The 57,671-nt window shown below is 66.9% G+C and carries 47 protein-coding genes and 1 pseudogene (1 of these 48 running past the window's edge); 30 read left to right on the forward strand and 18 right to left on the reverse strand.

What is annotated here, in order from left to right; genetic code table 11:
• Positions 1–251 precede the first annotated feature (251 nt).
• The 4 genes from ON19_RS04555 to ON19_RS04570 form a co-directional block, all read right to left on the reverse strand.
• Complete coding sequence (locus tag ON19_RS04555) at positions 252–1,202, reverse strand: RluA family pseudouridine synthase (RefSeq protein WP_043687319.1); 951 nt, start codon at positions 1,200–1,202, stop codon at positions 252–254.
• Positions 1,203–1,252: 50 nt separating this feature from the next.
• Complete coding sequence (locus ON19_RS04560) at positions 1,253–1,834, reverse strand: putative glycolipid-binding domain-containing protein (RefSeq protein ID WP_043687322.1); 582 nt, start codon at positions 1,832–1,834, stop codon at positions 1,253–1,255.
• Positions 1,835–1,839: 5 nt separating this feature from the next.
• Positions 1,840–2,292 carry a TIGR03667 family PPOX class F420-dependent oxidoreductase gene (locus ON19_RS04565; RefSeq protein ID WP_043687324.1) on the reverse strand — a complete coding sequence of 151 codons (453 nt, stop codon included), beginning with the start codon at positions 2,290–2,292 and terminating at the stop codon, positions 1,840–1,842.
• Positions 2,293–2,414: 122 nt separating this feature from the next.
• A complete protein-coding gene (locus ON19_RS04570; protein WP_157229587.1) occupies positions 2,415–2,594 on the reverse strand; it encodes a hypothetical protein in 180 nt (59 codons plus the stop codon).
• A gap of 309 nt (positions 2,595–2,903) precedes the next feature.
• Here ON19_RS04570 and ON19_RS04575 point away from each other — a divergent pair, with 309 nt between their 5' ends.
• Positions 2,904–4,748 (forward strand): ABC transporter ATP-binding protein, encoded by a 1,845-nt coding sequence (locus ON19_RS04575; protein WP_043687328.1) that lies wholly within the window; start codon positions 2,904–2,906, stop codon positions 4,746–4,748.
• Positions 4,745–6,481: an ABC transporter ATP-binding protein gene (locus tag ON19_RS04580; RefSeq protein WP_043687330.1), complete on the forward strand. Its 1,737-nt coding sequence runs from the start codon at positions 4,745–4,747 to the stop codon at positions 6,479–6,481. Before ON19_RS04575 ends, ON19_RS04580 begins: the two co-directional genes overlap by 4 nt.
• 73 nt (positions 6,482–6,554) lie before the next feature.
• Here the strand turns inward: ON19_RS04580 and ON19_RS04585 are convergent, their stop codons facing one another.
• Both ON19_RS04585 and ON19_RS04590 read right to left on the reverse strand, forming a co-directional pair.
• Positions 6,555–7,262 carry a siderophore-interacting protein gene (locus ON19_RS04585; protein ID WP_043687331.1) on the reverse strand — a complete coding sequence of 236 codons (708 nt, stop codon included), beginning with the start codon at positions 7,260–7,262 and terminating at the stop codon, positions 6,555–6,557.
• Positions 7,263–7,373: 111 nt separating this feature from the next.
• The gene (locus ON19_RS04590; protein WP_043687334.1) at positions 7,374–7,844 is read right to left on the reverse strand and encodes an MTB12 C-terminal domain-containing protein; all 471 of its coding nucleotides are present in this window, start codon (positions 7,842–7,844) and stop codon (positions 7,374–7,376) included.
• A 153-nt stretch (positions 7,845–7,997) separates the two neighbouring features.
• Between ON19_RS04590 and ON19_RS04595 the strand changes: the two genes are divergently transcribed.
• From ON19_RS04595 to ON19_RS04635, 10 genes and pseudogenes are all read left to right on the forward strand, one after another.
• Entirely contained in the window at positions 7,998–9,284 is a 1,287-nt protein-coding gene (locus ON19_RS04595; RefSeq protein WP_157229588.1) for a SidA/IucD/PvdA family monooxygenase, read from the forward strand.
• Between the two features lie 73 nt (positions 9,285–9,357).
• Positions 9,358–10,293, forward strand: coding sequence for a methionyl-tRNA formyltransferase (locus ON19_RS04600; RefSeq protein ID WP_043687340.1), 936 nt, complete (start codon positions 9,358–9,360; stop codon positions 10,291–10,293).
• 71 nt (positions 10,294–10,364) lie between these two features.
• The gene (locus tag ON19_RS04605) at positions 10,365–15,434 is read left to right on the forward strand and encodes a non-ribosomal peptide synthetase (protein ID WP_043687342.1); all 5,070 of its coding nucleotides are present in this window, start codon (positions 10,365–10,367) and stop codon (positions 15,432–15,434) included.
• Positions 15,435–15,768: 334 nt separating this feature from the next.
• Positions 15,769–20,370 (forward strand): non-ribosomal peptide synthetase, encoded by a 4,602-nt coding sequence (locus tag ON19_RS04610; protein ID WP_043687344.1) that lies wholly within the window; start codon positions 15,769–15,771, stop codon positions 20,368–20,370.
• A gap of 98 nt (positions 20,371–20,468) precedes the next feature.
• Entirely contained in the window at positions 20,469–21,227 is a 759-nt protein-coding gene (locus tag ON19_RS04615) for a thioesterase II family protein (protein WP_043687346.1), read from the forward strand.
• 16 nt (positions 21,228–21,243) lie between these two features.
• Entirely contained in the window at positions 21,244–22,566 is a 1,323-nt protein-coding gene (locus tag ON19_RS04620; RefSeq protein WP_043687350.1) for a beta-ketoacyl [acyl carrier protein] synthase domain-containing protein, read from the forward strand.
• Between the two features lie 34 nt (positions 22,567–22,600).
• Positions 22,601–25,678: pseudogene (nbtC, locus tag ON19_RS04625) on the forward strand (nocobactin polyketide synthase NbtC); the annotation flags it as partial.
• Between the two features lie 546 nt (positions 25,679–26,224).
• Positions 26,225–26,896, forward strand: coding sequence for a class I SAM-dependent methyltransferase (locus tag ON19_RS44475; protein WP_306307024.1), 672 nt, complete (start codon positions 26,225–26,227; stop codon positions 26,894–26,896).
• A 41-nt stretch (positions 26,897–26,937) separates the two neighbouring features.
• A complete protein-coding gene (locus tag ON19_RS04630) occupies positions 26,938–30,438 on the forward strand; it encodes a non-ribosomal peptide synthetase (RefSeq protein WP_051168533.1) in 3,501 nt (1,166 codons plus the stop codon).
• Between the two features lie 124 nt (positions 30,439–30,562).
• On the forward strand, positions 30,563–31,651 hold the full coding sequence (locus ON19_RS04635) for a DUF6545 domain-containing protein (RefSeq protein ID WP_043687351.1): 1,089 nt from the start codon (positions 30,563–30,565) through the stop codon (positions 31,649–31,651).
• Here the strand turns inward: ON19_RS04635 and ON19_RS04640 are convergent.
• Both ON19_RS04640 and ON19_RS04645 read right to left on the reverse strand, forming a co-directional pair.
• The gene (locus tag ON19_RS04640; protein WP_086006592.1) at positions 31,626–33,005 is read right to left on the reverse strand and encodes a SagB family peptide dehydrogenase; all 1,380 of its coding nucleotides are present in this window, start codon (positions 33,003–33,005) and stop codon (positions 31,626–31,628) included. The genes ON19_RS04635 and ON19_RS04640 overlap by 26 nt on opposite strands.
• 12 nt (positions 33,006–33,017) lie before the next feature.
• Positions 33,018–33,998: an ABC transporter substrate-binding protein gene (locus tag ON19_RS04645; protein WP_043687353.1), complete on the reverse strand. Its 981-nt coding sequence runs from the start codon at positions 33,996–33,998 to the stop codon at positions 33,018–33,020.
• Positions 33,999–34,260: 262 nt separating this feature from the next.
• On the opposite strand from ON19_RS04645, the gene ON19_RS04650 reads away from it, so the two are divergent.
• The gene (locus ON19_RS04650; protein WP_043687354.1) at positions 34,261–35,394 is read left to right on the forward strand and encodes an MAB_1171c family putative transporter; all 1,134 of its coding nucleotides are present in this window, start codon (positions 34,261–34,263) and stop codon (positions 35,392–35,394) included.
• On the opposite strand, the gene ON19_RS04655 is transcribed toward ON19_RS04650, so the two are convergent.
• Together ON19_RS04655 and ON19_RS04660 are read right to left on the reverse strand one after the other, a co-directional pair.
• Positions 35,343–35,783, reverse strand: coding sequence for a nuclear transport factor 2 family protein (locus ON19_RS04655; protein ID WP_043687355.1), 441 nt, complete (start codon positions 35,781–35,783; stop codon positions 35,343–35,345). The genes ON19_RS04650 and ON19_RS04655 overlap by 52 nt on opposite strands.
• A 118-nt stretch (positions 35,784–35,901) precedes the next feature.
• The gene (locus ON19_RS04660; RefSeq protein ID WP_083899141.1) at positions 35,902–37,698 is read right to left on the reverse strand and encodes an MFS transporter; all 1,797 of its coding nucleotides are present in this window, start codon (positions 37,696–37,698) and stop codon (positions 35,902–35,904) included.
• Positions 37,699–37,767: 69 nt separating this feature from the next.
• Here ON19_RS04660 and ON19_RS04665 point away from each other — a divergent pair, with 69 nt between their 5' ends.
• On the forward strand, positions 37,768–38,430 hold the full coding sequence (locus ON19_RS04665; RefSeq protein WP_043687356.1) for a TetR/AcrR family transcriptional regulator: 663 nt from the start codon (positions 37,768–37,770) through the stop codon (positions 38,428–38,430).
• A 136-nt stretch (positions 38,431–38,566) separates the two neighbouring features.
• Here ON19_RS04665 and ON19_RS04670 read toward each other — a convergent pair whose 3' ends face one another.
• Entirely contained in the window at positions 38,567–40,615 is a 2,049-nt protein-coding gene (locus ON19_RS04670) for a M13 family metallopeptidase (RefSeq protein WP_051168535.1), read from the reverse strand.
• A 337-nt stretch (positions 40,616–40,952) separates the two neighbouring features.
• On the opposite strand from ON19_RS04670, the gene rplN reads away from it, so the two are divergent.
• The 5 genes from rplN (at position 40,953) to ON19_RS04695 (ending at position 44,349) form a co-directional block, all read left to right on the forward strand.
• Complete coding sequence (gene rplN, locus ON19_RS04675) at positions 40,953–41,321, forward strand: 50S ribosomal protein L14 (RefSeq protein WP_039795505.1); 369 nt, start codon at positions 40,953–40,955, stop codon at positions 41,319–41,321.
• A gap of 1 nt (position 41,322) precedes the next feature.
• Positions 41,323–41,640 carry a 50S ribosomal protein L24 gene (gene rplX, locus ON19_RS04680; protein ID WP_040864865.1) on the forward strand — a complete coding sequence of 106 codons (318 nt, stop codon included), beginning with the start codon at positions 41,323–41,325 and terminating at the stop codon, positions 41,638–41,640.
• A gap of 1 nt (position 41,641) precedes the next feature.
• Positions 41,642–42,205 carry a 50S ribosomal protein L5 gene (rplE, locus tag ON19_RS04685; protein ID WP_043687358.1) on the forward strand — a complete coding sequence of 188 codons (564 nt, stop codon included), beginning with the start codon at positions 41,642–41,644 and terminating at the stop codon, positions 42,203–42,205.
• A gap of 4 nt (positions 42,206–42,209) precedes the next feature.
• A complete protein-coding gene (locus tag ON19_RS04690) occupies positions 42,210–42,395 on the forward strand; it encodes a type Z 30S ribosomal protein S14 (protein WP_014981705.1) in 186 nt (61 codons plus the stop codon).
• Between the two features lie 400 nt (positions 42,396–42,795).
• Positions 42,796–44,349 (forward strand): acyl-CoA carboxylase subunit beta, encoded by a 1,554-nt coding sequence (locus ON19_RS04695; protein ID WP_043687359.1) that lies wholly within the window; start codon positions 42,796–42,798, stop codon positions 44,347–44,349.
• A 346-nt stretch (positions 44,350–44,695) separates the two neighbouring features.
• Here ON19_RS04695 and ON19_RS04700 read toward each other — a convergent pair whose 3' ends face one another.
• The gene (locus ON19_RS04700) at positions 44,696–45,355 is read right to left on the reverse strand and encodes a DUF8020 domain-containing protein (RefSeq protein WP_043687361.1); all 660 of its coding nucleotides are present in this window, start codon (positions 45,353–45,355) and stop codon (positions 44,696–44,698) included.
• A 588-nt stretch (positions 45,356–45,943) separates the two neighbouring features.
• On the opposite strand from ON19_RS04700, the gene ON19_RS04705 reads away from it, so the two are divergent.
• The 6 genes from ON19_RS04705 to ON19_RS43575 all read left to right on the forward strand — a co-directional run bounded on the left by ON19_RS04705 (position 45,944) and on the right by ON19_RS43575 (position 51,067).
• On the forward strand, positions 45,944–47,233 hold the full coding sequence (locus ON19_RS04705) for a Fic family protein (RefSeq protein WP_043687362.1): 1,290 nt from the start codon (positions 45,944–45,946) through the stop codon (positions 47,231–47,233).
• 329 nt (positions 47,234–47,562) lie between these two features.
• Positions 47,563–47,736, forward strand: coding sequence for a hypothetical protein (locus ON19_RS41655; RefSeq protein WP_157229589.1), 174 nt, complete (start codon positions 47,563–47,565; stop codon positions 47,734–47,736).
• A gap of 242 nt (positions 47,737–47,978) precedes the next feature.
• Positions 47,979–48,299, forward strand: a complete 321-nt coding sequence (locus tag ON19_RS04710; RefSeq protein ID WP_043687364.1) for a hypothetical protein — start codon at positions 47,979–47,981, stop codon at positions 48,297–48,299.
• A gap of 15 nt (positions 48,300–48,314) precedes the next feature.
• The gene (locus tag ON19_RS38685) at positions 48,315–49,730 is read left to right on the forward strand and encodes a WXG100 family type VII secretion target (RefSeq protein WP_157229590.1); all 1,416 of its coding nucleotides are present in this window, start codon (positions 48,315–48,317) and stop codon (positions 49,728–49,730) included.
• Positions 49,731–50,027: 297 nt separating this feature from the next.
• Positions 50,028–50,387: a hypothetical protein gene (locus ON19_RS04720; protein ID WP_157229591.1), complete on the forward strand. Its 360-nt coding sequence runs from the start codon at positions 50,028–50,030 to the stop codon at positions 50,385–50,387.
• A gap of 551 nt (positions 50,388–50,938) precedes the next feature.
• Positions 50,939–51,067, forward strand: coding sequence for a hypothetical protein (locus ON19_RS43575; protein WP_255218367.1), 129 nt, complete (start codon positions 50,939–50,941; stop codon positions 51,065–51,067).
• A 605-nt stretch (positions 51,068–51,672) separates the two neighbouring features.
• Here the strand turns inward: ON19_RS43575 and ON19_RS04725 are convergent.
• The gene (locus tag ON19_RS04725; RefSeq protein ID WP_083899143.1) at positions 51,673–51,879 is read right to left on the reverse strand and encodes a DUF397 domain-containing protein; all 207 of its coding nucleotides are present in this window, start codon (positions 51,877–51,879) and stop codon (positions 51,673–51,675) included.
• The gene (locus ON19_RS04730; RefSeq protein WP_043687367.1) at positions 51,869–52,768 is read right to left on the reverse strand and encodes a helix-turn-helix domain-containing protein; all 900 of its coding nucleotides are present in this window, start codon (positions 52,766–52,768) and stop codon (positions 51,869–51,871) included. The genes ON19_RS04725 and ON19_RS04730 overlap by 11 nt, the downstream gene beginning before the upstream one ends.
• Before the next feature lie 518 nt (positions 52,769–53,286).
• On the opposite strand from ON19_RS04730, the gene ON19_RS39940 reads away from it, so the two are divergent.
• From ON19_RS39940 to ON19_RS04745, 4 genes are all read left to right on the forward strand, one after another.
• A complete protein-coding gene (locus ON19_RS39940; RefSeq protein ID WP_051168537.1) occupies positions 53,287–53,529 on the forward strand; it encodes a hypothetical protein in 243 nt (80 codons plus the stop codon).
• Positions 53,526–54,062: a hypothetical protein gene (locus ON19_RS04740; protein ID WP_157229592.1), complete on the forward strand. Its 537-nt coding sequence runs from the start codon at positions 53,526–53,528 to the stop codon at positions 54,060–54,062. The genes ON19_RS39940 and ON19_RS04740 overlap by 4 nt, the downstream gene beginning before the upstream one ends.
• On the forward strand, positions 54,059–54,268 hold the full coding sequence (locus tag ON19_RS41295) for a hypothetical protein (protein WP_086006594.1): 210 nt from the start codon (positions 54,059–54,061) through the stop codon (positions 54,266–54,268). The genes ON19_RS04740 and ON19_RS41295 overlap by 4 nt, the downstream gene beginning before the upstream one ends.
• A 197-nt stretch (positions 54,269–54,465) precedes the next feature.
• On the forward strand, positions 54,466–54,720 hold the full coding sequence (locus ON19_RS04745) for a hypothetical protein (RefSeq protein ID WP_157229593.1): 255 nt from the start codon (positions 54,466–54,468) through the stop codon (positions 54,718–54,720).
• A gap of 153 nt (positions 54,721–54,873) precedes the next feature.
• Here ON19_RS04745 and ON19_RS41660 read toward each other — a convergent pair whose 3' ends face one another.
• The 4 genes from ON19_RS41660 to ON19_RS04760 all read right to left on the reverse strand — a co-directional run bounded on the left by ON19_RS41660 (position 54,874) and on the right by ON19_RS04760 (position 57,384).
• Complete coding sequence (locus ON19_RS41660; RefSeq protein ID WP_157229594.1) at positions 54,874–55,128, reverse strand: hypothetical protein; 255 nt, start codon at positions 55,126–55,128, stop codon at positions 54,874–54,876.
• A 624-nt stretch (positions 55,129–55,752) separates the two neighbouring features.
• On the reverse strand, positions 55,753–56,214 hold the full coding sequence (locus ON19_RS04750) for a PIN domain-containing protein (RefSeq protein ID WP_043687374.1): 462 nt from the start codon (positions 56,212–56,214) through the stop codon (positions 55,753–55,755).
• Positions 56,214–56,462, reverse strand: coding sequence for a ribbon-helix-helix domain-containing protein (locus tag ON19_RS04755; RefSeq protein ID WP_043687377.1), 249 nt, complete (start codon positions 56,460–56,462; stop codon positions 56,214–56,216). Before ON19_RS04755 ends, ON19_RS04750 begins: the two co-directional genes overlap by 1 nt.
• Before the next feature lie 268 nt (positions 56,463–56,730).
• Positions 56,731–57,384 (reverse strand): Uma2 family endonuclease, encoded by a 654-nt coding sequence (locus ON19_RS04760; RefSeq protein WP_051168538.1) that lies wholly within the window; start codon positions 57,382–57,384, stop codon positions 56,731–56,733.
• Positions 57,385–57,667: 283 nt separating this feature from the next.
• Between ON19_RS04760 and rpsH the strand changes: the two genes are divergently transcribed.
• A protein-coding gene (gene rpsH, locus ON19_RS04765) for a 30S ribosomal protein S8 (protein ID WP_039795549.1) crosses the window boundary here: on the forward strand, positions 57,668–57,671 show its beginning. 395 nt of this gene lie beyond the right edge of the window; only the first 4 of its 399 coding nucleotides appear in the window; the start codon lies at positions 57,668–57,670; its stop codon lies beyond the right edge, outside the window.

A 57,671-nucleotide genomic window follows, 5' to 3' on the forward strand; every position in this document is an offset into this window, starting at 1 on the left:
CTACGGGCCATGCTTCCCACTGCCAGACAGGTCACATTTCCCGTCGTCTCCGAGGATGCCGACGTCCGCGCAGGGCACAAGTGCGCGGCAGCGACGCCGGAGGCCGAACGGTCACATTTTCGGGTCGTGTCCGAGACCCGAGATCCGCGCGATTGACAAGCGGCGAATTGCCCGGCGCGAGCCGGAGTCGGACGATCACGTTTCTCGGTCGTCTCCGAGACCGCCGAGGGTGGCGTACATAAAACCGCACATCATGCGGTGCGATCGGACAGGCACCCGGCCCACCCGTGCGGATCGGTCCAAGCCTGCAACGCGCGAGTGGTCTCGAAGCGGCGTGGCTCGCGGCTGACCGGATCGGTGAACTCGAGCGAAGCGGCCAGCAACTGCAGTGGCCTGGTGAAGTCGTCGACGGGCTTGTCGGTGAGCACCGGATAGAAGTCGTCGCCGAGGATGGGGATGCCGAGGCTGTTCATATGCAGGCGTAACTGGTGGGTCCGGCCGGTGTGCGGGCGCAGCCGGTAGCGGCCGAGCCCGTCCCGGTGCTCGAGCAGTTCGACCACGGTTTCCGCGTTGGGTTCGCCCGGCACCTCCTGGGCCGCGAGCACCTGCTTCTCCTTGATGATCCGGCTGCGCACCACTCGGGGCAGGGTGAGATCGGGGTCGAACCGGGCGATCGCCTCGTACTCTTTGCGCACGGTGCGCTTGTGGAACATGGTCTGGTAGGCGCCGCGGCGGGCCGGGTTGATCACGAACAGCACCAGGCCCGCCGTGCCGCGGTCGAGCCGATGCGCCGGGATCAGGTCGGGCAGGTCCAGCTCCCGGCGCAGCCGCACGAGGGCGGTCTGCAGGATGTGCTGACCGCGCGGGATGGTGGCCAGGAAGTGCGGTTTGTCCGCTACCAGCAGGTCGTCGTCGCGATGCACGACGGGGATGTCGAACGGGACCATCGTCTCCTCGGGGAGATCGCGGTGGAACCAGACCGCGCCACCCGGGACGTACGGTGCGTCGGGAGCGATCGGCCCGTCGAGGTCGACGATGCCGCCCGCGTGCAGCAGTTCATCGATCCGCGCGGCGGGCACCCGGGGCAGGCGCTCCACCAGATGGTCCCGAATGGTCGCCCAGTCGCCCTGCTCCGGTAGTCGTAGCCGGGCCGGGTCCAAGCCGTGCCGCTTCGGCAACGGCGGTTGTTGGCGCCTTCTCATCGGTATCGACCCTAGCCGGAGGCCTACCGCATGCCGCGACGGCCGGGACCTCAGTGGGCCCGCACCGCGATGCCCGGGTAGTCGAGCACCAAGCCCGACTTGTCGTACTCCAAGACGCAGGCGAAATCGAACTCCGGGGCCGCGTAGTCGAATCTCGGTCCGTGCTCACCGTCGACGATGCGGTCATAGCGCTGCTCCAGCCGCGCCACCGCGGCGCCGGAGGCGTACACATAGGCGGCGGGTGCGTCCATGCCCTCCCCGACCTCCGGCGCCGACCTGTGCACGGGTAGCGCGTTGGTCAGCGCCGAAGATTCCAGGTCCACGTCGAGGCAGCCGTCTAGCAGTGGCGCGGGCATGCCGTCCAGTAGCCAGGACCCCGTACCGTCCGCGTCCAATACCAGCGTGTTCCAGCCGCCCGGCTTGCGTATGGCCACCTGGGCCCGGCGCGTGCGCCATTCGGTGTCGAGCGCGATCCGGTAGTCCACCGTCCAGGCCGCGCCGTCCTCGACGGCCGTCGTGCAGCCGTCGATCAGCACACCCTGCTCGGTGACCCGGAAATAGGCCACCTCGAACCCCTCGCGTGCGGTCCGATGCCGCCAGGCGGCGGTGGACGGCGGCGGTGCGAAGGTCATCGGATTCAGAATCCGCGCAGCCGATCCGGCGTCACCCGCACGACCACCGAGTATTCGGCGTAGAACTGCTCGTCGGTCATCTCGATCGAGCGCAGGCCCTCGGCGTACTTCGTGGTGAAGGAGGCGATTTCGGCCGCGCTCGGCCGCTGCTCGACGACGCGCGCTGTGCCGGTGAGCACGACGACGTCGCCGCCGGTCTCCGTGCTGTTGAGGTTCAGCGCGACACGGGGATTGCGCTGGATATTGCGTACCTTCGGCTGGCCGGGCTTGCTGAAGATCAGGAATTCACCGTCGCGCCACTGGAACCAGACGGGGTTCGGCTGCGGTGTGCCGGTGGGGCCGACGGTGGTCAGCCAGAGGACGGACTCGCGGTTCAATCGTTCGGCGACTTTCGCGCCGAATTCGGTACCGGTGTCGACGACGGGGGCGGCGGATCGATCGGATGCCGTGGAGGTCATGGCAGGGACAACGCCGCGGCACCCCGGACGATTCCGCTCGCCGCTCGGCAGCCGATCCGGTACGCGGGAAGCGGCCTTCGCTCGTCCGGGCAGTCGCAGGCACGACCGCGCGAGGTGTTCCATTACGGGGTGGCCCGCTCGTCCAGCACCATCAAGCGAGCCTCGACCAGTGTCCTGCGCGCGCGGCGGCGGACCCGGCACAGTTCGACGCTGCAATCCAGGTGAACCTGCATGGCCCGGTGCGCTTGGCCCGCGGTCAGTTCGCCGGGGTCGCGCGCGCAATTCGACAGAACCGAAAACATCTCCGTGCCATACATATTCGATACTCCCGCGCCTCGATAGTTCCGCTTTCGCTCGAAGTTAGCGATGCGCGCGGGCTATCGCACCAGGATGCGCTGCCGTTCACGGAGGATTCCCCGGCCCGTCGGCCGTTCGAAAACCTCGGGTCCGGAACGGTTTTCGCACATTGCCGAAATAAGTCGTGGAGGACAACTCCGGGGTGGGCGGGGTCCACCCCTATCGCATCTTAGTAAGTTAGCCTAACCTTCCTTGGTGATGACGATGGGCGGATGTCGGCGCGTTGCGCCGGGAAGGTCGGGAGGCGAGGACAGATGACGGTGGAGGTCGCGCCGCCGGGGGCGGAGACGGGAAACCGGCCGCCGAAGGCGGTCGAGAAAGAACGCAAGCGGCAGGAGGCGCAGGCACGCAAGGACATCCTCGCGCCCGTACGCGGTCCGCTGAATGTCGCGAGCGTCGTGATGGCGGTCGCGTCGGTGTGCACGGTCGTGCCGTTCGTGCTGATCGTGGAGGCTTGCCGCGAACTGCTGGACGAGCAGGTGGACACCGATCGGGTGTGGCGTCTGCTGACGATCGCGGTGCTGGTCCTCGTGGTCCGCGCCCTGATCCAGGCCGGTGCGCTGACCTGGACGCATCTACTCGACGGGAAGTATCAGCTCGACGTGCGCCGCGCGCTGGCGGCCAAGCTGACCCGGGTGCCGCTCGGCTGGTTCGGCGACCGGAACTCGACCGAGGTGAAGAAGTACCTGCAAGACGACGTCGAGGCGCTGCACTATCTCGTCGCGCACGCCAGGCTGGAGTTCGTGGGCGCACTCGTCGTCCCGATCGTGACCCTCGGCTACCTGTTCGGTGTCGATTGGCGGCTCACCCTGGTACTGCTGATCCCGCTGGTGATCTACGCCGTCGCGCTCAGCAGGATGATGGCTCAGGAAAGCCGTGACCGGCTCGCCATCTACACCCGGTGGGAGAACCGCGTTCAGGAGAGCACCGTCGAATTCGTCGACGGCATCCAGGTGGTGCGTGCCTTCGGACAGGCGGGCAAGGCGCATACCGAATACCAAGAGGCGGTGGACGCCCAGGCCCGTGCCTTCGACCGGTGGAAGACGCCCATGATCCGGCTGCAGGCGGTCTCCGACATCGTCATCACGCCGGTCTTCATGATGCTGGTGATCGTGCTGTCCGGGCTCGCCGCGGTCGGACTCGACTGGGTCGCGCCGCTGGATGTGCTGCCGTTCCTGCTCGTCGGACTCGGTCTCGGCGGTTCGCTGCTCGGTCTCGGCTACGGCGGACAGGCGTTGCGGGCGGCGGGCGCCGCCGCGGTGCGCCTGCACGAATTGCAGCAGACTCCCGAACTGGCGGCCGGGACGGCGGCGGAATCGGGAGTTCCGGATCGGGCGGGGGTGGTCCGCTTCGAGTCGGTCACCTTCGGCTATCGCGACGATCGCCAGGTGCTGCGCGGCATCGATCTCGAACTCGCTCCCGGCACTCTCACCGCGCTGGTCGGTCCGAGCGGCTCCGGCAAATCCACGCTGGCCAAGCTGCTGCCCCGGTTCTACGACGTGACCGGCGGGCGGATCACCATCGGCGGCCGCGATATTCGCGACTACTCCACCGAAGAGCTCTATCGGACAGTCGGGTTCGTCTTCCAGGACGTCCGCCTGATCCGCGGCTCGATCCGCGACAACCTCCGGATGGCCGGGCAGGACGCCACCGACGAGGCACTCGAGCGCGCCGCGCGCGCCGCGCAGATCCACGACCGGATCGTGTCGCTGCCGCGTGGATACGACTCCGAGATCGGCGTCGACGCGACGCTTTCCGGCGGCGAGGCGCAGCGGCTCTCGATCGCCCGCGCGCTGCTGGCCGACAGCCCCGTACTCGTGCTGGACGAGGCCACCGCCTTCGCCGATCCCGAGTCCGAGGCCGCGGTGCAGGACGCGCTGGCGGCGCTGGTCGCCGGACGTACCGTCCTGGTGATCGCGCACCGCTTGCATACCATCACCGGCGTCGACCGGATCCTGGTGCTGGAGAACGGAATATTGGTCGAACAGGGCGACCACCAGAGTTTGCGCGACGCAGGCGGCACCTATCAGCGTCTCTGGGAGATCAACGAGGCGGCGCTGGACGCGGTCGCGCTCGTGGAAAGCGAGGAGACTCGATGATTCGCAAGCTTCTCGGACTCGTTCCGGCCGAATACGCCGGGCTCACCCCCACGTTGCTGGCGGTGATAATCGCCCAGGCGCTGAGCCAGTCCGTCGCCTACCTGCTGCTCGTGCCGGTGCTCGAGTCGCTGTTCGACGGCGATCTCGGCCGGGCGTGGACGTGGGCGCTGCTGATGACGATCGCCGTCGCGGCGATGGCCATCTTCGGATACTTCCAGACCTCGGTCGGTCTGCGCATCGCGGTGGGGATGCAGCGCGGTCTGCAGACCAGGATCGGCGATCATCTCAACGCTCTGCCGCTGGGCTGGTTCGAAACCCACAGCGCGGGCCCGCTGTCGCGCATGGCCGTGGAGAACGTGCGGGAGATCCAAGGCGCCGTGGCGTATCTGGTGGCCCGGGTGCTCAATGGGATCGTCGTTCCACTCGGTGTCGCCGTGGGCATGCTGTTCATCGATTGGCGGATCTCGTCGGCGATGCTGCTGGCGGCCCCGGTGTTGTTCCTGGTGAACGGATTGGCCTCGCGCGCGTACCGCAGCTCCGACGAACAGGCCCACGCCGCCGCGGCCGAGGCCGACGCCCGGGTGCTCGAATTCGCGCAGGCACAGCCGGTTCTGCGGGCCTTCGGCGCCGTCGGCGCGGGCAACCGGGCGTTGGAGGCGGCGCTGCGCAGGCAACGGTCGGCGACCGCGCGTCAGGTGTTCACCGCGGTTCCCGGGTTGATCGTGTTCGCGCTGTCGGTCCAGGCGGTCTTCTTGGTGCTGGCCTATGTCGTGGTCGGCAGGGCCACCGGAGGGTCGATCTCGGCGGCCGCGGCGATCGCGTTGATCGCGGTCAGCTCGCGGTTCATCGAACCGCTGAATCAGGCGGCCCAGCTGGGCAACGGGTTGCGCGCCGCGGCCGCCGCCGTCGGGCGGGTCGGCGATCTGCTTGCCGAACCCGTTCTTCCCGAGGCGGAAGCACCGGTGACGCCGGGCGCGCCCGCGGTGGTCTTCGACAATGTGAGCTTCGGCTACCGTCCGGGCGAGCCGGTGCTCAGCGAGGTGACCTTCAGTGTGCCGGCCGGTACCACGACCGCGATCGTGGGACCCAGCGGCGCGGGGAAGACCACCCTGCTGCGACTGGCCGCCCGGTTCTACGACGTGGACTCCGGTCGCGTCGTGGTGGGCGAACACGACGTGCGTGAACAACCATCGGCGACGCTGTTGAACCAGCTCTCCCTGGTTTTCCAGAACGTCTACCTGTTCGATCGCTCGGTGGCCGACAACATCAGGATCGGCAAGCCGGAGGCGACCGATGCCGAGGTGTGGCGTGCCGCGCAGGCCGCCAGCGTGGACGAGATCGTCGAGCGCTTGCCCGAAGGGTTGGCCACACCGGTCGGCGAGGGCGGCGCGGCGCTGTCCGGTGGTGAGCGGCAGCGGGTTTCGATCGCCCGGGCACTGCTCAAGGACGCCCCGATCGTGCTGCTCGACGAGGCGACCAGCGCGCTCGACCCGCACAGCGAAGCGGTGGTGGTGCGCGGTGTGCACGAAGTGACCAGGGGCAAGACGGTGATCGTCGTCGCGCATCGACTGGCCACCATCGCGCACGCCGATCAGATCCTGTTCGTCGACGGCGGCCGGATCGTCGAACGCGGCACGCACGACGAACTGCTGGAACTCGGGGGTCGCTATGCCGACTTCTGGAACGAACGCTCCCGCGCCGCGGGCTGGCGTCTGGAACCCGCCGCGGTCTGACGGTCCGGAGAGACAGGTCGCCGCCCGCTACCTCGGGTAGCGGGCGGCGTTGTCGTTCGGGGCCGGGGAGTGGCTACTTCCAGTACGCCTGGGACTTGACCGCGGTTTTGGGCAGCCCGTGCGTGGTCTTGAGGGTCTTGACGATCGAGCGAGTGGTGGCGCCGTCGCAGGCGACCCAGCCGAATGCGTCGGTGGGGCAGGTGATCTGCTGTGCCTGCTCACGCATCAGCCGGCCGTCGTCCACGCGCTGGAGCCAGGTCACCTGATGGTGGGGCTTGTTGCGCACCGGAAGGGTCTGGTCCGACTCGTACTGCCATTCCAGCCAGACCCGAGCCGGAGTGTCGCCGATGGCGTCGAGCAGCGAGTTGATCGCGGGCAGCGAGGCGGTGTCACCGAAGACGATGTACTCGCTCGGCGCGGGTTCCGGCAGTGCGAATTTGGAGCCGAGCACGCTCGCGTCGAGTGGATCACCGACGCCCGCGTTGCGCGCCCAGTCCGCGGCGGGACCGTGGTGCAGGGCGAACTCGATCCAGAACCGGTCGCCCGCGGGATCGGGATCGACGAGGGTGAACGCCCGATGATGCAGTTTGTCGCTGTCCGCCTCGGGAATCCACACGCGGATCCACTGCGTGGGATGGACGGGATGATCGGCCAGCAGCCCACCGGCATCGAAACCGAGCCGCACGAAATGGTCGGTAACCTCTTCGGTCGATGTCACAGTGAGCCGGTAGTCCTTGCCGCCCCACGCCTTGACCACGACGCCACTGAATCCTCTGCTCATGCAACTGAGGTTAGCCTAAGAATACTTGGCGGTCACGCGGTAGGCGGCATCGGTCCGAAACGCCGAAGTGCCCCGCCTGAAGCGAGGCACTCCGGGTGTGGCGGTCGATGTTCAGCAGCCGGTTCCGACGAAATTGCCGATGGTGCACACCGATTCCCGGGTCAGCTTCCAGGTGCCGTCGACCTGCCGCCAGGACATGTCGAAGTACCACGGTTCGTAGCCCTCGGTCGAGGTCAGCAGCTTGGCGTAGGCCACGTCGCCGTCGACGCTCACCGGGCCGACGACATCCCAGCGCCAGCTCGCGGGTGCGACCGAGATCAGCGCCGCGGCGCGATCGAAGGCGGGCAGGCCCGCCTCGCCGGTCTCCAGTTCGGCGGCCCTGGCCGAGCGCGAAGCGCCCGGGTTGAACAGGACGGCCATCTTGGCGCGCAGTTCGCCGGTGCCGGGCGCCTTGGTGCGCAGCGGGGTGACGAGCGGGGCGGCCTCAGCGACCGTGCTCATGGCGACCGTGCCGAGGGCGCCGGTGAGGACCGAGGCGGCAACCGCGATAGCGCCGATGGTCTTTCGGCTGATTCCGATCATCTGTTCATTCCAATCATTCCGGTGTGCGCTCACCCATGGTCGAGTGAAGCGCGCGCCTTCACTGTAAGGTAAGCCTATGCAAACATAGACGCGCAGGTTCGGTCGATGTGGGCGTGCCCACGGGTGCGGCGCGAGTCGAGAGTGGGAGAAACAGTGGGAACGCTTGTTGTCGTCGGTGCGGGTCCGAAGGCGTTGGCGGTGGCGGCCAAGGCCCATGTACTGCGCGAATTGGGATTGCCCGCGCCGCGCGTCGTGGTGGTGGAAGCGCACGCGGTGGGCGGTAATTGGCTGCCGACCGGTGGCTGGACCGATGGGCAGCACCGGCTCGGCACCAGTCCGGAGAAGGACATCGGCTTCCCCTACCACTCCACGTGGGCCCGTGGTCGCAACCGGGCAATCAACGAGGCCATGATGGCCTACAGCTGGACCTCGTTCCTGGTCGATCAGGGCACCTACGCCGAGTGGATCGACCGCGGCAGGCCGAGTCCGCAGCATCATGTCTGGGCGAAGTACCTGCAGTGGGTCGCGCGGGCGATCGATCTCGAACTCGTCGTCGGCACAGTGCGATCCATCGCGGCCGCGGCCGACGGGTGGCAGGTCACCGCGGTCGACGCGGACGGCCGCCCGACCGAGATCGAGGCGGACGGCCTCATGATCACCGGGCCGGGCCGCAGCGAGAAAGCGCTGACCAAACATCCCAAGGTGCTCAGCATCGCCGAATTCTGGGATCTGGCGGGTAAGCGCAGTCTGCCCCTCGCCTCCCGGGTCGCCGTGATCGGCGGCGGCGAGACCGCCGGTTCGGCGCTGGACGAGCTGATCCGCCACGGCATGCTGTCGATCTCGGTGATCTCGCCGATGGCGACGATCTACACCCGCGGCGAGAGCTATTTCGAGAACTCGCTTTTCAGCGACCCGATCAAATGGGGAGCGCTGAGTATCGACGAGCGCAGGGATGTCATCAGGCGGACCGATCGCGGCGTGTTCTCGGTTCGCGTGCAGGAGAGCCTGCTCGCCGACAATCGCGTGCATCACATGCAGGGCCGGGTGGTCCGGGTGGCGGATCAGGACGGCGCCGTCGCGCTGACGTTGCGCAACGAGATGCGCCCGGATCAGGTGCACACCGCCGACCTGGTGATCGACGCGACCGGCGGCCGTCCGCTGTGGTTCCTCGAACTGTTCGACGCGAATGCCGCGGATCTGCTCGAACTCGCGGTGGGCGGTGAGCTGACGCAGGCGCGGATCGAGGCCGCCATCGGATACGACCTCGCGGTGTCGGGCCTGGACAGCAAGCTGTATCTACCGAACCTGGCGGCGCTTGCCCAAGGCCCCGGCTTCCCGAATCTCAGCTGCCTGGGCGCACTTTCGGACCGGGTGCTCCAGACGGCGACGGTCCGGCAAGCCGCGGTGCGACGCGGGAACGCGGTCTTGCCGGTCGATTGATCAGGTTCGGCACGCGCGCACGACTGAGATAGGCTAGGCTAACCTTTGTTTTTTGAGGGAAGGTTTTCGGTTCATGCGTATCGTGTCGTTCGGTTTCCAGACCTGGGGTCGTAAGACCCTGCAAGCCCTGATCGACTCGGAACACGAGGTGGTGCTCGCGGTCACGCATCCGGCGAGCGAGCAGTCCTACAAAGCGATCTTCTCCGATTCGGTCGAGGAACTGGCGCGCGAACACGGGATTCCGGTGCACCTCACCGAACGGGCGGACGCGGAGACCATCGATCTCGTCAAGCGGGTCGAACCGGATGTCATCGTGGTGAACAGCTGGTACACCTGGATGCCCGCGGAGTTGTACAACCTGCCGCCGCACGGCACCCTGAACCTGCACGATTCGCTGCTGCCGAAGTTCACCGGGTTCTCTCCGGTGCTGTGGGCACTGATCAGCGGCGCCTCCGAAACGGGCCTGACCGTGCACCGCATGGACGAGGGTCTGGATACCGGCGACATCCTCGTGCAGCGCTCGATTCCCATCGGCCCCAGCGATACCGGCACCGAACTGGTGATGCGCGGGATGGAGCTGATTCCCGGCGCGCTCGGCGAGGCGCTGGCCGCACTGGATTCCGGTACCGCGCAGTGGCGGCCGCAGAACAAGGCCGAGCGCACCTACTTCCACAAGCGCTCCGAGCGGGACAGCCGGATCGACTGGACTTGGCAGGCGGAGGACCTGGAGCGTTTCGTGCGCGCGCTTTCCGCGCCGTACCCGCGCGCGTTCACCCACTACCGCGGCGAGCGTATCGAGGTACTGGCCGCGCGGGTCTCCGAAGCGCGCTACGGCGGCACGCCCGGCCGCGTCATCGTGCAGGAGGGCGGCGGCGCGGTGGTGACGGGAGCCGACGCCCACCGGGGCGGCAACCGCGCGCTGGTGATCACCCGGGTGCGCACCGCGGCGGGCGCCGAACACGACGGAGCCGAATTCTTCGCGCGCGGCGGTTATCTCACCGATCAGTGACCTGATCGCCAGACCACCGCCCGTCCGGCATGTCCGGACATCGGGCCCGACAGACGATTCGAAGGACGGACATGGCAGACGACATTCTCGAGCGCCGCAAGCAGTTACTACAGAGACGTTTGCGTGAGCAGGGCGTGCAGGCATCGCCGCAGGAGCAGGCCGCACCGGCGCGGCGCGGCGGCGAGCCGAGCGCCTTGTCGGCGGCGCAGCAGCGGATGTGGTTCGTACAGCGGCTCGATCCGAGCGACACCACGTTGAACGTCTGCGTGGCCTACCGGCTCGACGGACTCGCGGATCCGGAGCGGTTGCAGGCCGCGTTCGCGACCGTCGTCGCCAGGCACGAGGTGCTGCGCACCACCTATCACGTCGGTGACGACGGTGAGCCGTACCAGGTCTCCCGCGACGATGCCGCACTCACCTGGCAGCGGCACGATCTCACCGATCTGCCCGACAACGTGCTGCAGCGGCGGATCGAGGTCCTCGCGCGGCGCGAATTCGCCCGCCCGTTCGACCTGTCCACCGATCTGCCGTTGCGGCCGACGCTGATCCGGGTCGGCGCGCAGTCCTACGTGCTGGTCCTCGTGGTCCACCACATCGGCTGGGACGACGACTCGTGGCCGGTGTTCTTCACCGAGCTGAACGCGGCCTACCGTGGCGAGGGTGACCTGCCCGCGGTCAAGGCGCAGTACGTCGACGTCGAAGTGTTCGGGCGATCCGGCGGCGACGAGAGCGCCGGCCTGGAATTCTGGCGCGACGCGCTGACCCCCCTGCCGGAACGGCTGGAACTGCCGAGCCGCCGGGCGGGCGGGGCGGGATCCAAGAACGCCGACCGCGTGGTGCGTGCACTGCCGCGGGAGCTGATGGAGCTGGTGGCCTCGACCGGGCGGGCGCAGTCGGCGACCCCGTACATGGTGCTGCTCGCGGGTTTCCAAGCGCTGGTGCATCGCTACACCGCGGCCACCGATTTCCTGGTCTCCATGCCGGTGACCAACCGTCGCGACGCCAGGGCGGAGGCGTTGATCGGATATTTCGGCAACACGCTGCTGATCCGCGCGACTCCGCGCGGTGCGGAAACCTTCGCGACGCTGCTGGATCGGACGAAGGAGACCGTGGTCGGCGCCTTCACCCACCAGGACGTGGGCGTCGATCGCGTGATCCAGGCGGTCGGCCCGGAGCGGGTGGCGGGCAGCGACGCCATGGCACAGCTGGTCCAGCTCAGCTTCAGTGTGCGCGGCGCGGCCAACGGATTCGACCTGCCCGGAATCGAAGCGAGCGAACTGGCCCTCGGCAGCGTCGTCGCGCAGGAGCCGCTCGGCCTGATGGTCGTCCAGGACGGCGCAGGCGCCCGCGTGGAGGCCACCTATCTGGTCGACGAACTCGAGCGATCGCTGGTCGTCCAGTTGCTCGACCACTACGTGCAGCTGCTCGACAGCGCACTGCGCGAGCCCGCGCAACTGATCCGGGATCTCGACCTGCTGGGCGCGACCGAACGGCGCGATCTGCTGGCGATCTCGCACGGCACACTCGTCGACGAGCGGCCGACCACCATGATCGCCATGTTCGAGCGGCAGGTGGGCGCGACACCGGAGAACATCGCGCTGGTCTCCGACGAGGTCGAACTGTCCTACCGCGCGCTGAACGAACGCGCGAACCGGTTGGCGCACTGGCTGATCGGGCAGGGAGTCGGCCCCGAAGACCTGGTCGCGCTGCGGATGGCCACCTCGGTCGAATTCGTGGTCGCGATCCTGGCCGTGCAGAAGGCGGGCGCGGCCTACCTGCCCATCGACCCCGCCTACCCGGGCGAGCGGACCGAATATCTGCTCGACGACGCCCGTCCCAAGCTGACGCTGGACACGGTGGCGGTGACGGCGGCCGAACAGGACGCCGCGGCGCTGCCGGACCGCGACCCGGTGGACGCCGATCGCACGACGCCGCTGCACCCGTCGAATACCGCCTACGTCATCTACACTTCCGGCTCCACCGGCAAGCCGAAAGGCGTTCCGGTGCCGCACGACGCGATCGCCGAGCACCTGTCGGGCTTCAACGCGGAATGGGATCTCACCCCGCAGGACCGGGTGCTGCAATCGACCTCGGTGAGTTTCGACGCATCGCTGCTCGACATCTTCGTCACGCTGACCGCCGGTGCGCGCGTGGTGATTCCGAAGCCGAACGCCTACCGCGACATTCCTTACGTGGCGGATCTGGTCACCCGCCACGGCGTGACGGTGCTGCACATGGTGCCGTCCATGCTGGCCACCTTCCTGGTGTTGCCCGAGGTGAACGACTGGCGCACGCTGCGGCGCGTTCCGGTCGGCGGCGAGGCGCTGCCCGGCGAGGTGGCCGACCGGTTCGCCGCCCAGTTCGACGCCGACCTGCGCAACCACTACGGCCCCACCGAGGCGGTGGTGTGCTCGGCGCACATGGAGGTCGAAGGCCCGCAGGGCAACGGCATCGTGCCGATCGGACTGCCGAACCGCAATGTGTACCTGTACCTGCTCGACGACGCCATGCAGCTGGTGCCTTCCGGGGTCGTCGGCGAGATCTACCTCGGCGGACGCCAGCTGGCCCGCGGCTATCTGCACCGGCCCGGCCTGACCGCGGAACGTTTCGTCGCCGATCCCTTCCTGGCGGGCGGGCGGCTCTACCGCACCGGCGACCTGGCCCGCCGCAACGCCGCGGGGGAGATCGAATTCATCGGCCGCGCCGACGAACAGGTCAAGGTGCGCGGACACCGAATCGAACTCGGTGAGGTCGAGGCCACCGTCACCGACCATCCGTCGGTCGCGCACTGTGTCGTGATCGTCGCGGAGCACGAGATGCTCGGCCCGGTCCTGGCGGCTTACGTCGTGCCGGCTCCGGGCGCCGAGGTAGATCTCGACCAGGTCCGCGCGCACGTGGCGGCGGCGCTGCCGGAATACATGGTTCCCTCGGCCTTCGCGGTCATCGAGGAGGTTCCGCTCACCGCGCACGGCAAGCTGGACAAGCGAGCGCTGCCCGCGCCCGCCTTCGCCGAGGCCCGCGCCTACCGGGAGCCGCAGACGCCGACCGAGGCCCGCATCGCCGGACTGTTCGCCACGCTGTTCACTCGCGAGCGGGTGGGCGCCGACGATTCGTTCTTCGAACTCGGCGGCCATTCGCTGCTCGCGGCGCGGCTGATCACCATGATCCGCGCCGAGTTCGGCATCGAGATAGATATGCGCGTCCCGTTCGACAAGCCGACCGTCACCGCGCTGGCCGCCCATCTGGTCGCCGCCTTCCGCGACGAGTTCGACATCGACCTCGACGAGATCGACGCCTTCGACGAGGACGAGGCCACCGAGCCCGCGCCGGTCGCCGAAGCACGCGCGGTGAAGCCCGAGTTGGTACGCAGGGAACGTCCGGAACGAATCCCACTGTCCTACTCGCAGCGGGTCTATTGGCTGCAGCGCCGGCTGGAAGGCGCGATCGACGGCGAGAACGTCAGCTACCCGGTCCGTTTCGACGGTCCGCTCGACGTGGCCGCGCTGCGCGCCGCCATCGACGACGTGGTGGCTCGGCACGAATCGTTGCGGACCACCTTCCCCGAATACGAAGGGACGCCGTATCAGCTGGTGGCGCCGCCCGCGCCGGTGCCGGTGCCGCTCGTGGACATCGGCGCGGCCGACGATGTCGACGCCCGGCTCCAGGAGGAGCTGGCCGCGGACTGGGATTACGTCTTCGATCTGGCTGCCGAGCCGATGGTTCGGTTGCGGGTGCTGCGACTGGATGCGCAGACTCACGTGCTGTCCATCCTGATGCACCACATCATCGCCGACATGCGGTCGTGCCAGATCTTCCTGGACGATCTGACCGTCGCCTATCGGGCCCGCTCGAACGGGGCGGCCCCGGGCTGGGCCGAATTGCCCCTCCAGTTCGCCGACTTCGCGATCTGGCAGCGGGAGGTCTTCGACCGCGGCGCCAACCGCGAGGTCAGTGCCTACGGACAGGCGCAGCTGGACTACTGGCGCAAGACGCTCGACGGTCTGCCCGACGAGATCGCCGTCGCCCACGACCACCCGCGTCCGCCCGTCCTCGGCCGTAACGGCCTCAGCGCGGCCCGCGTGCTGCCCGCGGCGACCTGGAACGCGTTGCGTGCCAGGGCCGACGAGGTCGGTGCGACCGAATTCATGCTCTGCCAGGCGGTCAGCGCCGCGGTCGTCAATATTCTCGGCGGCGGCGAGGACGTGGCGATCGGCGCCGCGGTGGCCAACCGGATCGGTCAGACCACCGACGAACTCGTCGGCCTGTTCGCGAACGTGGTGGTGATGCGCCACAACGTGTCGGGTGATCCGACGCCGCGCACCATGCTCGAGCGCGTGCGCAACGCGGCGCTCGACGCGATCAGTCACCAGGGTGTGCCCTTCGAACGTCTGGTGGAGACGCTCAATCCGGCTCGCTCGCTGTCGCGCAATCCGCTGTTCCAGGTGATGATGCACTTCCGGCACCGCCCCGTGCCCGTGCCGTTCACCGCGGACGGGTCGACCATGCTCACCGGTATCGCCGGGTACTACGACGTCTCGTTCATGGACTTCCACCTCGACTACTCGGTGGACACCAACGGCGACCTCGTCGCGCGCGTGGTGGTCAATCCGGATCTGTACGTCGCGGAGACGGGAGAGATCTTCGCCGATGTGCTGGTGGGGGTGCTGCGGGCCTTCGCCGAACAGCCCGACCTGGCCTTCGGCGAGCTCGACGTCCTGCCGGAGGGCTGGGATACCGGCCGCTCGGTGGTCCGGCACGCCGCGCCCGCCGCGCTCGAATCCGGCTACGTCGCACCGCAGACCGAGACCGAGCGCAGCTTGGCGGCGATTCTGGAGGAACTGCTCGACATCACCGAGGTCGGCCGCGAGGACGGGTTCTTCGGCCTCGGCGGTGACAGCGTCATCGCCATCAAATGGGCGGCGCGGGCCGCGGAGGCCGGTCTGCCGCTGAGCCCGCAGATGATATTCGAGCACTTCACCATCGCGGAATTGGCCGCGGCGGTGGACGAGGCCATCGCGAATCCGCCCGCGGTATCGCCCGACGACGCAGTGGACGAACAAGAGCACGCCCCGATGTCCGCCTCCGGGCTCGACGCGGACACACTGGCAGCTCTCCAGAGTTCGTGGGCGACGCAACGCTGATCGCGCTGTCGCGGCATGGATCTCACCCGCCCTCGCTCACACGATTCGCCGTGTGGGCGGGGGCGGTCATGTCTGCGGGGACATGCGATCGGGGCGCATTAGGTTAGCCAAACCACATCTCTATATCTCGGCGGCGGCGTGAGTTACCATCACTCTGAGTTAGGCAAGCCTTGCCTTTTGGCGGGGTGAAGGCCGTATCGACGACAGCAGCGAATTGCGGGCGCCATCCACGGGTGCCGCCGGCGAATTCGTGGCGTCGGCGATACGCCGCTCCGGACGCCGGGATCACCGGGTGTCGACGACGCGGCGAAGGCAGCGAGGCAGGAGAACGGGTATGAGTCAGGCCATTGCGGAGATCGAGGATGTGCTGGCGCTCAGCCCATTGCAGGAGGGGTTGTTCTCGCTGGCCCAGCTGAGCGGTGCCGGGCAGGATGTGTACACCATCCCGTTCGTCGTCGACATCGAAGGACCGCTGGACGCCGCACTGCTGCGCCGTTGCCTCGAGACGCTGCTGCGCCGTCACCCGAATCTGCGTGCGGTGTTCTGGGATCGCGACGTGCCCAAGCCGGTTCAGATCGTGCCGCGCCGGGTCGAGCTGCCGTGGACCGAACGTGCGGCGCGGGTGGAGGAACTGGACGACGTCGAAGCCGAGGAGCTGGCACGCCCGTTCGACCTCGGCAAGGGGCCGTCGCTGCGCGCCACGCTGGTGACGCTGCCGCCGGGCGAGGACGGCTCCGCGCGGTGGCGGTTGATCATGACGATCCACCACATCCTGCTGGACGGCTGGTCGCTCGGACTGCTGTTCGGTGAGCTGCGGGCACTGTATCTGGCCGGGGGCTCGGCCGATGCGCTTCCTCGGGTGCGGCCTTACCGGGACTACATCGGCTGGCTCGGCGCCAAGGACATGTCGGCGGCACAGCATTGGTGGGGCGAGCAATTGGCCGGTCTCAGCGGGCCCCTGATGATCGCCGACGGCGGAACCAGCATGGGGCTCGCCCGGGGGGCGACTTCGGCGACGGCCGAGGTGACCCGCTTCATCCTGTCCGCGGACGACACCGCGCGGCTGCGTGGCTGGGCCCGGCAGCACGGACTGACGCTGAACTCCGTCGTGCAGTTCGCCTGGACGATCCTGCTGTCGCGGCTGACCGATCGCCGCGACGTCGTCTACGGCACCATCGTCACGGGCCGTCCGGAGCAGATATCCGGCGTGGAACGCATGATCGGCCTGTTCCTGAACACCATCCCGGTGGTGTTCCGGACGGATCCGGCGGCGCCGGTCGCGTCCGAATGCGCACGCCTGCAGCGCGAATCGGCCGCCATGCGCGATGTCGGATATCTGAGTCTGTCGTCGGTGCAGCGCGCGGCCGGATACAGCTCGCTGTTCGACACCATGTTCGTCTTCCAGAACGCCCCCATGGACGACGCGGTCGGCGCGAATACCGTCGGCGGAGTCACCTTCCGGCCGATGATGGCCAAGAACCTGACGCACTACCCGCTCACCGTGGTCTCGCACGTGCACGGTGACGAACTGGCCGTCGTCGTCGAGGCCGTGCGGGAATCGGTGCCGTATCTGCCCGACGACATCGGCGCGGCCATGCTGGCCGTCCTGCGGCGTCTGCCGGACGCGGCGGATCTGCGCACCGACGATCTCGACGTGCTGCCGGATGCGGTGCGCGCGGAGGCACGCCTGCTCGAAACCACGCCCGAAGTACCCGGACGCGAGGGTGGAGTGACGGTTTTCGACCTGTTCGAGCGTCAGGTGAGCGCGACTCCCGACGCGGTCGCACTCACCACGGACACCTCCGCTCTGACCTACCGGGAGTTGTCCGAACGCGCGAAGGGACTGGCCGGTGAACTGCTCGCGCGCGGTATCGGGCCGGAAGATGTCGTAGCCGTTCAGCTGCCGCGTGGCGAGCGCGCGATCATCGCTGTGCTCGCCACGCTCGCGGCGGGCGCCGCCTATGTGCCCGTCGACGTCGCACTGCCCGCGGCCCGTATCGAATCCATCCTCCGGCAGGCCGGCCCGAAGCTGGTACTCGTCTCCGACGGCTACGGCGCCGATCTCGACCCGGCGATCGTGCTCGACCTCGACGAGTTCGACATCGCCGGACGCGCCACCGCCGAATTGCCCGCGGTCGCGCGGCATCCGGCCGGCAGCGCCTACGTCATCTTCACCTCCGGCTCGACCGGCGAACCCAAGGGTGTGGTCAATTCCCATGCGGCCCTGGTCGCGTACTTCGCCGACCACCGGGGACGGGTGTACCGGCCCGCGATGGAAAGGCTGGGGCGCCCGCTGCGGATCGCGCACGCCTGGTCGCTGAGCTTCGACGCCTCGTGGCAGCCGATGGTCGGATTGCTCGACGGCCACGGCCTGCACCTGTTCGACGACGCGGCCATGCGCGACGCGCAGCGCCTGGTAGAGGGCATGCGGCGGCACGGAATCGACATGATCGACACCACCCCGTCGATGTTCCGGCAGCTGGTGGCCGCCGGACTGCTCGACCGGCCGCCCGCCGTGCTCGCCCTCGGCGGTGAGGCCATCGACACGCAGCTGTGGGATCGCCTGCGCGGCCTGCCCGACGTCGCGGTGCACAACTGCTACGGCCCGACCGAGACGACCGTCGAAGCGGTGGTCGCCGATGTCACCGCCCCCGGAGCCACGGGCCTCGACGTGCCGACGATCGGCAGGCCGACCGCGGGAACAACGGCCTACGTCCTGGATTCCCGGCTCCGCCCGGTGCCGGTCGGCGTGATCGGTGAGCTGTATCTGGCCGGTCCGCAGCTGGCGCGCGGTTATGCCGGACGCCCGGCCGGTACGGCAGGTCGTTTCGTCGCCGACCCCTTCGCCGAGGGCAGGCGGATGTACCGCACCGGCGATCTGGTGCGCCGACTGCCCGGTGGCAACCTCGCCTACCTGGGGCGTGCCGACGATCAGGTGAAGATCCGCGGGTACCGCATCGAGATCGGCGAGGTCGAAACGGCCTTGCGAACCCTGCCGGGAATCGCCGCCGCCGCGGCGACCGTGGTGCGCCGCGGGGATGCGGTGACCCTGGTGGGATTCGTGGTGTGCGAACCCGGCCGCGCCGCCGATCCGGTCGCCCTGCGGTCGGCGCTGGCCGATCGCCTGCCCGCGTACATGATTCCCGCACGGCTGGTGGTACTGCCGAGGCTCCCGGTGAACGCCAACGGCAAACTCGACGTGCGCGAACTCGCCGTGCTCGCCGAACGTTCGCTCACCGGGGAGGGCGCCTCGGCCTCCGCCGAACCGGATACCGAGACCGAACGGGCTCTCACCGCGGTGCTCACCGAGGTGTTCGACGGCCGCACGCCCGGCGTGACAGACGACTTCTTCGCCCTCGGCATGGACAGCATCGTCGCGATCTCGCTGGTGAACAAGGCTCGCAGGCACGGCATCGCGATCGACGTGCGCATGGTGCTCGCGGCGCCGACGATTCGTGATCTCGCCGCCGCGATCGACAGCCGGGCGAGCGAGGTGTCCTCGCGTGTGCCGAGCGGAGACGACTACGGCCCGGTGCTGCCGCTGCCCATCGTCTCGTGGATGCACCGCCAGCCCAGCTACCGGCGCCTGGCCCAGCACGTGCTGCTCGCGCTGCCCGAGGGCATCTCCGGCGCGGACCTCGAAGCGGTGCTGCAGGCGGTGCTGGACGGACACGACACGCTGCGCTCCCGCCTGGACGCGACAGCGGATGGCCCGCGCCTCGTCACCCGCGAACCCGGATGCGTGTCCGCGTCGGACGTGCTCGCGAGTCACGTATTCGAAGGTCCGGCGGGCTCTTTCGGCGAGGCGCTGGCCGCGGCCAGCCGCCTCGCGATCGACGAGCTCGACCCGGTGGCCGGGGAAATGGTGCGCGCGGTGTGGTTCCGGGGTGCGCCCGGTGGCGACATCCTCTTCCTCGCCATTCACCACCTCGCGGTGGACGTGGTGTCCTGGGGAATCCTGCTGGCCGACATGGCAGCGGCATGGGATCAGGTCGTCTCCGGCGCGGTGCCGAAGGCGATCGCCGAACCCACCTCCTACCGGCGCTGGTGTCAGCTGATGTGGGAGCGGGCCGCGCAGCCCGACGTGCTCGCCCAGCGCGACTACTGGGTCGCGCAGGTGAGTGGCCCGGATCCCGCTGTAGGGAAGCGCAAACCGCTCCCGGCCGATACGTGGTCGTCGCTGCGGCTCACCTCGGCGACCGTCCCCGCGTCGACCACCGCGCAGATTCTCGGCGCGCTGACCAGGGCCGACGGTGTCCGGGAATTCCTGCTGTCGGCTTTGACGATGACGCTGGTGTCCTGGCGGCGCGAGCGCGGCCAGGAGTGGGACGCCGGAGCGCTCATCGGGCTGGAGAGCCACGGCCGGGCCGACACGGTCGTGGGGGCCGACACCTCCGGCACCGTCGGCTGGTTCTCGGCCACCTACCCGGTTCGGCTCGGCGCAGGTGCGAACGCGATCGACGTGGACCGGGCGCAGGCGGAACCGGCACTGGCCCGCACACTGCTGGATTCGGTTGCCGCGCACGTCGCGTCGGTGCCGGAACAGGGGCTCGATTTCGGGCTGCTGCAATCGGTGCTCGCGGTTACGGAGTTGTCCGGTACCCCCGAACCTCAGGTCGAGTTCAACTATCTGGGCCGGGTGGATCTCGGCGGGCAGGCCGACCGAACGTGGTCGATGATCACCGATCCGGCGCTGACCGCGGCCGTGCCGATCGCGCCCGAACCCGATCTGCCGCTGCGCTATTCCCTCGGTCTGATCGCCGCGGTCCACACCACCGAGAGCGGACCGCAGCTGATGATCACGTGGCGCTGGAGTGAGGCGTTGTTCACGCAGGCCGAGATCGACGGCCTGGCTGCCCTGTGGGATCGCAGTGTCGCGGTTCTGGTGGCGGCGCTCGGCCGGTGCGAAACAAAAAGTTATGGTAGCCTTACCTAAGATATGCCGATAACTGCTGCGTTGCACCATGTATCGAACGGTTTGCGGGTTTGCTTCCGCTGTAGTTGTCGGCGGGAGTTTCGAAAGTGGGTAGCACTATGCAGCACAAACCGGGATGGATCAGAAAGTTTCACAAGCCGGATTCGCCCGAGCGGCTGCCGCTGTTGATCTTTCCGCACGCCGGTGCGGGAGCGTCCGCGTATCGCACACTCTCCAAAGCGTTCAGTGCGCATTACGACGTCATCATCTTCCAGTATCCCGGACGTCAGGACCGTGCCGGCGAACCGGCACTGACCTCGCTCCAGGATATTGCCGCGGGCGCATTCGCCGAATTCCGGATGTCGAACTACAACCGCGATGTGCCGATTGTCGCATTCGGACACAGCATGGGCGCGCTCGTTTCCTTCGAATTCGTCAGGCTCGCCCTCGCCGCGGGCGTCGATGTACGGCAGCTCACGATTTCGGCGGCGGTGGCGCCGTCGCGGGCCGAATATCGGAAGCCCACACCGGAAGACGACGACGAGCTGCTCGATCACCTCATCATGCTCGAGGGCATCAACTCCGACGTGCTCGCGAGCCGGGAGATCATGCGGCTGTCGCTGCCCGCCATCAAGGCCGATCACAAGGCCTCCGAGGCGTACCGGTGCCCGGAGACGGTCCGCGTCGCCACCAGGATTCACGCGATCGGCGGTGATCGCGACCCGATCGTCTCGATGGCGGACCTGCACGGCTGGCACCGCCACGGCGACGACGTCGAGGTCACGATGTTCGAGGGCGGACATTTCTATCTGCACAACCACGTCGATGCCATCGCGGAATTGCTTGCCGAACAGGCGCATCCCGCACCGGCGGTATGAAATACGAGGATCAGCGGTGACAACAGCAACGGCGCAGGACGTCGATCACATCGTCATTTCCGGAATGGCCGTCGAGGCGCCGGGTGGAATCGACAGTCCCGGATCGTTCTGGTCCGCGCTCACAGCGTCGAGGGAGTTGGTCGGGCATTTTCCGCGCGACCGCGGCTGGCCGGTCGAGGATCTGCTGTCCTTATCGGAGCTCGACGGATGGAGCAACGTCTGCGACGCGGGCGGATTTCTGGACAGCGCAGCGGAATTCGACCCCGCTTTCTTCGGAATCGGCCAGCGCGAGGCGATTGCGACGGACCCGCAGCAGCGGGTCGCGCTGCGCGTCGCGTGGCGGGCGCTGGAGAATACGGGATTGAATCCGGGTGCGCTCGCCGGTGAGGACGCCGGATGTTTCATCGGTTGTTCACCGATGGAATACGGTCCCTTGGCGTCGGAGGTGAACGAATACACCGGGGTTCGGACCATCGGTTATGGATTGCTGAGCGTCGCAGGACGCGTGTCGCATTGCCTCGGGCTGACCGGTCCGTCGATGACCGTCGACGCCGCCTGCGCCTCCTCGCTGACCGCGGTTCATCTCGCCGCCGCCGCGGTGCGCGACGGGGACTGCGAATGGTCGCTGGCCGGTGCGGTCTGCGTCATGGGGTCGCCGATGGCCTTCTACGAATTCGCCAAGCAGAACGCGTTGTCGACCGACGGTCACTGCCGGTCCTACTCCGATGACGCCACCGGCACGCTGTGGGGCGAGGGCGCGGGCATCGTCATCGTGGAACGCGAATCGCGGGCACGGCGACTGGGGCACCGTGTCTACGGCCGCGTGCTCGCCTCCAACCACAACCACAACGGCAAGGGCAAACCGATCCTGGTGCCGCGCACCGACGCTCAGGAACGGCTGATCCGCAAGACCATCGCGAAGTCGGGTATCGATCCGGCGGACGTGGGCATGATCGAGGGACACGGCACAGCCACCCGCGCGGGCGACCCGGTCGAACTGCGTGCACTCCAGAACACCTACGGCGTCGCGGGATCCGGCCCGCTGCTCGGTTCGGTGAAATCGAACGCCGGTCACGCGCAAGCCGCCGCGGGGATGCTGGGCCTGATCAAGCTGCTGCTGGCGGGCAGGTACGGATTGATTCCGGCGACGCTGTTCGCCGACAAACCCACCACCCGGGTGGATTGGGACCGGTCGAGTCTGCGACTGGCCACGGAGCTACAGCCATGGGAACCGAAGAACGGCGTCCGGTACGGGGCGGTGTCCTCGTTCGGCGCGGGGGGATCCAACGCGCACGCGATCATCGCGATGCCCGTTCGTGAGGAGAACGACGATTTCTAGCTATCGACTGCCCGACGGATCGATTCCGGTTCTCCTGTCGGCGGATACCCCCGCTACGCTGCGCGAAGAGGCAGCGTCCATCCTCTCCTACGTCTCGGATCGCCCCGCCGTCACCGCCGATCGCGTGGCGGACATGCTGTTGCGTACCCGGGTCGCGCGGCGTCACCGCGCCTTGCTGATGGTGACCGGCCGCGAGGATTTCGACGCGGCGCTGACGGCGGTACGCGACGGATCCGACCACCCGGCGGTGATCGGCACCACCGAACCAGCCGCCGCGCGCCGGGTCGCCTACGTGCTGCCCGGGCAGGGCAGTCAGCGCCCCGGCATGGGCAGACTCTTCTACGACCGGATGGCGGCGTTCCGCGCCGAGGTCGATCGCTGTGACGGTGTCTTCCGTGACCTGTTCGGCGAATCCCCGCTGCCGTACCTGCTCGACGCGGAGGCCGAGGCCGACGACAACGCCAGGATCGTCCAGCCCGCCCTGTTCATGCAGATGGTGGGTCTCGGCGCGATGTGGCGATCGGTCGGCATCGAGGCCGCCGCCACGATCGGGCACAGCCAGGGGGAGATCGCCGCCGCCTACCTGTCGGGGACGATGACCCTCGCCGACGCGATCGTCGTCGTCGGTACCAGGGCCCGCGCGGTCGACAAGATCGCCTCCGACCGTTATGCCATGGCGGTCGTCGCCGCCGACCGGGACGAGTGCGAGGACGTGCTGGCGCGTCAGTGCGGGTGGGCGCAGGTGTCGGTGGTGAACTCGCCTCGCATGGTGGGGATCTCCGGCGATCGCGACACCGTGCAGGCCGTCGTGGACGTGCTCGCCGAACGCGGCCGGTTCGCCCGCGTGATCCGGGTCCGCTACCCGGCGCATACCAGTCTGCTCAACGAGTTCCGGGACGTGATCCGCGACGCCGTGCACAGCAGGCTGGACAACGCCCGCTTCCTCGACTCCGAGATCGACTGTCTCGGCGCGACGCTCGGCGATGCGATCACTCCCGATCTCCCCGTCGGCGAGTACTGGTTCTGGAATCTGCGCAACCCGGTCCGCTTCGATCGCGCCGTCGCGGCCGCGGTCGCGCGGGAGGTCGACACCTTCGTCGAACTCGCCGAGCATCCGACCTTGCAGCTGGCCGTCGAGGAGAGTCTCGCCGAATTCGCGGCCGATCGCGCCACCACGGTGAGCGGCACGTCGAGCCGCACGGCGACCGATCTGACCGAATTCACCAGGAATCTCGCGGTGCTCGCGGTCAACGACCTGAACTACCGCTGGGAGAGCCTGCGCGTCGACCCCGACGCGCCCGCTCGGCTGCCGTTGCCGGACTTCCCGAATGTGCGGATGAACGAGATGACACTGTGGCTTCCCCACGATGTCACCCTCGGGCACGCCAGATCGTCCGCCCGCACCGCGGCGCGTGCGGCGGCCACCCCGGCACAGCCGGAATCGGTCACGGTGGCGCAGGCCGCCCCGAAACCGCAACTGCTCGTGGAAGAGTGGTCCCGGTTGGTGCGGCGGTCGATGACCGCGCCCCGCGCGCTGGGCATCGTCGATCACACCGGTCAGTGCGCCGAACTCGCCGCTGCCCTGGTCGAATACGCGACGAATCAGGGACTGGGCGGACGACTGCTCGATATCGGAGCGGGCAGCGGCGACGGCGATATCGATACCGTCGTGGTGTTGCTGCCGAACCTTCCCGAGCTGGACGGGTCCGCCGCGGTCGCGGAGGTCGCCGAATTCCTGGGCGCGCGGCGCTGGTTGTCGAAGCCCGATGCGGGGGTGACCGAATACTGGCTGCTCACCGTCGCCGGTGAAGCGGCGGTTCCGGGTGACGCACCACCGCATCCGGTACACGCAGGCGCGAGCGCCGGCTTCCGTTCGGCGAGTATGGAATATCCCGGTGTCGCGTTCCGCCATCTGGATCTCGCTCCGAACCAGGCCAATGCGCAGGCGGTACCGTCGATAGTCACCGCGCTGCACACGGCCGAGGAGCCCGAGCTCGCGCTGCGTGACGGCAATCTGTACGCCAAGCGGCTCGTCGAAGCGGACCACTCCGCGCTGCTGCGCGGACCGTCGAAGCCGGAGAATGTGGTCATCACCGGTGGCACCGGCAGTCTCGGGCTCGAGTTCTGCGAGCACGTGGTGCGCAACGGGGCCCGGCGGGTGACGCTGCTGAGCCGGTCGGGGGAGACCGAGGCGGTCACGCGGCGACTGCGCGATATCCGTGCACTGGGGTCGGCCGAGGTCACGGTGGTGCCGTGCGATATCGGTGACCGGGCGTCCGTCGCGCAGCTGGCCGACCGGCTCCGGGACACCCCGGCACACCTCGTGATCCACGCGGCGGCGGACAATTCGGTGATCGGCGAACTCGAACTCACCGAGATCACCCACGGTCAGGTCGAGCAAGCCCTGTCCGGGAAGGTCGTCGGCATCGCGAATGTCCTCGATGCGCTGACCAGAGCCGACGATTGCGAGATCGTCCTGTGTTCCTCTCTCGCCGCCACACTCGGCGGACGCGGCACGGTGGTCTACGCCGCGGCGAACCGGATGGTCGACGCGGTCGCGCGGCGCCTGAACGCCGACGGTCTGCGGTGCGTGTCGGTGCAGTGGGGACAGTGGGACGTCTTCGAGGGCAGAGGCAATGCCGACCTCGCGAAACTGGCCGAGGTCGGGTATCTGCCGATGGCTTCGCCGGATGCCATCGCTCTGGGCCTCGGCGGGCTGCGTGGCAACGCGGTCGTCGCCGCCTTCGACTGGGATCTCGGGCGCACCGTGCTCGGCGCCTTCGGTTACGGTCCCGTTTTGTCCGGGCTGGAGACACCGATCGCCGTGTCCGCCCCGGTGGTCGATTCCGGCCGCGAGGTCGGCGGCGCGCAGATGACCGGTGCCGACGTGCCCGCCCGCATGGTGCGGCTGCTCGCCGAGATCATCGGCGCCGACGATGCCGACACGATCGACAGCACCAGGTCGCTGGTCGCCCTCGGCCTGGACTCCCTTCAGGCTCTGGAACTGCGCAGGCGCGTCAAGAGCGAATTCCGCGCCGACGTGCCGGTGGGCGATCTCATCGGCGGCGCATCGCTCGATGACGTGATCAGGCTCATCGGAGCCGAAGCGGGCGGTGCCGCGCCGCAGGCGGTCGTCGCCGGGGTGGCGCCACCGACGCGGTCGGCGCCGACGGTGCGGAGTGTGCCCTCGGGTGCGATGGCGAGTGCCGCCGATCGGGTCGCCAGGGCGAAAGAGGCCGCCCAGCACGCCGTTCCGAGCGATTTCGACGCCGAACGCTTTCGTTCGGCGCGGCACGATATGGATTTGTTCGGACTGCGCGCCATGCTCGCCGCGCTGCGACCGTTTCTGTCCGAAACCGAGATTCGCGCCGTGGACGACATCGCGACGCGCATGCGATTCGCACCGCGCCACCGGTGGCTGCTGCGGCAATGGTTGCAGGCACTGGCCGCGAACGGCTCCATCGAGGGCGACGTGGATCGCGGCTACCGGTACGTGCGGCCGGTGCAGGCGCCGACCAGGCCGAGTCTGGTCGAAGTCTGTGCGGACCTGGGATATCCGCGTCCGCTCGCGACCTTCCTGCAAGCCTCCGACGACCACCTGACCGAACTCGCCCAGGACAGCATGCGCGTCCAGGAGTTGCTGTTCCCCAACGGGGATATGGCCACGGCCGAGGCCGCTTACCGGGACAACCTCAGCAGCCGCTACCTGAACCTGGCCGCGGGCCGAGCGGTCGCCGACCTGGTCGAAGGCCTGCGCGGTGACCGGTCGCCGGTGCGTGTGCTGGAGCTGGGCGCGGGCATCGGCGGCACCACCGATGACGTCACGGCCGCGCTGTCCGGACTGCCGGTGGAGTACCACTTCACCGACGTGTCCACCTTCTTCCTCGAGGCCGCGAAGCGGCGGTTCGCCGACTACCCGTGGATGCGGTACGGGATCGTCGACATGAACGCGGACCTGGCGGATCAGCCGCGCTACGACATCGTGATCGCGGCGAATGTGCTGCACAACGCCCACGACATCGGGGTGACCCTCGGGCAACTGCACGATCTGCTCGAACCCGGTGGCGCGGTGGTGATCATCGAGACCTGTCACGCGCACTGCGAGCAGCTGACCTCCGTGCACTTCCTGATGTCGCCGCGGGAGGATCAGCCGCACGCAGGCCTGACCGACGTGCGGGCGGGCACCGACCGGATCTTCCTGACCGAGCGCGAATGGCGGGATCAACTGGTCGCGACAGGCCTCACACCCGAGCTGGTCCTGCCCGCGGGTGACCATCCGGTCGCCCTGCTCGACCAGCGAGTTTTCATCGCGGTACGCGGCCGGGGGTAGTGGAGGCGATCATGTCGGATCAGGCAAGGAGTGACAGCGGAATGGAGTCGGCACAGCAGCCGGGCGACGGCGGAGTCGGCATCACCAAGGAGGAGATCAGGGCCGCGGTGGCCGGCCAGTTGGGTATCGCCGCGGGCGAGGTCGCCGATCACGACGATCTGATCCAGCTGGGTCTCGACTCGATCCGCACGATGAAGCTGGCCGGTGGCTGGCGCAAACGGGGCGTCGATATCAACTTCGCTCAGCTCGCGGCCAGCCCCACGGTGGACGCGTGGCACGGTCTGCTGGGGGCGGAGGAGTCCGGCTCACAGGTCGAGCAGACCCCCGAACCGGCCTCCGCCGAGCCGCATGCCGACGAGGACCCCTTCCCGCTGGCCACCATGCAGCACGCCTACTGGATCGGCCGTTCCGACGAGCAGGAACTCGGCGGCGTCGCGGCCCACCTCTACGTCGAATTCGACGGCGGCCGGATCGATCCCGCGCGACTCGAGCGCGCGGTGGCCGATCTGGTCGCGGCCCACCCGATGTTGCGCACCCGATTCCTGCCCGACGGCACGCAGCAGACCATGCCCGAACCCGGCAGGCCGGTCTTCGCGGTGGTCGACCTACGGTCGCACGGGCCGGAAGCGGCCGACGCGGCGCTGGCCGAATTACGCGACAGGAAGACCCATCAGCGCCTTGCCGTCGAGGACGGTCAGGTCATCGACATCACGCTCACCCTGCGCGACGAGCACAGCACCCGCCTGCATCTCGACGTCGACATGCTGGCCGGTGACGCGATGAGCTACCGGGTGCTGATCTCCGAACTCGCCGAGCTCTACCACGGTGCCACCGTGACCGCCCCCGGTTACACCTATCGCCGCTACCGCACCGAACGCCAGGAGGACACTGCCGCCCGCGAGCGCGACCGGCAATGGTGGCAGCAGCGGTTGCCGGAACTGCCCGGCGCGCCGGAGCTTCCGACCGTGCCGGTCGGTGAACGCAGCGCACCGCACCGCACGGTGCGCTATGACCACTGGCTGGCGCCGGAGGCGAAGCAGCGTCTGCTCGCCGCGGCCCACCAGCGCGGCATCACCCCGGCCATGGCGCTGGCGGCGGTATTCGCCGAAACCATCGGAGGCTGGTCGGCGCAGAGCCGGTTCCTGCTGAATGTCCCGCTGTTCCATCGCGAACCGGTCCATCCCGAAATCGACCGCGTGATCGGCGATTTCACCTCGTCGATCATGCTGGAGGTGGATGTCACCGAGAACATGTCGGTAGCCGACCGGGCCCGTTCCCTGCAGCGCAGCATGCACGACAGCGGTGCGCACACGGCCTATTCCGGACTCGAGGTACTGCGCGACCTGGGCAGGCACCGTGGTGAGCCGGTGCTGGCGCCCGTGGTCTACACCAGCGCGCTGAATCTGGGCGAACTGTTCGCCGACCGGGTGACCGAAACCTTCGGCGATCCGGTGTGGATCATCTCCCAGGGGCCGCAGGTGCTGCTGGATGCCCAGGTCACCGAGGTGCGCGGTGGGCTGCTGCTCAACTGGGACGTCCGCGAATCGGCATTCCCCGCGGGGATGATCGACGCCATGTTCGCCCGCTACACGCAGGCTATCGGCCGTCTCGGCGAGGGCGAGGCAGGCTGGAACGCCGAGGCGGCGGTGCGCCTGCCGGTCGCCCAGGCCGAGGTGCGCGCGGCGGTCAACGCCACCGACGGGCCGGTCAGCGGTCGCTGCCTGCACCAGGGGTTCTTCGACTACGCCGCCACGAATCCCGCCGCGCCGGCGGTGGTGTGGGGTCTCGGCGCGGAGGCGGGGGAGTGGAGCTACGGCGAACTCGCGTCACGCGCACTCGCCGTCGCCGGCGCGCTGCACCGTGAGGGGGTGCGGCCCGGCGACGCCGTGGCGGTCCAGCTTCCGAAGGGGCCCGATCAGATCCTCGCGGTGCTCGGTGTGCTGGCCGCGGGCGCGACGTACGTGCCCATCGGATTCGATCAGCCGGTCGGCAGGCGTGCCGAGATCCTGCGGACCGGAGCGATCGTCGCGGCCGTGACCCTGCCCGGCGGCGACATGGGTGTGCCGATCCCGTGCGTCTCCATCGATGCGGCGCGCGAGTACCCGAACCCGCTGGCCGCGCCGATCTTCCCGGATACCGAAGCGATCGCGTACGTGATCTTCACCTCCGGTTCCACCGGGGTGCCCAAGGGCGTGGACGTGCCGCACCGTGGCGCGATGAACACCATCGACGCGGTGAACGAGTGGTTCGCGGTCGGCAGTGCCGACCGCGTACTGGCGTTGTCGGCCTTGGAGTTCGACGCGTCGGTCTACGACATCTTCGGCATGTTCTCGGTCGGCGGCTCGGTGGTCGCGGTCGATACCGGGCAGCGCGCCGAAGCGACGACCTGGGTGGAACTGATTCGCCACCATCGGGTTTCGATCCTCAACTGTGTGCCGAGCATGCTCGACATGATCCTGGAGATCGGCGGCGATCAGCTGGGCGATTCGCTGCGCGCGGTCACCCTCGGCGGCGACTGGGTCGGCGCGGATCTGGCGCGCAGGCTGGCGGCCCAGGTTCCGGGCTGCCGCTTCTCCGGACTGGGCGGGGCCACCGAGACCTCGATCCACAACACCATCTGTGAGGTGGTGGGCGAGCCGCCCGCGCAGTGGGCGACCGTGCCATTCGGCGTTCCGCTGCGCAATGTCCGTTGCCGAGTGGTCTCACCGGCCGGCCGCGACTGTCCCGACTGGGTGCCCGGTGAATTCTGGGTCGGCGGTGCGAATGTCGCGGCGGGTTACCGAAACGACCCGGAACGCACCGCCGAGCGATTCGTGGAATACGAGGGCATCCGGTGGTACAAGACCGGCGACATGGCTCGATACTGGCCCGACGGCACCATCGAATTCCTCGGTCGCGCCGACCACCAGGTGCAGATCCGGGGCTACCGGGTCGAACTCGGCGAGGTGGAGAGCGCGTTGCGCACGGTGCCCGGCGTGCGCCATGCCGTGGCGGCGGTGGTCGGCGCGGGCGCGCCCAAACTGGTCGCGGCCGTCGCGGGTGAGCGGGACGATATCGGCGACATCACCGCCGCCGTCGCGAATCTGTTGCCCGCCTACATGATTCCGACCCGGGTGGAATTCCTGAAGCAGATGCCGCTGACCGGCAACGGCAAACTGGACCGGCGCGCGGTGGTCGCGCTGCTCGAACCCGGCGTGGGCGCCGCCGAGAACAGCGCACCGCGCAACGACGTCGAGGCCGCACTCGCCGATATCGTGGCCGGAGTCCTCGGCGTGGACACCGTCGGTGTGCACGACGATTTCTTCGGCCTCGGCGGCGATTCGGTGCTGGCCACCACCGTCATCGCGCGGGTGCGGGAATGGCTGGAGGTCGACCACGCGCTGGTCGCGGACGTCTTCGCGACGCGAACCGTGGCGGGGTTGGCCGAGCGGCTCGCCCAGCGGGAAGCCGATCGCGGCGTCCCGGAGCGGCTGTCCGCGGTCGCGCGACTCTATCTGGAGGTCGCCTCGATGAGCGACGAGGAGATCCTGGCCCAGGCGTGAGAGCGGGGCCGCCGGTAGCCACGGGCGAGTGGCCTCGGTGCCGCTCGGCCCCTATCGTTCCTTCCATGCACGATCGGACCGGGAAGCACGACATCGGGGCCGCTACCCACCGGGACCGGCGGAGATGACAGCGGTACCGCTGGTTCCGACGGTGGCGGTCACGTGCTTCGCCGTCCTCGTAGCGGTCCTGCGCTGGATATTCGTCCGGGACAGCGCGACCGATCGTCTGATCAACCGGGCACTGGGGCTGGCCGGGATCGGCATGCTGCTCGCGGTGGTGTCGATTCGATCCGGCGCCCCGGCAGTCGTCACGCACCTGGGCGCGATGGTCGGATTCCTGACCGCAGGCAGTGTGTACGGTGTCGCACGCCTGCTGGCCGGCGCGGATTCCGAGGGCGCTGCTCGGCGGCAGCGCCGTTACGACTCGGTCGCGGTGACCGCGGCGGTGTTCACCGTACTGATCGACGTGGCGATCGCCCTGGAGCTGTTGCCGGCCGTAACTTCCTCGCGGTGGTACGCCTTCAGCGCCGCCGCGGCCTGCCTGCCGCTGGCCGGGGCGGGCTTCCTGCTCGCACGCGCCGGCATCGGCGAAATCCGTTCCGCCGAAACTCCGGTCGCCCAGCGGATCACCTACGTCGCCTTGATCTGCGTAGGGGCCTTCTGGATTTGTTATGCGGTGATCGTCCTCGTGCGGGCACCCATGGGAGTCTCGCCGACCGATCAGGGCGAAGGATGGTCGCTGAGCGGATTCGCCTTCTTCGCCGTCATCACGGCGCTGCTGGCGATTCCGCTGGTGCGCATGCTGCTGGTCCGCGTCGGATGGGACCGTGACAGCCGCGATTGCCGGACATTGCAACCGCTCTGGGCCGATCTGACCGCCGCGGTCCCGCATATCGTGCTGGTCGACGAATCGCACCGCCGCGTCCCGGCGCTGCGCCGCTACCGGATGGCGATCGAGATCCGCGACGCGCTGCTGCAACTGCGCAGGCGTGCGTCCGACTACCCACCCGACGACATCCGCAGCCACACATTGCATATCGTGCGCGACGCCGAGGCCGGACTCGTCACCGCCTCCGACACGGATGCCGCCGCAGGCCACGACCTGGAACTGCGGTACCTGCTGGACATGGCGGACCGGTGGCCGGAGGCGAAACGCGCCTACCTGGCCGCCGACCGGTCGCCGCATCTCAGCGCGGCGCGGGCGAGCCGATGATGATGCTGCCCACGCTGCATTCCTCGAGTTCGTCCACACCGGCGGCGGTCACGAAGGCCGCGGTGTCGCCGAAACCCTGCGCGCACGCGCCCAGACCCATGGCGGTGGCCGCCAAGTAGATCGTCTGCATCAGCACACCGACGTGTTTGAGGATGACGGCGTAGGAGACCTGCTCGTAGGTCCACATGACCCGTCCGGAACGTGCGCCCATGACGATGAGCACCTGCGGTTCGGCGCCGTCGGACAGGGTCGCCGAGGTGGACTTCACCAATTTCGCCACCGCCGGACTGTCGGCGGCGGCCACCGGACGCAGCACATGCTCGACCGAGTCGTAGTGGTACATGCCCGGTGCGAGGCCCTCGACATTGCGCACCACCGGATACAACTCGAGTTCGTAGACGCTGCCCCCGCTGGGATAGGGCTTCGACACCAGTTCCTCGCCCTCGACCTCCGAGCGGGTGCTCCTGGTCCGAGCCGTGCGATACAGCAGCTCACCCAGTTGGGTCACGGTGATCGGGTCGGCGTCGTCGAAGGCGCGGGTGGAGACCCTGTCCTCGAGCACCGCGGTCAGCGGCGGGTCTATTTCGCGCAATGCGGCCAGATCGGGTTCGGGCAGTGTCACCGGCTCGCCCGGATAGGCCGCCTTGCGGGCGGGCGGCTGCGGGAATCGGCCTTTCGCCCATTTGGTCGGGCCGAAATGCTCCCACGTGACGGTGCGTTCGCCGAGCGTGCTGCGTCGGTGGAACCACAGGTCCGGCGCACTCCAGCTGCGGGTGGTGAACGCGCGCTCCTCGGCGTCGGGGTCGGCGACGAGGAATCCACACCGGAACAGATCGTCGGCGAACTGTGTCTTCACCGCGATCGGCAGCGTGCTGTCGGCCGCGCCAGGCCCGTCGAGCAGCGCGAGCAGTCGCGGATCGTGGATGCGCACGTCGCACCACGACAGCGGATGTTCGAGCACGAACCCGTCCGAATCACGATGCAGCACAGCGAACTTCGACAGCGTCGCGGACCAGGCGGGCCTGCTGTCGGACTGCGGGCGCGGCTTGCCGAACGGATGCACGCTGTAGAGGTCGCGGCCGCCGTCGCGGACCGTCACGGACAACCAGCCCCCCGCGGCGAGCTGTTCCATCAGCTCGGCCACGTCGTCGCCGTTCGCGGCCTGCGACAGTTCGGCGACGGTCGCCGGTCCCCGGTTGAGGGTTTTGAGCGCGAGCAGTTGTCCCTTGGCCAGGCCGGTCAGTTTCTCGTTGTGCGGAGGATTGAGCAGCACCGCACCGGCCGGCGTGGTCAGACAGGTGGCCCCGGCCCGCAACGCGAGCCGGGTCTGATCGGAGAAGGTGAGGGTGGGCACGGCGGGCAACTCTTACTTGGCGACCGCGGCCAGCGCCGGGGTCAGCTTGTCGAGGATGTAGGGCACCGACAGCGCGGTCGGCTGGTTCACCGCGGTGATCTCCTGGGTGGTCAGGAACACCACCGAGCCCTTCTTCACCGCGGGCAGCTCCGCGTATCCCGGCAATTGACGGTACTTTTCGTCCATGCTCCCGGAGTAGCCCGCCAGCAGCAGATCGGCGGTGACCTCATCGATGCGTTCGGTGGAGAGCGCGAGGCGGCCCCCACTGGAAGGCTGCTCGACCAGATTTCGCGGAATGCCCAAGCCGAGTTGCCCGAAGACGCGGGCCGAGCCGTCGTTGGGATCGGTGAGCACCATCAGCTGGGAGGGGCTGCCCAGCCAGGTGCTGGCAAAAGTCTTGCCCTTCAGGCCCGGATTGGCCGCCACGAGCCCCGCGATCTTGTCATCGACGCTCGCGATCACTTTGGCGGCGGCATCCTGCTTACCGAGGATCTTGCCCAGCGTGGTGACCTGCTCCTGCCACGCACCGACCGTATCCTTGCTCAGGCCGGGCACGGTGGGCGCGACGCGGGACAGTTCGTCGTAGGTCTTCTGGTCCGCGATGAACGGATCGACCAGGATCAGGTCCGGCTCGAGCGCGGCGACCTGTTCGGAGATGGCCGCGATACTGCTGATCGATTTCGCCGAGCCGAGCTTGTCCGGCTGCCACGGCGGAACCGACTGCGAGGCGATGGCGACATTGTCGATGTAGCCGACGGGGACGGTATCGAGGGCAAGGGTGGTGTCGAGCCACTGGTTGCCGAGGGCGACGATCTTCTTCGGCGTGCCTTCGACAGTGGTTTCGCCCCTGGCGTGGGTGATCGTGATCGACTCACCGCCGGAACCGCCGTTGTCGGTGTCCGACCCGCAGCCCGCCAGGCCGAGGGCGAGCGCGCCCGCCAGTGCCGCCACCGCCGTGCGCGCCAGCCCGCGCCGGGTCCGAACAGCCTTCATCGTCACCCTCCTTCGTCGAGGAATGCCCTCGATCCGGCTCCGTGGAGCCCGACTCAGAATAAGTCAGCCAAGGCTAACCTATCCAGCCGAGTGACCATATCTCGATCGCCGTCCTGGGCACGCTCTGGTCCTACCTGTCGCTACACGAGGTCGGCATCCGGACAGGGGCACAACGACTGCCGTGGTGCATGCCCGCTGATCCGGGACGGCCCGAGCCGCTCGCGGTGGCTGCGCACCGTCCCGAGGATTTACAGTCACCACGATGGACGCAGTACCGGTTTCGTTGGTGATCGCGGTCGTCGTCTTCGTCCTGCCCATGACGATCGGGCGGTGGTTCTTCGTCAACGAGACGAACTCCGACCGGCTGATCAACCGTATGTGGGGCTGGAACCTGGCCGGGGTAATGGTGTACCAAGTCGTGGCAGCACTGGGTCATCCGTACTTCGCTCAGTGCCTGTACCTAGGGCTGGGCATGATGGCACTCGCGAGTTTCTATGGGCTGGCCCGGCTCGTCGACGGCGCCGACGCGAAGGGCGCGCGAGAGCGGCAGCGCCGATACGATTCGACAGCGGCTGCCGCCGCCGCGTCGCTGATCATCGGCGCACCTCTCGCGCACAGCGTCTTTCGCATCGACTACCTGGAAGTCGTCTGGGCGGTCTCGGCGTTTCCCGGATGCATCTCGGGCCTTCTCTTCGGCCGTGCCTGCGTCCGCGAACTGCGTGTCGCGGACTCCCCGGCACGGGAGAAGCTCACCTACGCCCTGTTGCTGACCTTCTTGATCTATTGGACGATCTCGGGGCCGATCCTGCTGGTTCGAGCACTCGCAGGCACGCCACCGAGTCAACCCGGAACCGTGGTGGCCGTGTCGGCCGTCCTCATGCTGGGTGCCGTCACGCTGCTGACCGCGATCCCGTTGTTCACTGTGCTGTTGGCGCGAGCGGGCTGGGATCGGACCGGCCGTATCTGTCGTCGGCTGCGTCCGTTGTGGCGCGAATTGACCGCGGCGGTACCGGAAGTCGTCCTACTCCGAGACCCTTCCGCCCCGCGGGAACCCGCCTCACAGCTCTACCGAATGACCGTCGAGATCTGGGACGCGCTCCTGCACTTGAAGCCGTACACGCCCGACGCCGAGGAGCTCGACTCGTCCGGTATGAGCGGAGACGAGGTGCGCGCCTTCGCGTTTCGAGCGGCGTGGGCAGTGCGAGCGAAACGTCACGGCAACGCACCGGCACCCAATGTCTCCACGCGAGGCGACGCGTGGGCCGAAAGACGCGATCGCGCGGCGGAGCTGGAGTTCTTGAGCCGATTGGCTCGCGAATGGCCGAAGGCTGTCGCGATGGTCGGCTACGAACCGGATACCGCACAGGCGGCCGCCACCGCTGCGGTATCCCAGTAGAACGGCCGCACCTCGGCGATGCGGCCGTCCGCGAAGGTGAGCGTCTGCAGAATCGCGAAGGTGAGTTCGCGGCCGGTCGCGCGTGCTCGTGCGTGTACTTCGGTATGCACCACGGCGGTTTCCCCGGTCGCCAGGAAACGTTGGTCGAGCAGGTCGAATGTCTCCCAGGTCTCGCTCATGGCGCGGAAGAACCGCTCCATGCCGTCGTGGCCGCGCCAGGTTCCGCCATAGGGCAGATTCTCGGCCTGATGGAGCACCACCGAAGGGTGGAAGAACGGAGCGAGCAGCTCGAACGAGGCGCTGCCCGGTCCGCCTGCCGCCAGGTATTCCGTTTCCGCCGCGTACATTCCGCTCAGTACGGCCATCGGGTCGGTCGTGGTCGGTGTCATGCGGCCAGTCTGATTGTGCGGCGGGAGCGGGACCGGCGGTAATCGGACGTCGCGGTGCTCGCCCGCTAGAGCCTGTTCCCGCGCACGCGTCGCCTGCGCGGGAACCACGGCGGCAGGATCAGCCCGCGGCGACGGGCTCCTGACGGGTGTCGTGGCGCAGGCCGATGGACATGACGTCGGACGGCTCGTCCAGTTCGATACGGTGCCAGCGGTTTCGGGGGACGACGAAGGCTTCTCCGGCGGTGAGGCGGACCATCGTCTCGTCGTCGCCGAGACGTTCCGGCCGCAGGTACAGGCGCAGCGCGCCGGTCAGGCAGCACACCGCTTCGTCGCTGCCGGGGTGCACTTCCCAGTGGTCGGCGTGCACGTCGGCGTCGGTTTCGACGCGGAAGGTCGCGAGTTGCCAGCCTCCGTCACCGGTGCTCATCCGGCGTTCACCGGCTGCGACGTGACCATCCGGGTCGAAATGGATGGCACGGCGGAACAAGTCGATCGGTGCGTGGGTCATAGTGTGTCCTTTCGTTGCGATCTGGTGGCGCCTTGTCGGAAGCAAGGCCGCGGCGACCACGGTGGCCGTGCCGAACAGCAGCGCCGCACAGCCGAGCGCGAGGGCATAACCGTCGTTCAGGGCCGCGGGAGCCGTGCCGTCCCCGGTTCGCGCCGCCGCTATCGTGGCGAGCGTGGCCACGCCGACGCATCCTCCGAGCTGGCGCGCGCTGTTGAACACCCCGGAGGCCATCCCCGCTTCGTGCGGCACGACGCCCGTGGTCGCCGCCGTGGCGACGGGGGCCAGGCACAGCCCGAGGCCGAAGCCGCCGAGCAGCGAGGGGCCGAGAACGTCGGCGACGAAGCTGCCATCGGGACTGACGAAGGCGAACCAGCCGATGCCGGCTGTGGTCAGAACCCCGCCGACGACCAGCGCCGCTTTCGGGGAACGCCGGGCGCCGACTCTGGTGGCCACCACCGTGCCGACGATGACGCTGAGCGAGAACGGCACGAAAGCTGCGCCCGCCGCCCCCGCGCTCATGTTCAGAACCTGCTGCAGGTACAGCGACAACAGATAGAACGCACTGAATTGCCCGGCCGCGGCGAGGAATACGAAAAGGTTCGCTCCGGTCACCCAGCGGTTACCGAATAGGCCGAGCCGCACCAGTGGCGTCGATGCGCGAGCCTCGACCGCGAGAAAGCCGGCGAGCAACACCGCGCCTGCGCCGAGGGTGACGGCCGTGGGGGCGGAAAGCCAGCCCTCATGTTCGGTCCGCACCACGCCCACCACCAGCAAACCTATTCCGCCGGTACCGAGGACAGCGCCCGCCACATCGATCCGACCGCGCTCTCCTACCCGGTCGGCGGCGACACCGGCCATCGCCGCGCCGAGGGCGATCGCCACGATCGGAACGTTGATCAGCATCACCCAGCGCCAGCTCGCGTACTCGGTCAGCAATCCGCCGACCAGCACACCCATGGCGCCACCCGCCGCGTTGACCGCGCTCCACACCCCGAGCGCCCGGATGCGGGCAGGTCCCTCGGCGAAGGTCGTGGTCAAGGTCGCCAGCGCGGCGGGAGCGACGGCCGCCGCCGCGAGCCCTTGGATCGCTCGGGCGGTGACGAGCTGCCATGGCTCCTGGGCGAAACCTCCGGCCAGCGAGGCTGTGCCGAACGCCGCGAGCCCGGCGGCGAACAACCTGCGTCGTCCGAACAGATCGCACGCCTTCCCGCCGAGTAGTAGGAACCCGCCGAAGGTCAGCGCGTAGATGTGCACCACCCACGCCAGATCGATCGGTGCGAAGCCGAGCTCGGTCCGGATGGCGGGCAGCGCGACGTTCACCACCGCGAGGTCCAGCGCGACCATGAACTGCGCGACGGCCACCGCGGTCAAGGCGACACCGGGCCGCCCGATGGACTTTCTATACATGTATAGAAAGTAACCGGTTGAGTCGCTCCGTGTCCATACCCGCTTCGGCGCATGGGCGATGATGGACCCATGCCGAGCTCCTCTTCACAGCCGCAGCGCACCGGCCGACCTGCGCGTATTTCCCGCGCGGAGATCGTCGCGGCGGCCAACGCGGTGATCGATGCCGAGGGTGTGGAGAAACTGACCATGCGCCGCCTGGCCACCGAGCTGGGCTGCACGGCGATGGCGCTCTACCACCACGTCCGAGACAAGGAAGACCTGCTCCGGCTACTGCTCAACGACTACGCCGACCAGGTGGTCTGGCCCGAGCTGCCGGAGGACCCGCGAGAGCGCGTCCGGGTCGCGGCGCGAGCCATGCACGACGTGCTCGCCGCGCGCCCGTGGATCGTGGATATCCTCGCCGCCGACGACCTTTTGGGCGTTTCGGCGCTGTGGGTCAGCGAATCGATCATCGATGGATTCGTGGCTTGCGGCCTGCCGCTGGACCGCGCCGTCGCCGCCTATCGCGCCGTCTGGCACTACACGGCGGGCAACCTCATCGTGCGCGCACGGTCCGCCCGCCGGGCCGCGGAGGATCGCCCCACCTTCCGCGCGCAGGTCTTCGCCGACCTGGACGCCGAAAGCTACCCCCGCCTGGCCGCCCTCGGCTCCGGCTACCTGTGCCTCGCCGCCCAGGACACCTACGAACTCGGCCTCGATGCCCTCATCGAGGGTCTGCTGCGAAATCGGTGAGCGGGATCCTCCCGGGAAATCCCTGAGCGGCCATTTCGCCGGGCTCGCGGCAGGCTCGGTCCGGATACAGTTCGAGCCTGCCACAACGGGCAGGCTCGAACTCACCTCGCGCAGGGTCGGAACGCGACCGGTCGACTCAGAACGTCACCCGCTGGTCCGCAGGTAGGAACAGCTTGTCGCCTTCCTTCACCTCGAAGGTCTTGTAGAACTCCGCGAGGTTGCGCACCACCTGGTTGCAGCGGAATTCGGCGGGGGAGTGGTTATCGGCGGCCAGGTAGCGGATCGTGAGTTCCTTGGTCTGCTTCTCGCGCCAGCTGCGGGCCCAGGACAGGAACATGGTGCGGTAGTCGGGATCGTCGATACCGCGACGTTTCTCCGCGATGCGGAAGGCGGCCAGCGTGATCTGGAGTCCGCGCAGATCGGCAAGGTTCTCGCCGACGGTGAGCTCGCCGTTGACGTGCTGGCTCGGCTCGAGGCCCTCCGGTACGAGCGCGTTGTACTGGTCGACGAGTTGCTTGGCCTTGGCCTCGAAGGCGGCACGGTCCTCGGGCGTCCACCAGTCGCGCCGGTTGCCGTCGCCGTCGTACTTGGAGCCCTGGTCGTCGAAGCCGTGGCCGATCTCGTGTCCGATGGTGGAGCCGACCGCGCCGAAATTGACCGCGGGCAGGGCGTCCTTGTCGAAGAAAGGCGGCTGGAGGTAGGCGGCCGGGAAGACGATCTGATTGGAAGTCGAGGAATAGTAGGCGTTCACCGTCTGGGGCGGCATGGCCCACTCGGACTTGTCGACCGGGGTGCCGAGGCGGGCGAACGCGCGCTTGACTTCGAACTCGTTGACGGCGAGCAGGGACTCGATCAGCTTGCCCTTGGTGATCTTCAGCTTCGAATAGTCGACCCACTTGTCCGGGTAGCCGATCCTGGGATCGATCTTGTCCAGTTTGGCCAGTGACGCGCTCCTGGTCGCCGGCGACATCCAGGTCGAATTCGTGAAATTCTCCCGGTAGGCCGCGATGACGTCGGCCAGCATCTCCTTGGCGCGCTCCTTGGCGTCCGGCGGAAAGTGCTTCGCCACGTACAGTTTCCCGAGCTGCTCGCCGAGATGCTCATCGACGATGCCGACCCCGTACTTCCACCGCTCGGGACGCTCGTCCTGCCCGTTGAGCACCTTGCCCTTGAACTCGAAATTCGCGTCGTTGACGGCCTTGGGCAGGTAGGGAGCGAACTCCCGCAGCACGTACAGCTTCAGATAATCCCGCCACGTGGCGATGTCCACCTCGGTCCACAGCTGACCGGCCGCCGTGAGGTAGGACGGCTGATTGACCACCATCGTCGCGAACAGCTCGCGCGGGCGATCGGTGTTCCCCGCCAGCCACGGATCCCAGTCGAAGCCCGGGGCCAGTGCGGTCATATCCGCCCAGCTGTACACGTTGTACGTCGCGTCGGTGTCGCGGTTGCGCACGTTGTCCCAGTGTGCGGGTGCGATGCGCTTCTCCAGGTCGAACACCCGCCCGGCGGTCCCGGCCGGGTCGGTCAGCCCGGCGCCCGCGGCGAGGCGTTCGAGGAAGATCCGGTACTGCGCGAGCACCTCGGCGTACTCCGGCTTCCGGTAGTACTGCTCACTGAGTCCGAGACCGGACTGGCCGACCGAGGGAATATAGGCGTTGGAGTTCTTCCGGTCGACGCCGATGCCGAGGCCGATCAGCCCGCCGATCGGCAGCTCGGCCATCACTTTCGCCAGGTCCTGCTTGGTCGCGGCGCCGTCGACCTTGGCGAACAGCGGCGCCAGCGGCGTCATGCCCAGGCGTTCGATCTCGTCCCAGTCCAGGCGCGCGTCGAAGAGGTCCTTGATCTGCTGCTCCTCCGACCCCGGCTTCGGATCGCGGATTCCCTCGATGATCTCCCGCAGCTGCTGCTGCGTGCGCTCGGCCGCCTCACTCGTCGAGCCGAAGGCCACCTTGTCCGGCGGCAGCTGGTACTCCCGCAGCCACTTGCCGTTGACGTGCCGGTACAGATCGTCCTGCGGCCGGATCGTCTCGTCCGCGCCGGTGAGATCGACGCCGGTGAGCGTCCGGCTCGCGGGTTCGGCGTCGTCCGAGCACGCGACCAGCGCGGCGACAGCCGGGACCGCGCCGAGTGCGATCAGGAAGGCACGACGATCCAGCTTCGCTGGCCGACCGGTAGATGTCACGAGAGTCCTCTCCCCGACGCGGCGTTGCCGCAGATGTACGAAGGCAGCCTTGCAGGACACGAGGCTACCGGCGTGGAGGCGGTCCAGCCCGGATTGGGGAATGGGCACCGCCGTGTGGCCCCGATTTGGGAACGACCTGCGGATTCCCATACACTAGACCGGTTGCCTGCGGGAGCTATGCCCGCAATCCGGCAGTGAACCCCCAGTGGTTGGTTCCGCGTTTCTTGCTCGAACCGAGGAAAACCGCTGGCAGGCGCGCGTCCGGAGGGCAACCGACCATGCCCGTCGGGTCGGCAATCCGGCGTGCACATACGTCCAGGTCAAGGAGGACGCTGAAGTGATTCAGCAGGAGTCGCGACTGCGCGTCGCCGACAACACGGGTGCGAAGGAGATTCTCTGCATCCGCGTTCTCGGCGGTTCGTCGCGTCGCTATGCCGGTATCGGCGACATCATCGTCGCTACCGTGAAGGACGCCATCCCCGGTGGCAACGTGAAGCGGGGTGACGTCGTCAAGGCCGTCGTCGTGCGCACCACCAAGGAGCGCCGTCGTCCGGATGGTTCCTACATCAAGTTCGACGAGAACGCGGCCGTGCTCATCAAGGCGGACAACGACCCGCGCGGCACTCGCATCTTCGGCCCGGTGGGCCGCGAACTGCGCGACAAGAAGTTCATGAAGATCGTGTCGCTGGCTCCGGAGGTGCTCTGACATGAAGGTGCACAAGGGTGACACCGTGCTCGTCATCTCGGGCAAGGACAAGGGCGCCAAGGGCAAGGTCATCCAGGCCTACCCGAAGGAGAACCGGGTCCTCGTCGAGGGCGTGAACCGGATCAAGAAGCACGTCGCGAACTCCGCCAACCAGCGCGGCGCCTCCTCGGGCGGCATCGTGACCCAGGAAGCCCCCATCCACGTCTCGAACGTGATGGTCGTCGACTCCGACGGCAAGCCGGCCCGTATCGGCTACCGGACCGACGAGGAGAGCGGCAAGCGGGTCCGGATCTCCCGTAAGAACGGGAAGGACATCTGATATGACCACGACGGAAAAAGTGCAGCCCCGGCTGAAGCAGCGCTACCGCGAAGAAATCAAGGAAGCGCTGAACAAGGAATTCGACTACGCCAACGTGATGCAGATCCCGGGCGTGGTGAAGGTCGTCGTCAACATGGGTGTCGGCGACGCCGCCCGCGACGCGAAGCTGATCAACGGCGCCGTCGAGGACCTGGCCCTGATCACCGGTCAGAAGCCGCAGATCCGCAAGGCGACCAAGTCCATCGCGCAGTTCAAGCTGCGTGAGGGCATGCCGATCGGCGCCAAGGTCACCCTGCGCGGCGACCGGATGTGGGAGTTCCTCGACCGCCTGGTCTCCATCGCGCTGCCCCGTATCCGCGACTTCCGCGGCCTGTCGCCGAAGCAGTTCGACGGCAACGGCAACTACACGTTCGGCCTGAGCGAGCAGTCGATGTTCCACGAGATCGACGTGGACCGCATCGACCGTCCGCGTGGTATGGACATCACCGTGGTGACCACCGCGACCAACAACGAAGAAGGCCGTGCCCTGCTCAAGCACCTCGGCTTCCCGTTCAAGGAGAACTGAGCACATGGCAAAGAAAGCACTGGTCAACAAGGCCAACGCCAAGCCCAAGTTTGCGGTCCGCGCCTACACCCGCTGCCAGCGGTGCGGTCGCCCGCACGCGGTCTACCGCAAGTTCGGCCTCTGCCGCGTGTGCCTGCGCGAGATGGCGCACCGGGGCGAGCTGCCGGGCGTGCACAAGAGCTCCTGGTGAGCTCGCGCTCCTCGTGAGCGCACCCGGATAGCAAGACACCGAGGGCACGGACTCACACCGAGTCCGTGCCCTCGCCGTCCATGGAGGCGCTTCCACCGCGGCAACACTGATCGGACGCGGTTTCCCGCCGCGAACGCCGCCGTGGAGTGTTCGACCGAAGCTGGAATCCCGCGCCGGCTCACCGGCGGCCGCCGCGACCGTGCCTCCGAGTCGCACGAGGCGATCACCGCCATGGAACGGCGTCTTGCCAGTCCTTCGTTCCTCTGACTGTCGAGGGATCTGATATGTGGCCGACCTCGGCTGTGATTTGTCCGGGATATCCAGTTCGATGACACGTTTTGTGTCGATAGCGCTTAACGTCGCGGGGGCACAACAGTTGGTTCGGAAGGTGGCAGCGAGCGTGACAGGTACCGAGGCGAAGCTTGATGAACTGGTCAAGATCCTGGCGATCGCTGCGGAACCGGCGGGTGAGGCCGGTGCCGCCAAGCGGGAGAAGAAGGGCGTTCCGAGCGTTCGCCAGCGTGTGAACATGCTGCTCGACCGCGGGACGTTCATCGAGACCGGTGCGTTGGCTCGTCAGCCCGACCGACCGGATGCTCTCTACGGTGACGGGCTGGTCACCGGTCGCGGTCTGATCGGGGGCCGTCCGGTGGTGGTGATCGCCCACGATCAGACCGTGTACGGCGGGTCGGTCGGTATCACGTCCGCCCGCAAGTTCATGCGGGCGCTGCAACTCGCGTTCGACAACGCATGCCCGGTGGTGACGATCAATGATTCCGGCGGTGCGCGTATCCAGGACGCGGTGGGTTCGATCGCTTCGTTCGGTGATATTTCCCGGGTGTTGGAGAAACTGTCCGGGTATGTGCCACAGGTGTCGATCATTCTCGGCAAGTGTGCGGCGGGTTCGGTGTACGGGCCGATCAACACCGACGTGCTCATCGGCACCAAGGATTCCTACATGTTCGTTACCGGACCGGAGGTGATCAAAGCCGTCAACGGTGAGGACGTCACCGCCGAGGAGCTCGGTGGCGCCGAGGTACAGGCCAGACGCGGCACCCTGCATCACGTGGCCGACACCGAGCAGGAAGCGTACGAGTGGGCGCGCAATTACCTGAGCTACATGCCGACGAGCTGTCTCGAGCAACCGCCGATCGTGAACCCCGGCCTGGAGCCGGAGATCACTGCTACCGATCGCGAGCTCGACACGATCATCCCGGATTCCGATCGCGCCGGTTACGACATGCACGAGATCCTGCTGCGGATCTTCGACGACGGTGAATTCCACGAAATCCGCGCCGCGTTCGCCCCGAATCTGATCACCGGGTTCGCCAGGGTCGACGGCTATCCGGTCGGTGTGATCGCCAACCAGCCGTTGGTGCTCGGTGGTTCCATCGACGCCGCCTGCTCGGACAAGTCGACCTACTTCATCCGGCTCTGCGATGCGTTCAATATCCCGCTGGTGTTCGTCGCGGACACCCCGGGCGTGCTGCCGGGCCTCGAGCAGGAAGCCAACGGTGTGATCATCCGCGGCGGGCGGGTCCCGCGTGCGATCATCGAGGCGACGGTCCCGATCATCAACCTGGTCGTGCGCAAGTCTTACGGTGGCGCCTACGGCATGATGGCGGCCCGACAGGTAGGTGCCGATATCAGTTTCGCCTGGCCGACGGCTCGGATCGCTGTGATCGGCGCCGACAGCGCGGTCGACCTCATCGGCAAGCGGCAATTGGCGGCGGTGCCGGAGGAGCATCGGGCAGCGGCGCGCGAGTTCATGATCAACCAGTACAACGAGACGATCGCCACCCCGTGGATCGCCGCCGAACGCGGCTACATCGACGCGGTCATCGAACCGGCGCGCACCCGTCTGGAGATCCGGAGCGCGCTGCGCCTGTTGCGGGACAAGCCGCCGGTCAAGCCGGAGTTCAACCCGCGCAAGCACCCGGTGTACCCGATGTGATCTTCCCGTTGACTCCGCAGCTGGGCGTATGGCACGCCGAGCGCTGTCACACCGACAGGTTGCCGGAAGAGTCATGTGGCGACCTTCCTCGACGGATGTCGGCGGCCTGTCGACGTCGCGCCCATCTGGCCACCCTCGGCAGCACCAGCGCGAGGGAGTCCTGGGCCGCCGGCTTCCTGAAGCCACCGGTAATTGCCGGACGCGACAGAGCCCGCGCGGCGACGGTGTGACTACCGGGCCTGCGCCGAGTAGCGAATCGCAGACGACCCGAAGAATGGCGCTGCGGCGGATCCGCTCCGCCGCAGCGCCTTTCGCGACTTCAGCTCAGCAGGTCAATCGCTGATTGTCAGGGCAGCACCTGCGGAATGACATCGGGCGCGACCGTACCCACGATCGCGCCGATCACGGCGCCGAGAATGGCGGTGGTCACCACGCCGACCACGGCGCACAGCGCGTAACCGACGACGAAGATCGCCAGGGTCGGAATGCAGGTGATGAGGGCGGCGACCGCACCGACGCCCGCACCCGCGGCCGCACCGTTCATGACCGGATCCGGGTACTGCGCTCCCGGATTCGTCGCGATGTCCTTCAACTCCGCGCCCGTCGCTGCCGAGACCTCGGGTGTCGTCACCGACAGCGTCCGGCCGTCCTCGGACACCTTGGCATCCAGGGCGATGGTGGTTCCGGACGGCGTGGCCAGCGTACGCGGAAGCTCGGTGACCGCCGCTCCCGCCTTGCTCACGACCTTGATCGAGGTCTCGCCGAGCTGGAACGTGCCGGCATCCAGCGTTGTGGAGACGGTGCTCAGGTCCGGTGCGACCGTGGCGTGGTAGCCGATGTCCGCGGACGTGCCCGTCGTCGAAATCGCCTGGGCCAACCGAGCCTGCTGCTCGGCGTAGTCGGTGGCCGATGCGGCTCCGGCACCGGCGAACGTAGTCGCCACGGCCAGCGGCAGCGCACCGATGAGCGCCTTACGACCGATGTGTATTGCAGCGCGATAGAACATTGAATTCATTTCCTCCCCGACCCCCGACACCCCCGACGTGGACGAATCGAACGTCGTATCGTGCGATGTGAACGCACTATTGGTAGCGATCGCACCGTCGACAAGGCAAGTTCTGTGACATTGTCGACATTGGGGAACCGATTGAGCCGCAAGATATTTGGATTCGGCATGAGGTTCGGCAAATCAAGAGCGAATGCTGTCGCCAGCCCCGCCGCCGCATCGGGAGACTGCCGCAAAGCTCTTGTTCGGCGCTGTCCAGACGCGCTACCCCGGATGAGCAGGTCGACATCGTTCAGTGCGTCCCGGTCTACCCGTGTGTTTCGACGTGGTGCAGCAATTCGATATCCGACCGGACCACGTGATCAGTGGATATGGCGGAACGTCGCCGGCACGGCGCGGTGCGGAGGTGGGCGGCGCGAAGTCGACAAGTCGGCCGGTGACCGAGGGTGCGAGCAGCGGCTCGATGCCCCATCTTCGTCGGGGCGGCGTCGGGAGTCGGTCCACCACGGTCAGCGCCCGCGTGTGGACTGGACAGAGCTCCGGCATACTTATTAAAGGTTATCTGTTAACCTTTAATAAGGAGGTGGCATGGCTAAGTTTGCGCAGCGGCGGTGGGTTGGCAACTTGGATGGCGGTGGCCTGTCTCGACGAGACCGTGGCTCCGGCACGTACCACGCGTATCTGCCCGATTCGTTGGCTGGCCGCCGCGTCGTTTTGACCAGCGAAACCGCCGCCGACGTCGTCGATGCGGAGGTGGCGATCACCCGTCTCGATACGGAGGCGGTGGCGCTCGTCGAGACAGAAGCGTTGTCTCGGTTGCTGCTGCGCGCCGAGGCCATCGCATCGTCACGGATCGAGGGGTTGGTGGTCGGCGCGCGTCGACTGCTGCGCGCGGAGGCGGCGCGTCAGCTCGAAGGAGAATCATCGGATGTGACGGCCGCCGAGGTGCTGGCGAATATCGATGCCATGGCTGTGGCTGCCAATGCGGTCGGCCGTGGTGAGTCGATCACCGAAGATGTTCTGCGCGAGATTCATCGACGGTTGCTCACGGGCACCAGGCTCGCACAGCATGGCGGATGTTTACGAGAGGTACAGAACTGGATCGGTGGCAGCTCCTTCAATCCCTGCTCGGCCGTCTTCGTTCCGCCACCGCCGGAGCTCGTACCCGAGTTGATGGAGGACTTGATCTCGTTCTGCAATAGCGACGATCTGCCCGCTGTCACGCAGGCCGCCATCGCGCACGCGCAGTTCGAGACAATCCACCCGTTCATCGACGGCAACGGCCGAACCGGTCGCGCGTTGATCCACCTGATACTGCGCCGCCGCGGCGTGGCGGAACGCGTCGTCGCGCCTGTGTCGCTGATTCTCGCCACGTGGAGCGACAGCTACATCGACGGTCTGACTCGATTTCGGCACATCGGTGCGCCCGATTCCGAGCAAGCTACCGACGATCTGAACATTTGGGTGGCGCGTTTCGCCGCCGCCTGCACTCGTGCGGCGCAGGATGCTACCGCTTTCGAGATGAAGGCTGCGGAGTTGCAAAGGTCGTGGCGCGATCGAGTGGCGCCGGTGCGGGCGAACTCCGCGCTGGACCTGCTGCTCGGCAAACTGATCGGAGCTCCGGTCCTCACCGTCGCCACGGCGTCGGCACTCATCGGACGCAGTTTTCCCGCTACAAACGCCGCTGTGCAGCGTTTGGCCGAAGCCGGAATTCTCCGCCAGCTCAGCGTGGGCCGCCGCAACAGGGCCTTCGAGTCACCCGAGGCGATCAGTGCTTTCACCGCCCTGGAACGGCGTCTCGCCAGCCCGGATGGAGACACGCAAACATCCGACCCAGCACGTCCGGTGCCGTCGAAGAATATGCCGCCCGGCCGCTGACCGAGGGCCACAGTCGAATTGCTGTGCGTCGTTGAATGGGCATCCTCATCGGGCTCCGCGCAGCCGGAGTCGGCTTCATAATCCGGCCTCGATTGACCGACGCATACGGCAGTGGCGGACTGTCCGGTTTTCGTTTCGAACGCTGAGCGAAGGAGTGCTTGGCGAACATACGAGCGGCTTCCGAGGAGTCGACAGTGGGCAAAGGCACCCGCTCTCATGATTCGGCGCCCCGCTTCGATAGCCGCTGAGTACTACCAGCAGAGCGGTAAGGCCCGCTGTTTCGGCACTCCCCCTGGTGGTCCCACTAGCCGGGGACCTCGGAGTTGGGGATGTACGCGCCCGCCGCGCCTCCGATCGCCATGCCGCCGAGCACACCGACGATCAGGCTCACCGGCAGGCTGATGCAGCAGCAGTCCGCCGGCGGCGATCCCGATGACGAGGCCCACGATGGTTCCGCCGACGCCGGGAGGGGTATGGGGATTGTTCCGCTCGGCCTGTTCTAGCGCTGGATTCCCAACATGACTGCTAACTAAGAAGCTTTCGCTGACGCGCAGTCCACGAGGTTCACCGGCTTCGACCCTCCGCCGCTGCACACCCGCCTGAGCTTCACTGCGGGTGTGGCTTGGTCACGTGAGGTAGGTCTGAGGATGCCCGGTTAAACTGTATCGAGCTCGGTCGTCCTGAACGGCAAGTTGTACTTGCAGGAGAGGTGCGACATCCCGAGTGCGGGGTGAAAGGGGGAGGTATGGCATTCGAAGTAGACCCGGACACGCTGCGCGCGGCGGCAGGTTCTATGGCTCTGTTGCCCAGCGAAATCGATCGCGCACCGCACCTGGGCGCTGGCCCGGTCACCGACAAATTGAAGGGCTCCGCCGTCGGGGCGGCGATCAGCAGCAGCGATGGCAGGAGCAAGACGGCCAAAGATGTGTTGCGGGCTCGGTTCAACCAGTTCTCCGCACTTCTGGCGTTATCTGCCGACAAGTTCCAGAACACAGATATCGACGCGGCCAACCGGCTCGCGGCAGTTCCCGATATCAACTCTGGCGACCCGCACGGGGGACGGTAAGTCATGCCCACCCCTATGGATGTGCTGAACTGGGATGTCTCCGGCCTTCAAGCGGTTGCCGACAACGCCACTCGCATCGCGGAAGCGATCATTACGGCATCCAATACGATGCACGGCACGATTTACGGCCTCCCTTGGAACGGCGATGCGAGAAGGGCAGCGGAGGGACGGGCTGATCGGGAGCAGTCCCAGATGCGCGCCATCGCAACCGCTTACGATGACCTAAGTTCTGCTTGTGCTGGGGCCGCTCGCGATATGGCCCACCCGCTTTCCGAGATCCGCTTGATCTTTCAGCACTACGTCGCGCTGCCGGTGACGGTCGGTGACGACTGGAGCATCAGTGGTGTAGAAGACTGGAATTCTGAATCAGGAGCGCAACTTTCAAGACTCGTCGGACTGGTCTCGACACTCGAGACATTCGACGCGCAGTGGGGCGCGAAGATCGCGGCTGCGAATGACGAACTCGCGGTCATGGCGCCCGAGTCGGTGCTCGCAGCGGCCAACGCCGCGATCCAGGCCGACCGGTCCGAGGATTCGAGGGCAGACCCTGAACGCATACGCACCTCTGCTGCGGCGTTTCAGCAGGTGTTCGGTCGGCCACCGACCAGCCCTAACGACTGGACCACTGCGGAGGCGCTGAACCCGAAAAGCTTCGACCCGAAGTATCAGGGAGTAGGGCCGGAGATCCGGGTGGTACGTATCAATCCTGTCCAAGATCAAGGTGTGGTGCGGACCAGTCAGTACATCGAACAGCGCGATGTAACGAGCTTTCCACCCACGAACCGGGACATGGGTGACAATCGGACGGCTGACCCGAACTTCGATCCTGAACACACGCGTGTCGCTACGTATGTGGACTATGAGAACGGCATCGTCGTCATTCGGCAGAATCCATCGGTCGATCAGAATCCCGATGGTAGTCCTGGAGTGTCCAAGGTCGGCACTCCTGAGGCGACCGTATGGCAGACGGACGACGGCGCAGTTCGTATCCGCTATGACGCCGCCAATCCGTTTGCGCCCGACATAGCCAGGAATCCTCCAGGGCCGATGTCGGAACATCCGATATCGGTCAACGGCGACTTAGTCTTCGTTCCGGGCGAGGACGGTGTTCAAGTACAAGGTGCTCGATCGGATTACCCTTCCCTCGAGGCTTACCAGGACCGCCCGGACGGCAGCACTCGGACTATTGCCGTGGATCCAGCGGCATCCGGCCGTTCGTGGGGGCCGGGTGTGAACTTGCCTTTCCATCATGAGCTTCCCGGTACCGATCCCAACGTCTTCGACCAGTTCAGGACGTACCAGGAGTACCCGGGCGATCAGCCTCCTGGATTCCCGGTGACGACCGATCTTCCAGGGACTGTGGCAGGGACGCCGGACAAGGCTCCGTCGGTTCGCACGATTACCGAGGACGATCATCCGTTGGGCAGGTAGGGTCCGTCGTCCGATCCAGCACCAAGGGCTGCGGCTCATGTTTCAGAGGGAGGGTGAACGATGGTCGGCCTCCGCGCTCTGCGGACGGGTTCCGGGTATTGGACTGCCGCGACTTGGACCACTTCGCTGTGGTTCATTCCTCAGCTGATCGCCGTGGCAGCCGCAATGGCGGTGATCTACCCGGATCGCAATGAGCCACCTGTCGGCTGTTACTTGACCATCTCCGCTGTCGGCGCGCTCATCGGAGTTGGATCGGCATGGTCGAGTTCTCCGAAACTCAGAGGTGTCGCGCTCGGCGTGCTCACCGCGTCCGCGGTGCTGCTTTGTGTACCGGCACTGCGGTTCTTTCCCCTCGCGCTACCGCTGGCGGCGATCTGGATCACGGTCGCTTCCGCCGACGAGGACGAGAGTTCGACCTCTGGGTTCGGCCGAGCGCACTTCGCCGGATGCTCGGTGGCCATGCTGGTCAATGCGGTTCCCCTGATTGCCACGGCGTACTATCTGCTCTTCCTGTACGCCTTCGTCTTGGCTGCTGAGATAGTGATAGTCGTCATCCTGTTGCTGTCGAAGGGTAGGGCTCGACAGTTCGGCACAGGCGTCGCGATCTCCTGGCTGGGCCTGAGCGTTTCGATCCTGGTGTCACTGCCCGTGTGGTGACAACAGCGCTTCTATTCCTGGCGACCAAGTGGGCCGATGAGTCATACCGGCCCGCTTTCGGGCATTCTTCAGCCGGTCCCCACCATTCACACTCATACCCCGTGCAGAAGAGCTCCTGGTGAGCTGGGCGCTCGGCTGAGCGTCCGCAACTGAACAGCTCAACGAGGGCACGGACTCCGCTCGAGTCCGTGCCCTCGTTCGCGTTCGGCCGTAGGTGGTTGGCGTTTCCGATTCCGCATGAGTCGTGCTCTTTCCGCTCTTCACGTTCGGTACCAGCGGGCAGCACTATTCACGTCGCGGCGGCTCGGAGTACCTTTACCGTTGGACTTATTCGGCGGCGGAGGGGCAGAGGGTTGGCCGGCGAACAGCCATCATTGTCGGTGCAGACAGATGAAGTCAACGCATTAGGGCGCTTGGCATTCGATGTCGCCACTCAGTGCCGGGACGGGTATGCGGCACTGGAGACCGATGTCCGGGACATGTTGGAGAGCTGAACCGGTTCCAACGCCGGCGCTTTCGTAGCCGGATGGGAGGAGTTCCACCAAGGGGCGGTGCGGGTGTGGGATGCGCTGTTCGAGCTGGCGGAGAAGCTGGGGATCACCGCGGACACCGTCCGCGAGTCCGACCAGGCATTCGCCACTGGTGTCAGGGTGCTCGCTTGGAAGACGGTACGGAGATAAGAATCAGAGACAAAAGTGAATCGGGTGGTGTGACCATCGACATCCTTTATCCGGGAAGTAAGAGGCCAGCGAAGGTGCGTCTGCCGTGATCGAGAAGCTGGAGAATTTTCTTCTTTACAATGTCTCCGACGATTGGGCGGCCATCGGTGAATTCGGCGGCACGGTTGAGAAGATCGCCCCCGAAGAATATTCGCGTGCATACGTTCTCGCAATACTCCGAGAGTTGGCTGACAAAGGTTACATCGAGTTCGGTGCATTCCCGGGCGGTGGTCGGTCGTGGGAGGTCTGGACCGTCGGTACGGAGGAAGCGATCAGGCGTGTCTCCCACGGTTACAACGGAGTTCCCGGATATTTAGGTATACGCGACGACGACCGTGTTCCCGCGAGTGGCACATCGCTGAGAGGTCTACTCGCGAATTGCCGCAGCCGTGTGCCACTCACGGCCGTCGTGCAGGTTGCGGGAACGCCCACAGCTGAACTCGACTCCCTCGCCGAACGGGTTGCTGCCGAGGGAGGTTCGTTCGGGGCGTGCGTCCGACCGCGGAGCCCGGTGACTTCATCATCGAGCCCGTTAGGTGTGGTGCGATTTAGGGATCGAAACGTGTTCAGCTGTGGTCGAATTCGCCGTCATTGGTTCCGGCGAGGAAGATGTCCCATGCGGCGGGGGTGAATGTCAGGGCCGGGCCGGTCGGGTTCTTGGAGTCGCGTGTGCCGACCATGCCGTCGTTCAGGTGGGCGACCTCTACGCACTGGCCGTTGGAGGCGCTGTAGCTGCTCTTGAACCAGCTTGCTCCGGATAGGTCAACGGTCACTGTCATAACTCCTTGCTACCCGGCGGAGCAGGTCTCGCGTGGTCTTCTCGTCCAGTGCCGTCTGGCGGATCGCGCTGGCCATTTCAGTGTAACGCTGCACTATTTCGGGTCTTTCGAGATAGAGATCGCTGCTCATCCCCCCGTCCAGATAGACGACTGGGGGCTCGATCGGCGACCCTTTGCTGTCGGTGCCGAAGTCCAAGAGGACGAACGAGCCGTGCAAGATGCCGCGTGTGTATCCGGCCGACCACGGGTGGATGCGCAGCGTGACGTTCGGCCGGGTGCTGACATCGGCTAGATAGCGATGTTGCTCGGCCATCACTTTCGGCCCGCCGACCATTCGGTACAGCGCTGCTTCGTCGAGAAGCACGTGAAGATCTACGGGACGGGTCTTGCGGGTGACAGCCACCTGCCTGTTGAGGCGAACCCGCACGCGTTGTTCGATTTCGTCGGCCGAACCGTCGTGCAGAAACGCCCCTATCAAGGCGCGGGCATAGTCAGCGGTCTGCAACAGGCCGGGCACTTGGACCTCGTAAGACGTCAGCCGCCGAGCTGACCGCTCCATGCCGACGTACATGTTGAAGGCATCCGAGAACAACCCGCCGAGCGGAGTGATCCCGTCCTCGTCCCGTGCCGTTGCCGCGCGCGATGCCAACCCCACCGCCTGTTCGGTGTGCTCGGGGTTCACCTCGTACAGCATGCACAGCTCGCGCACGTCCTGGCGGCGGGGCTTCACGGCGCGGCCGGTTTCCAGGCGTTGTAGTCCGTTGAAGCTGAGCTGAACTTCCTTGGCGGCGACGGCGATCGTCAGTCCACGGCCTTCGCGCGCCTCGCGCAGAAATCTGCCGAGCTGGCGGCGCAGCAGCGTCGGCGACTCGATCTCGGTCATCGGTATTCCCCCAGGTAAATGAATCCAGCACTCGGTCTGAACCGCATCCATTGGTACCCCAAAACTCGATGCTGTCTTGGGCTTTCGGAGAAGTTGTCCTGAATATGCGGATCTGGTCTGTGAGGCCGTGGTCCGGCTGGTGTGCTGTGCGTGCGCCAGGCCGCTGAACAGGGTTTTGTCGGTTCGAAGCGGCGAAGCATTCTGCGATAGGGCGCACTTCCGACTTACTCGACGGCAGGGGGATCAGCATGCAGGAAGGCCCGTTCCGAGACACCCCGACCACCCGGTGCGCGTTCTACCGCCGTATAGGCGGACTCGCTGCGGGCGTTGACCCGCACACCGGATGCATCACGGTCCCGGCCGGAAGCGTATGGGGATTGGGGATGGCTGGGTATCTCGGTCATGAGGTCCGCGAGGAACTCCGGCGGCGTGGATGTGCGACAGGACCGATCGTGTCGTACCCGAGATCACGAAGCTGGGTCTTCCTTGTGCGACCTGACCTACCGGACTCTCCCACGGTGTTCGCCCAGCTGTATCGGGCCGGTATCGCGGTCTACGGTCACGGCCGTGTGATCGCTTTGCCGTCTCCGGCCGACCGTCCTCCGGCGGTGCGGCATTGGGTCGAGCGGCCTCGGGACGGCTTCCGGCCCTCGGCGATGGTCGTGGTCACGGCGATCAGCCGATGCCTTCCGCCGCGGGCGATCGACTTGTCGGTGCTCGGCGCCGCAGGAGCTTCCGCGCCCACCAGGGGAGTGCGGTGACAGCCGACCCGCGAACACATCCGCACCAGAACGGATCTCGTGGGCTGTGCCTGCCCGGCACTCGAGCCTTCTTCGATATCTTCAACGGCCGGACGCGGCCCGCCGACGCGATGATTGTGTCGGCCGTGGGACTGCTCGGCGTGTGGGTGCGGCATTACGAGAGCGGCAAGCGGGGTCGTCCGATGGATCGACGGCTCGCCTATCTGATGGATCTCCATATCTGGGCAATCGACCGCTATGTCGAGGATCTGCTCGCTGCGGCGGGCCGAAAGGGTTACCGGCCCGCCGCGGACGTGCAGGAAATGCACTACTCCTATGGCGAGATGGTCAGCCTGCTCACGGCGGACTTCGTGCGATGCCGTCGCGAGGAGCGGCAACTCGGCGGGATCAGCGACGACCAGGTGCTCCACCATGTGCGGCACTGGGACGGGTTCAACGCCATGGTGAACGCGGTGGCCGCGGGGCGAGTACGGCTCGGTGTTTCGCGCACCGTGCAGGCTGGGTCTTCCGGACCGCAGGAGCCGAAAACGTGACGACTCCGCGCCCGGGGGAGCCAGATGTTCACTTGCGGGTCCTGCTCGACGGCGTGAGTCTGGACTTCGCCGCCTGCCACACCGCAGCTATGCGGTTCATTCGCGAGTGGCGCGCCGTGCGACCCGCTGCCGACCTCACCGTGATTCCCGGTACCACCATCGCGTTGCCGCGTTTGCCGTGCGAACGCCTTTACCTGGAACCGTGACGCGCGTCGACGCGGAACGATAGGTCTGCGAGCAGTAGCGTTCGAGTCACCCGATAGGGGGATGTCGCCTCAGCCATAGCAAGTCGTTGAAACCGGATGGGGCGTCGAGACGTCGAAGTATGGTGCCGGGCCGAGTGCAGCGGGACACATTTGCTCGGGTTACGTGCGAACCATTGACAACGATCAGGGGAGTCGAGATGAGAATGGTCACGAAGTCTGTCATCGCCGGTGCCGTCGCCGCAGGGGCCATGCTCGCAACGGCGGTGACCGCGTCGGCGGCACAGGAATTCGACACGGTCGCCGCGCACTGCTTCCCCTCACCGAAGGACGGAAGCTGTGTCACTCCGCCGAGCAACGTGAGCTGGGACAATTGCGAAATGGTCCGCCATGCCGCGGCGGACTGGTACTGCCGCGAGGTAGCGCCCGGGCGCTACACCCTCACGCATCGCTGATGATGTCAGCCCGGACTCGGCTGACCGTCGCAGCGCAGCCATGCGGGGATTTTCGCTAAATTGCCTTACGGCCAGTTTGCTAAAAGTAAACGCACCTCTGCCAGCCTACTGGAGAGGTGCGTTCGCTCACAAAGCCGACGAATAATTCACAACTCAGCGCCTGTGACCCTGCAGTTCATACTTGTTGAAGTGAGGAAGATAGTTGCAGCTCCACTCCCTGAACTCGCCGGCGAATTTGCCAACATTGGCTCTGCCGAAGTTTTCGCACTCACCTTTGGACGCAAACTGATGCGACCGCCCGTCGACATAGATAGCGAGCCATGTCTCGATGTCGGCGGATGCGGTGCCCGCAGCTCCGAAAGCCAAGCTCAAAGCAAGAGCCGCGCCACCGATCAGCTTTGTAATCATTTCCTCCCCTTACCTATACACGGCTTAACTGCCGCTTCCTCAGATTACATGATTTGGACGCTGCCGCAACAGTATTGGCGTCTGCCTGTTGTACGTCAGGTCTTCGACGGCCATCATGCTTCCCCTCGAACCGCAGCGAGGCGATGTGGCGAACGGGTGGGACCTAGCGGGCAACTCTGGAAGGGGAAAGCTAGGTCTACAGTTCGACGGACGAAGGCGGGAGGAAAAGGGTGCAACATGGCAATGTGATACAAATCACAATATTCGCTGGAACCGACTGGGGTGTTGAAACGTCGGCAAATTATGCCGAGGCCGAGTGATTCGAATTCAATTCGTAAGAGGCCGACCAGAGAAATTTGACACGGCTGCTTGGCATTGCATCCATCGCCGAAAACGGCAACTGTAGCCATCCTCCGTTGCAACGTGAGCTGGGAAGCATGCGAAATGGTCCGCCATGCCGCGGCGGACTGGTACAGCCGCGAGGTAGCGCCCGGTCGCTACACCCTCACGCATCGCTGATCGAGTCGGCCGTGAGTGGCACATCATCGAGAGGTCTACTCGTAATTCGCCACAGCTGTGTGCCACTCGCGAAGCTCGTACGCGTCGGCGCGCTCCGGCGGAGCATCATCGCTGGAGATCGTCCGGTAGTACTCGGAACGATTTGTGCTCGGTGAGTGGGGTCACGGCACGGAAGTCTCTTCGGTCGAGCGTGAGTACTTCGTTGGTCTCGTAGTCGGCGGCCAGGGCTACCGTCACCGCGCCCGCGATGTCCAGCCGCAGGGCCGGATAGAGCCTGCGCACGGCGTTGGCCTGATCGAGAACGTCGGCAGTCACCACAGCGATCTCGAAGTGCTCGGTGCGCGTTTGGGTGGCCAGGTCTTCGAGCATTTCGGTGGAGACGCGCTGGCCGAGTTCTCGACGCGCAACGTGGTCGACTTCGGCTAGAACGAGCGGCGACAGGATGACGAGTCCGGCTTGTTCCAGGACCAGAAAGGCGCCGTCGCTGTCGGGTGAGGAGGTATCGAATGCGGCGATGAGCCCCGAAGTGTCGGCGATGACGATTCCCGGGCCCTCGATGCCCAGCATCACCGGGTGTCCGAGTTGTCGCCGAAGTCGTCGGCGAGGATGTCGTCCACGCGTTCGGCAAGCGTCGGATCGCCGCTCGCGAAACGCCTCAAACGCAATGGTTCAGATCGGCGGCGCACCCGCATCGCGGCCAGATGTATTGCATTGCGGATGATCTCTGCCTCGCTGACATTGCTCCGCGCAGCGGCCTCTTTGATGACGGCTAGGTCTTCGGCGTCGGCGTAGACCATGGTGCGCTTGAGAGGCATATGAGTATTGTGGCATATATGCCACCGTGGGGAGGTGAGACCGGCGCGCGCATCGTTGGCGATGTTCGGTACGGCCACCCAGGGCCGGTGCGGACCGGAGGGTTGGGGACGGCGTCCGATCCCTCGATCCGGAAGCTCTTGGTGCGGCCGTCGAGTCGGGCGACGAGTTCGGACGGGGTCGGTCCGAGTTCGGTGCGTCGGCTGAGGCGGCGGTCGCGACTACGTCGTGCGGCTCTCCGAGGGGAGCGGCGATATCAATTCGCGCGAATCAGAACTCCAGGTCCGACCACGGGATGTGGATCGGGAACGGGAAGTCGATGGTGATGGCGTCGGAATCACTCGGTGACCACTTGCCGATCAGGAGGTAGTTGGCCGGATATAGCGGGTGCGCGCCGGGTGGGAGCGTGCCGGGGGTGGTTTCCAGTGCGTAGGCGCGGATCATTGCGATGGTGCTCTTCTTGCGCGCGAGCGTTACTTCCCAGTACCAGGGGATGCCCGCATCGGCGTAGCGCCTCTGCTCGTCCTGCGGGTCGATCTCGATGCTCGACGGAGAACGGATTCGGCCTGCGAGTAGCACGTCTTGGGCGTGAATGTCCTGGTAGGGGGCGTCGAGGCGGCGGTAGACAACGACGTCGGGGGTGACGAAGTCCGACTTCCCGGTGTCGCCGAAGAAGACGTTGGTTTCGAAGTCCACGCGCCACCAGCTTTGTGGCTGCTCGGCCATGCCGTCGCGTGCGCAGCGCTTGAGTGCGCTGGTCAGCGCGAAGGTGAACGCTTGATGTTCGGCGGGTCCGCGCCGTCGCCAGACGACGCGCCCGTTCCACAGCTCGATCTGTGCGGCGATCTCTTCGGGTAGCTGCTCGAGATCCTCCCAGGTCATGAACTCCGGCAGGTCGGGGCGTTCGACGCCTGGACTCGACATGGTCTTATGCTAGCCCGGTCACCGGCCATTTCCGCTGGTCATGAGCGGGACGAAACCGGGTGCTCACCGACCCCGATTTTGCCCTGGTGAACCCCTTGCCTACACTAGAGCGGTTGCCTGGGCACCTCCATGTCCGCATGCGTGCGCTCGGGCGATCGAACCTCCTCCGGTCGGCAAGGGTCGGCCGGACCATCCGAATTGTCGTAGGCCCACCGCCGGCCGTGCCGATGTGCACGGTGGCGCTGTATGGGAACCGCGGCGAGAAAGGTGTCTAGGTCGAACCATGA

The organism is Nocardia abscessus NBRC 100374 (genome assembly GCF_000308455.1).
GTDB lineage: Bacteria > Actinomycetota > Actinomycetes > Mycobacteriales > Mycobacteriaceae > Nocardia > Nocardia abscessus.

Coding starts and splice junctions, on each gene's coding strand:
- ON19_RS04555 (WP_043687319.1), bottom strand. CDS start 1,202: ATGAGAAGGCGCCAACAACCGCCGTTGCCGAAGCGGCACGGCTTGGAC.
- ON19_RS04745 (WP_157229593.1), top strand. CDS start 54,466: ATGAGAATGGTCACGAAGTCTGTCATCGCCGGTGCCGTCGCCGCAGGG.
- ON19_RS04760 (WP_051168538.1), bottom strand. CDS start 57,384: ATGTCGAGTCCAGGCGTCGAACGCCCCGACCTGCCGGAGTTCATGACC.
- ON19_RS04750 (WP_043687374.1), bottom strand. CDS start 56,214: ATGCTGGGCATCGAGGGCCCGGGAATCGTCATCGCCGACACTTCGGGG.
- ON19_RS04580 (WP_043687330.1), top strand. CDS start 4,745: ATGATTCGCAAGCTTCTCGGACTCGTTCCGGCCGAATACGCCGGGCTC.
- ON19_RS04600 (WP_043687340.1), top strand. CDS start 9,358: ATGCGTATCGTGTCGTTCGGTTTCCAGACCTGGGGTCGTAAGACCCTG.
- ON19_RS04700 (WP_043687361.1), bottom strand. CDS start 45,355: ATGTTCTATCGCGCTGCAATACACATCGGTCGTAAGGCGCTCATCGGT.
- ON19_RS04565 (WP_043687324.1), bottom strand. CDS start 2,292: ATGACCTCCACGGCATCCGATCGATCCGCCGCCCCCGTCGTCGACACC.
- ON19_RS04690 (WP_014981705.1), top strand. CDS start 42,210: ATGGCAAAGAAAGCACTGGTCAACAAGGCCAACGCCAAGCCCAAGTTT.
- ON19_RS41655 (WP_157229589.1), top strand. CDS start 47,563: ATGTACGCGCCCGCCGCGCCTCCGATCGCCATGCCGCCGAGCACACCG.
- rplE (WP_043687358.1), top strand. CDS start 41,642: ATGACCACGACGGAAAAAGTGCAGCCCCGGCTGAAGCAGCGCTACCGC.
- ON19_RS04575 (WP_043687328.1), top strand. CDS start 2,904: ATGACGGTGGAGGTCGCGCCGCCGGGGGCGGAGACGGGAAACCGGCCG.
- ON19_RS04710 (WP_043687364.1), top strand. CDS start 47,979: ATGGCATTCGAAGTAGACCCGGACACGCTGCGCGCGGCGGCAGGTTCT.
- ON19_RS44475 (WP_306307024.1), top strand. CDS start 26,225: ATGGCCACGGCCGAGGCCGCTTACCGGGACAACCTCAGCAGCCGCTAC.
- ON19_RS04605 (WP_043687342.1), top strand. CDS start 10,365: ATGGCAGACGACATTCTCGAGCGCCGCAAGCAGTTACTACAGAGACGT.
- ON19_RS04570 (WP_157229587.1), bottom strand. CDS start 2,594: ATGTTTTCGGTTCTGTCGAATTGCGCGCGCGACCCCGGCGAACTGACC.
- ON19_RS04630 (WP_051168533.1), top strand. CDS start 26,938: ATGGAGTCGGCACAGCAGCCGGGCGACGGCGGAGTCGGCATCACCAAG.
- ON19_RS04660 (WP_083899141.1), bottom strand. CDS start 37,698: ATGTATAGAAAGTCCATCGGGCGGCCCGGTGTCGCCTTGACCGCGGTG.
- ON19_RS04590 (WP_043687334.1), bottom strand. CDS start 7,844: ATGATCGGAATCAGCCGAAAGACCATCGGCGCTATCGCGGTTGCCGCC.
- ON19_RS04705 (WP_043687362.1), top strand. CDS start 45,944: ATGGCTAAGTTTGCGCAGCGGCGGTGGGTTGGCAACTTGGATGGCGGT.
- ON19_RS04585 (WP_043687331.1), bottom strand. CDS start 7,262: ATGAGCAGAGGATTCAGTGGCGTCGTGGTCAAGGCGTGGGGCGGCAAG.
- ON19_RS04560 (WP_043687322.1), bottom strand. CDS start 1,834: ATGACCTTCGCACCGCCGCCGTCCACCGCCGCCTGGCGGCATCGGACC.
- ON19_RS04635 (WP_043687351.1), top strand. CDS start 30,563: ATGACAGCGGTACCGCTGGTTCCGACGGTGGCGGTCACGTGCTTCGCC.
- ON19_RS04650 (WP_043687354.1), top strand. CDS start 34,261: ATGGACGCAGTACCGGTTTCGTTGGTGATCGCGGTCGTCGTCTTCGTC.
- ON19_RS04615 (WP_043687346.1), top strand. CDS start 20,469: ATGCAGCACAAACCGGGATGGATCAGAAAGTTTCACAAGCCGGATTCG.
- ON19_RS04645 (WP_043687353.1), bottom strand. CDS start 33,998: ATGAAGGCTGTTCGGACCCGGCGCGGGCTGGCGCGCACGGCGGTGGCG.
- ON19_RS04730 (WP_043687367.1), bottom strand. CDS start 52,768: ATGACCGAGATCGAGTCGCCGACGCTGCTGCGCCGCCAGCTCGGCAGA.
- ON19_RS04755 (WP_043687377.1), bottom strand. CDS start 56,462: ATGCCTCTCAAGCGCACCATGGTCTACGCCGACGCCGAAGACCTAGCC.
- ON19_RS41660 (WP_157229594.1), bottom strand. CDS start 55,128: ATGATTACAAAGCTGATCGGTGGCGCGGCTCTTGCTTTGAGCTTGGCT.
- ON19_RS04610 (WP_043687344.1), top strand. CDS start 15,769: ATGAGTCAGGCCATTGCGGAGATCGAGGATGTGCTGGCGCTCAGCCCA.
- ON19_RS38685 (WP_157229590.1), top strand. CDS start 48,315: ATGGATGTGCTGAACTGGGATGTCTCCGGCCTTCAAGCGGTTGCCGAC.
- ON19_RS04665 (WP_043687356.1), top strand. CDS start 37,768: ATGCCGAGCTCCTCTTCACAGCCGCAGCGCACCGGCCGACCTGCGCGT.
- ON19_RS04655 (WP_043687355.1), bottom strand. CDS start 35,783: ATGACACCGACCACGACCGACCCGATGGCCGTACTGAGCGGAATGTAC.
- rplX (WP_040864865.1), top strand. CDS start 41,323: ATGAAGGTGCACAAGGGTGACACCGTGCTCGTCATCTCGGGCAAGGAC.